At 62.0% G+C, this 55,910-nt stretch carries 56 protein-coding genes, 1 tRNA gene and 1 other RNA gene (1 of these 58 only partly in view); 32 read left to right on the top strand and 26 right to left on the bottom strand.

Annotation, left to right across the window (positions count from 1 at the left end):
- Positions 1-201 precede the first annotated feature (201 nt).
- A complete protein-coding gene (locus tag EPK99_RS13060; RefSeq protein WP_128443530.1) occupies positions 202-690 on the top strand; it encodes a YbaK/EbsC family protein in 489 nt (162 codons plus the stop codon).
- On the opposite strand, the gene EPK99_RS13055 is transcribed toward EPK99_RS13060, so the two are convergent.
- From EPK99_RS13055 to EPK99_RS13035, 5 genes are all read right to left on the bottom strand, one after another.
- Entirely contained in the window at positions 687-1,043 is a 357-nt protein-coding gene (locus EPK99_RS13055; RefSeq protein ID WP_128443529.1) for a hypothetical protein, read from the bottom strand. The genes EPK99_RS13060 and EPK99_RS13055 overlap by 4 nt on opposite strands.
- Before the next feature lie 69 nt (positions 1,044-1,112).
- Positions 1,113-1,325, bottom strand: a complete 213-nt coding sequence (locus EPK99_RS13050) for a hypothetical protein (protein WP_128443528.1) — start codon at positions 1,323-1,325, stop codon at positions 1,113-1,115.
- 303 nt (positions 1,326-1,628) lie between these two features.
- Positions 1,629-1,826: a hypothetical protein gene (locus EPK99_RS13045; protein ID WP_128443527.1), complete on the bottom strand. Its 198-nt coding sequence runs from the start codon at positions 1,824-1,826 to the stop codon at positions 1,629-1,631.
- Positions 1,827-1,943: 117 nt separating this feature from the next.
- A complete protein-coding gene (locus EPK99_RS13040) occupies positions 1,944-2,180 on the bottom strand; it encodes a hypothetical protein (protein WP_128443526.1) in 237 nt (78 codons plus the stop codon).
- A gap of 82 nt (positions 2,181-2,262) precedes the next feature.
- Positions 2,263-2,445 carry a hypothetical protein gene (locus tag EPK99_RS13035; RefSeq protein ID WP_128443525.1) on the bottom strand — a complete coding sequence of 61 codons (183 nt, stop codon included), beginning with the start codon at positions 2,443-2,445 and terminating at the stop codon, positions 2,263-2,265.
- Between the two features lie 225 nt (positions 2,446-2,670).
- On the opposite strand from EPK99_RS13035, the gene EPK99_RS13030 reads away from it, so the two are divergent.
- The 4 genes from EPK99_RS13030 to EPK99_RS13015 all read left to right on the top strand — a co-directional run bounded on the left by EPK99_RS13030 (position 2,671) and on the right by EPK99_RS13015 (position 9,961).
- Entirely contained in the window at positions 2,671-5,154 is a 2,484-nt protein-coding gene (locus EPK99_RS13030; RefSeq protein ID WP_128443524.1) for a transglycosylase domain-containing protein, read from the top strand.
- A gap of 206 nt (positions 5,155-5,360) precedes the next feature.
- Positions 5,361-7,265, top strand: a complete 1,905-nt coding sequence (dnaK, locus tag EPK99_RS13025) for a molecular chaperone DnaK (RefSeq protein ID WP_128443523.1) — start codon at positions 5,361-5,363, stop codon at positions 7,263-7,265.
- A 96-nt stretch (positions 7,266-7,361) separates the two neighbouring features.
- Positions 7,362-8,492: a molecular chaperone DnaJ gene (gene dnaJ, locus EPK99_RS13020; RefSeq protein WP_128443522.1), complete on the top strand. Its 1,131-nt coding sequence runs from the start codon at positions 7,362-7,364 to the stop codon at positions 8,490-8,492.
- A gap of 293 nt (positions 8,493-8,785) precedes the next feature.
- Positions 8,786-9,961, top strand: a complete 1,176-nt coding sequence (locus EPK99_RS13015; RefSeq protein ID WP_128443521.1) for a low temperature requirement protein A — start codon at positions 8,786-8,788, stop codon at positions 9,959-9,961.
- Here the strand turns inward: EPK99_RS13015 and EPK99_RS13010 are convergent, their stop codons facing one another.
- The gene (locus tag EPK99_RS13010; RefSeq protein WP_128443520.1) at positions 9,962-10,168 is read right to left on the bottom strand and encodes a SlyX family protein; all 207 of its coding nucleotides are present in this window, start codon (positions 10,166-10,168) and stop codon (positions 9,962-9,964) included. It lies immediately after the preceding gene.
- Positions 10,165-10,698 carry a cupin domain-containing protein gene (locus tag EPK99_RS13005; protein WP_128443519.1) on the bottom strand — a complete coding sequence of 178 codons (534 nt, stop codon included), beginning with the start codon at positions 10,696-10,698 and terminating at the stop codon, positions 10,165-10,167. The genes EPK99_RS13010 and EPK99_RS13005 overlap by 4 nt, the downstream gene beginning before the upstream one ends.
- A gap of 208 nt (positions 10,699-10,906) precedes the next feature.
- Here EPK99_RS13005 and recF point away from each other — a divergent pair, with 208 nt between their 5' ends.
- Genes recF through EPK99_RS12990 form a run of 3 tightly spaced genes read left to right on the top strand, consistent with a single transcriptional unit; the run spans position 10,907 to position 13,352 of the window.
- The gene (gene recF / locus EPK99_RS13000) at positions 10,907-12,031 is read left to right on the top strand and encodes a DNA replication/repair protein RecF (RefSeq protein WP_128443518.1); all 1,125 of its coding nucleotides are present in this window, start codon (positions 10,907-10,909) and stop codon (positions 12,029-12,031) included.
- A 38-nt stretch (positions 12,032-12,069) separates the two neighbouring features.
- Entirely contained in the window at positions 12,070-12,867 is a 798-nt protein-coding gene (locus EPK99_RS12995; RefSeq protein WP_128443517.1) for a molybdopterin-synthase adenylyltransferase MoeB, read from the top strand.
- A 2-nt stretch (positions 12,868-12,869) separates the two neighbouring features.
- Positions 12,870-13,352, top strand: coding sequence for a GNAT family N-acetyltransferase (locus tag EPK99_RS12990; protein ID WP_128443516.1), 483 nt, complete (start codon positions 12,870-12,872; stop codon positions 13,350-13,352).
- On the opposite strand, the gene EPK99_RS12985 is transcribed toward EPK99_RS12990, so the two are convergent.
- A complete protein-coding gene (locus EPK99_RS12985; RefSeq protein ID WP_128443515.1) occupies positions 13,353-14,357 on the bottom strand; it encodes a 2-hydroxyacid dehydrogenase in 1,005 nt (334 codons plus the stop codon).
- 149 nt (positions 14,358-14,506) lie between these two features.
- Here EPK99_RS12985 and EPK99_RS12980 point away from each other — a divergent pair, with 149 nt between their 5' ends.
- A complete protein-coding gene (locus EPK99_RS12980; protein ID WP_128443514.1) occupies positions 14,507-15,049 on the top strand; it encodes an SH3 domain-containing protein in 543 nt (180 codons plus the stop codon).
- 18 nt (positions 15,050-15,067) lie between these two features.
- Here EPK99_RS12980 and EPK99_RS12975 read toward each other — a convergent pair whose 3' ends face one another.
- Positions 15,068-16,060, bottom strand: coding sequence for an adenosine kinase (locus tag EPK99_RS12975; RefSeq protein WP_128443513.1), 993 nt, complete (start codon positions 16,058-16,060; stop codon positions 15,068-15,070).
- A gap of 339 nt (positions 16,061-16,399) precedes the next feature.
- Between EPK99_RS12975 and EPK99_RS12970 the strand changes: the two genes are divergently transcribed.
- A complete protein-coding gene (locus EPK99_RS12970; RefSeq protein ID WP_128443512.1) occupies positions 16,400-17,344 on the top strand; it encodes an AEC family transporter in 945 nt (314 codons plus the stop codon).
- A 79-nt stretch (positions 17,345-17,423) separates the two neighbouring features.
- Here the strand turns inward: EPK99_RS12970 and EPK99_RS12965 are convergent, their stop codons facing one another.
- Positions 17,424-18,002 carry a c-type cytochrome gene (locus EPK99_RS12965; protein ID WP_128443511.1) on the bottom strand — a complete coding sequence of 193 codons (579 nt, stop codon included), beginning with the start codon at positions 18,000-18,002 and terminating at the stop codon, positions 17,424-17,426.
- Between the two features lie 150 nt (positions 18,003-18,152).
- On the opposite strand from EPK99_RS12965, the gene EPK99_RS12960 reads away from it, so the two are divergent.
- Together EPK99_RS12960 and EPK99_RS12955 are read left to right on the top strand one after the other, a co-directional pair.
- Positions 18,153-18,914 (top strand): 3-deoxy-manno-octulosonate cytidylyltransferase, encoded by a 762-nt coding sequence (locus EPK99_RS12960; protein ID WP_128443510.1) that lies wholly within the window; start codon positions 18,153-18,155, stop codon positions 18,912-18,914.
- 11 nt (positions 18,915-18,925) lie between these two features.
- Positions 18,926-19,789, top strand: a complete 864-nt coding sequence (locus EPK99_RS12955) for a prephenate dehydratase (protein ID WP_128443509.1) — start codon at positions 18,926-18,928, stop codon at positions 19,787-19,789.
- Positions 19,790-19,832: 43 nt separating this feature from the next.
- Here EPK99_RS12955 and EPK99_RS12950 read toward each other — a convergent pair whose 3' ends face one another.
- From EPK99_RS12950 to EPK99_RS12935, 4 genes are all read right to left on the bottom strand, one after another.
- Entirely contained in the window at positions 19,833-20,207 is a 375-nt protein-coding gene (locus tag EPK99_RS12950; RefSeq protein ID WP_128443508.1) for a VOC family protein, read from the bottom strand.
- 67 nt (positions 20,208-20,274) lie between these two features.
- A complete protein-coding gene (locus EPK99_RS12945) occupies positions 20,275-20,970 on the bottom strand; it encodes a helix-turn-helix transcriptional regulator (protein WP_128443507.1) in 696 nt (231 codons plus the stop codon).
- Positions 20,971-21,038: 68 nt separating this feature from the next.
- Positions 21,039-22,007, bottom strand: a complete 969-nt coding sequence (gene nudC / locus EPK99_RS12940) for an NAD(+) diphosphatase (RefSeq protein ID WP_128443506.1) — start codon at positions 22,005-22,007, stop codon at positions 21,039-21,041.
- Complete coding sequence (locus tag EPK99_RS12935) at positions 22,004-22,414, bottom strand: HIT family protein (protein WP_128443505.1); 411 nt, start codon at positions 22,412-22,414, stop codon at positions 22,004-22,006. Before EPK99_RS12935 ends, nudC begins: the two co-directional genes overlap by 4 nt.
- Positions 22,415-22,499: 85 nt before the next feature.
- Between EPK99_RS12935 and ffs the strand changes: the two genes are divergently transcribed.
- The 3 genes from ffs to EPK99_RS12920 all read left to right on the top strand — a co-directional run bounded on the left by ffs (position 22,500) and on the right by EPK99_RS12920 (position 24,903).
- Positions 22,500-22,596, top strand: an RNA gene (gene ffs / locus EPK99_RS12930) — signal recognition particle sRNA small type.
- Between the two features lie 85 nt (positions 22,597-22,681).
- Complete coding sequence (locus tag EPK99_RS12925; protein WP_128444220.1) at positions 22,682-24,562, top strand: DNA polymerase III subunit gamma/tau; 1,881 nt, start codon at positions 22,682-22,684, stop codon at positions 24,560-24,562.
- A gap of 17 nt (positions 24,563-24,579) precedes the next feature.
- On the top strand, positions 24,580-24,903 hold the full coding sequence (locus EPK99_RS12920) for a YbaB/EbfC family nucleoid-associated protein (RefSeq protein ID WP_128443504.1): 324 nt from the start codon (positions 24,580-24,582) through the stop codon (positions 24,901-24,903).
- 13 nt (positions 24,904-24,916) lie between these two features.
- On the opposite strand, the gene EPK99_RS12915 is transcribed toward EPK99_RS12920, so the two are convergent.
- On the bottom strand, positions 24,917-25,525 hold the full coding sequence (locus EPK99_RS12915) for an MOSC domain-containing protein (RefSeq protein WP_128443503.1): 609 nt from the start codon (positions 25,523-25,525) through the stop codon (positions 24,917-24,919).
- Between the two features lie 52 nt (positions 25,526-25,577).
- On the opposite strand from EPK99_RS12915, the gene recR reads away from it, so the two are divergent.
- Together recR and EPK99_RS12905 are read left to right on the top strand one after the other, a co-directional pair.
- Complete coding sequence (recR, locus tag EPK99_RS12910) at positions 25,578-26,183, top strand: recombination mediator RecR (RefSeq protein WP_128443502.1); 606 nt, start codon at positions 25,578-25,580, stop codon at positions 26,181-26,183.
- An 87-nt stretch (positions 26,184-26,270) separates the two neighbouring features.
- Positions 26,271-27,473 (top strand): lytic murein transglycosylase, encoded by a 1,203-nt coding sequence (locus EPK99_RS12905; RefSeq protein ID WP_245582452.1) that lies wholly within the window; start codon positions 26,271-26,273, stop codon positions 27,471-27,473.
- 17 nt (positions 27,474-27,490) lie between these two features.
- Here EPK99_RS12905 and EPK99_RS12900 read toward each other — a convergent pair whose 3' ends face one another.
- A complete protein-coding gene (locus tag EPK99_RS12900) occupies positions 27,491-29,122 on the bottom strand; it encodes an MFS transporter (RefSeq protein ID WP_128443500.1) in 1,632 nt (543 codons plus the stop codon).
- A 239-nt stretch (positions 29,123-29,361) separates the two neighbouring features.
- Between EPK99_RS12900 and rimP the strand changes: the two genes are divergently transcribed.
- The 11 genes from rimP to EPK99_RS12845 all read left to right on the top strand — a co-directional run bounded on the left by rimP (position 29,362) and on the right by EPK99_RS12845 (position 42,852).
- Positions 29,362-29,952 (top strand): ribosome maturation factor RimP, encoded by a 591-nt coding sequence (rimP, locus tag EPK99_RS12895; protein WP_128443499.1) that lies wholly within the window; start codon positions 29,362-29,364, stop codon positions 29,950-29,952.
- Between the two features lie 66 nt (positions 29,953-30,018).
- Positions 30,019-31,629: a transcription termination factor NusA gene (nusA, locus tag EPK99_RS12890; RefSeq protein ID WP_128443498.1), complete on the top strand. Its 1,611-nt coding sequence runs from the start codon at positions 30,019-30,021 to the stop codon at positions 31,627-31,629.
- On the top strand, positions 31,626-32,309 hold the full coding sequence (locus EPK99_RS12885; protein ID WP_128443497.1) for an RNA-binding protein: 684 nt from the start codon (positions 31,626-31,628) through the stop codon (positions 32,307-32,309). The genes nusA and EPK99_RS12885 overlap by 4 nt, the downstream gene beginning before the upstream one ends.
- Before the next feature lie 102 nt (positions 32,310-32,411).
- The gene (infB, locus tag EPK99_RS12880) at positions 32,412-35,192 is read left to right on the top strand and encodes a translation initiation factor IF-2 (RefSeq protein WP_128443496.1); all 2,781 of its coding nucleotides are present in this window, start codon (positions 32,412-32,414) and stop codon (positions 35,190-35,192) included.
- A 70-nt stretch (positions 35,193-35,262) separates the two neighbouring features.
- A complete protein-coding gene (gene kduD / locus EPK99_RS12875) occupies positions 35,263-36,021 on the top strand; it encodes a 2-dehydro-3-deoxy-D-gluconate 5-dehydrogenase KduD (protein ID WP_128443495.1) in 759 nt (252 codons plus the stop codon).
- 155 nt (positions 36,022-36,176) lie between these two features.
- Positions 36,177-37,223 (top strand): tonB-system energizer ExbB, encoded by a 1,047-nt coding sequence (exbB, locus tag EPK99_RS12870; protein WP_128443494.1) that lies wholly within the window; start codon positions 36,177-36,179, stop codon positions 37,221-37,223.
- Between the two features lie 2 nt (positions 37,224-37,225).
- Positions 37,226-37,729: a TonB system transport protein ExbD gene (exbD, locus tag EPK99_RS12865; RefSeq protein WP_128443493.1), complete on the top strand. Its 504-nt coding sequence runs from the start codon at positions 37,226-37,228 to the stop codon at positions 37,727-37,729.
- Positions 37,726-38,739, top strand: a complete 1,014-nt coding sequence (gene tolA / locus EPK99_RS12860) for a cell envelope integrity protein TolA (protein WP_128443492.1) — start codon at positions 37,726-37,728, stop codon at positions 38,737-38,739. The genes exbD and tolA overlap by 4 nt, the downstream gene beginning before the upstream one ends.
- A gap of 40 nt (positions 38,740-38,779) precedes the next feature.
- Positions 38,780-39,772, top strand: a complete 993-nt coding sequence (locus EPK99_RS12855) for an Ldh family oxidoreductase (RefSeq protein WP_128443491.1) — start codon at positions 38,780-38,782, stop codon at positions 39,770-39,772.
- Positions 39,773-40,188: 416 nt separating this feature from the next.
- Complete coding sequence (locus EPK99_RS12850; protein ID WP_128443490.1) at positions 40,189-40,812, top strand: ribonuclease D; 624 nt, start codon at positions 40,189-40,191, stop codon at positions 40,810-40,812.
- A 162-nt stretch (positions 40,813-40,974) separates the two neighbouring features.
- Complete coding sequence (locus EPK99_RS12845; RefSeq protein ID WP_128443489.1) at positions 40,975-42,852, top strand: hypothetical protein; 1,878 nt, start codon at positions 40,975-40,977, stop codon at positions 42,850-42,852.
- Between the two features lie 76 nt (positions 42,853-42,928).
- Here EPK99_RS12845 and rpsA read toward each other — a convergent pair whose 3' ends face one another.
- The 3 genes from rpsA to aroA all read right to left on the bottom strand — a co-directional run bounded on the left by rpsA (position 42,929) and on the right by aroA (position 46,792).
- Positions 42,929-44,635: a 30S ribosomal protein S1 gene (gene rpsA / locus EPK99_RS12840; protein WP_128443488.1), complete on the bottom strand. Its 1,707-nt coding sequence runs from the start codon at positions 44,633-44,635 to the stop codon at positions 42,929-42,931.
- A 154-nt stretch (positions 44,636-44,789) separates the two neighbouring features.
- The gene (cmk, locus tag EPK99_RS12835; protein WP_128443487.1) at positions 44,790-45,425 is read right to left on the bottom strand and encodes a (d)CMP kinase; all 636 of its coding nucleotides are present in this window, start codon (positions 45,423-45,425) and stop codon (positions 44,790-44,792) included.
- Positions 45,425-46,792 (bottom strand): 3-phosphoshikimate 1-carboxyvinyltransferase, encoded by a 1,368-nt coding sequence (gene aroA, locus EPK99_RS12830; protein ID WP_128443486.1) that lies wholly within the window; start codon positions 46,790-46,792, stop codon positions 45,425-45,427. Before aroA ends, cmk begins: the two co-directional genes overlap by 1 nt.
- A 222-nt stretch (positions 46,793-47,014) precedes the next feature.
- Between aroA and EPK99_RS12825 the strand changes: the two genes are divergently transcribed.
- A complete protein-coding gene (locus EPK99_RS12825) occupies positions 47,015-47,401 on the top strand; it encodes a TIGR02300 family protein (protein WP_128443485.1) in 387 nt (128 codons plus the stop codon).
- Between the two features lie 153 nt (positions 47,402-47,554).
- Positions 47,555-47,630 (top strand) — tRNA-Ala (locus EPK99_RS12820).
- 55 nt (positions 47,631-47,685) lie between these two features.
- Here the strand turns inward: EPK99_RS12820 and EPK99_RS12815 are convergent.
- The 7 genes from EPK99_RS12815 to EPK99_RS12785 form a co-directional block, all read right to left on the bottom strand.
- Positions 47,686-47,934, bottom strand: a complete 249-nt coding sequence (locus EPK99_RS12815; RefSeq protein ID WP_128443484.1) for a hypothetical protein — start codon at positions 47,932-47,934, stop codon at positions 47,686-47,688.
- A gap of 122 nt (positions 47,935-48,056) precedes the next feature.
- Positions 48,057-49,067 (bottom strand): ABC transporter ATP-binding protein, encoded by a 1,011-nt coding sequence (locus EPK99_RS12810; RefSeq protein WP_128443483.1) that lies wholly within the window; start codon positions 49,065-49,067, stop codon positions 48,057-48,059.
- A 72-nt stretch (positions 49,068-49,139) separates the two neighbouring features.
- The gene (locus EPK99_RS12805; RefSeq protein ID WP_128443482.1) at positions 49,140-50,207 is read right to left on the bottom strand and encodes a Gfo/Idh/MocA family protein; all 1,068 of its coding nucleotides are present in this window, start codon (positions 50,205-50,207) and stop codon (positions 49,140-49,142) included.
- Positions 50,204-51,046 carry a carbohydrate ABC transporter permease gene (locus EPK99_RS12800; RefSeq protein WP_128443481.1) on the bottom strand — a complete coding sequence of 281 codons (843 nt, stop codon included), beginning with the start codon at positions 51,044-51,046 and terminating at the stop codon, positions 50,204-50,206. The genes EPK99_RS12805 and EPK99_RS12800 overlap by 4 nt, the downstream gene beginning before the upstream one ends.
- A gap of 10 nt (positions 51,047-51,056) precedes the next feature.
- Complete coding sequence (locus EPK99_RS12795) at positions 51,057-52,001, bottom strand: carbohydrate ABC transporter permease (RefSeq protein WP_128443480.1); 945 nt, start codon at positions 51,999-52,001, stop codon at positions 51,057-51,059.
- 117 nt (positions 52,002-52,118) lie between these two features.
- Positions 52,119-53,375 carry an ABC transporter substrate-binding protein gene (locus tag EPK99_RS12790; protein ID WP_128443479.1) on the bottom strand — a complete coding sequence of 419 codons (1,257 nt, stop codon included), beginning with the start codon at positions 53,373-53,375 and terminating at the stop codon, positions 52,119-52,121.
- A gap of 26 nt (positions 53,376-53,401) precedes the next feature.
- Positions 53,402-54,316 carry an N-acetylmuramic acid 6-phosphate etherase gene (locus EPK99_RS12785; RefSeq protein WP_128443478.1) on the bottom strand — a complete coding sequence of 305 codons (915 nt, stop codon included), beginning with the start codon at positions 54,314-54,316 and terminating at the stop codon, positions 53,402-53,404.
- A gap of 206 nt (positions 54,317-54,522) precedes the next feature.
- Here EPK99_RS12785 and EPK99_RS12780 point away from each other — a divergent pair, with 206 nt between their 5' ends.
- Positions 54,523-55,410 carry a glucosamine kinase nucleotide-binding domain-containing protein gene (locus tag EPK99_RS12780; protein ID WP_128443477.1) on the top strand — a complete coding sequence of 296 codons (888 nt, stop codon included), beginning with the start codon at positions 54,523-54,525 and terminating at the stop codon, positions 55,408-55,410.
- Positions 55,407-55,910, top strand: the 5' portion of a protein-coding gene (locus EPK99_RS12775; RefSeq protein ID WP_128443476.1) for a GntR family transcriptional regulator. It continues 261 nt past the right edge of the window; only the first 504 of its 765 coding nucleotides appear in the window; it begins with the start codon at positions 55,407-55,409; the stop codon falls past the right edge of the window. Before EPK99_RS12780 ends, EPK99_RS12775 begins: the two co-directional genes overlap by 4 nt.

Below are 55,910 nucleotides of genomic sequence, written 5' to 3'. Positions count from 1 at the left end.
CTGAAACTGACCAACAACCGGGAGGAGGAGGTGTTGTTGGTCCCATCGAGAGCACTGGGAGGAGGAGTGCGCCCTTCGATGGTTTGAAGATACGCGAATCACGCTTAAAAAACAGCCACGATTTCGCAGTGCAGCATTGCGTTTTTCGCATAGCTCTTGGAGGCTCTTGAATGAACGGAAAGTATAGGTCATTCTTGCGTCATGAGCCTCCAATCCGTCCGTGATTTCTTCGCCGTCTCAGCTCCCAATATCGACATCATCGTTACGCCGGAAAGTTCGGCGACAGTTGCGCTAGCCGCTCAGGCCCACGGGTGCGAACCCGCACAGATTGCCAAGACCATCTGCGCGCGCACCGGCGACCAGACCTTTCTCGTCGTCATGTCGGGCACGACGCGGCTAGACAACAGGAAATTCAAGGATCGCTTCGGCGCCAAGCCGCGCATGCTGGGTGGGGAAGAGGTGGCGGAGGTTACCGGCCACCCGATCGGCGGCGTCTGCCCCTTCGGGCTCGCAATGCCGTTGCAGGTCTATTGCGACCAGTCGCTGCGGCGATTTTCAGAGGTCGTCCCGGCTGCCGGCGCCATCAATGCTGCGGTCCGAATCAGTCCTGACCGTATGGCAGAGCTGACCGGCGCCGTTTGGATCGACGTCGGCCAGGATCTTATTTTAGAAGATGGCGCGGTCGCTTAGAACCGATCCGTCAGGTAGCGTTGATACCAGGACTGCTTGCTTTCTGCAGACGCGGTCGCCACGACGAAGCCCAACGCAAAGCCAAGTGCGCCGATCAGGGTAAACACTGTCGTGGTGGCGGCAGGATGTTCGCGGATCGTGTTGGCGACGGAACTTGCTTCGCTCGAAACATAGTCTGCCGCGACGCTGGCTTGCTTGGCGACCTTGTCATAGGCCTCGCCACCTCGATCGGCGATCAATTCGCGCAGGCTTGCGATTTCGGTCCGCAGACGGCTGATCTCGGTGCCATAGTCGGCACTGGACGGTTCGTGATCGAAAGATGGGGTCTTCAGGCTCTTCACGGGGTCTGCCATACTGGCCTCCTCAGTTGTTCAAAGAGGTCGGTCAACTTCCGAAAGGCAAATAGGTTCCCAAACCTGAGTTCAGCGGTTTTTAGCCAAGGCTTCCGCGATCGCCGAAAGCTGCTCTATTTCGCTAGAGCCCTTTTGAAGGGAATTGACCAGAATCAGGGCAAGCGCCTCGGCATCCGGACTGTCCTTTTCGATCTGATGCTCGGCACAGGTCTCATCGAAGACTTTCTGGAGGATATTCAGTTGATCCGGATTGACCGGATGACGGACCATCTGTGTAGGCATCACACGCTCCCAACCCCAAGTCTGGTCCCAACCCTCAAGTTTGGATCGAAGACCCTCCCCTTCCCTGGGACTCGCCGACGGCGAACATCTCATCCGGCGAGATACACTGGCTCAGCGCAGTCTTACCACAGCAGATCATGGGAGTCACTGATCTGCCTCAGTTTGAGTCACGCCTAATAAAATCGCAATAACAAATTAGGACGGGTGCGATTTAAGGGGTTTATCCCCAGCGGACAGCCCCTATCGGGTCACAAGGACGCGGCAATGCCATCGCCGGCCTAGGCGTGCGATGGCAGAACAAATTCACGCCATTCCTGCCGGATCGCCGATGGGTAGAAGTGCCGGATCAAGCGTCGGGTCCTGAGGGTTCTTGGTATCCGCCGGGTCCTGAGCGGGCGTCAGCGGCGGCTTTTCCTGCGTCCTGTCCGGAATTCCGTCGCTTGGCACAGGGCCGCGGGGCGTTTCCGGGCCTGGCGTGGGAAGCGGGTCACGATTGGGCATGACGATCTCCTTGCTTTGTTGCTCCCGACCCAACGACACAGCCTGATGATGGTTCCGCATGCAATCCGACGGACATGCCCTCCAGAAGCAGCTCACTCAAGCTCACGCGGCGCAAGACTACCAGAAACGAGAGCGATTTTTGGACGAGGAGCCCAGGGCATAGCCGATGGTCAAGGCGACCAGAGCCACGACGGCCAAAACCGATCCGGTCGCTGCCGGATGATCCGTTGCGTGGGCAACAACCATGCCCGCCTCATCGCGCGCGCGATCGGCAACGCTTCTGGCGCGGACGGAAACACTATCCGGATCAACAACATCGCCTGTAAAGCCGGCGGATAAAGCCTTGGCAGCCATAGGTCACTCCTTCTCGACAAAAAGGAACAACCCGCCGCAGAACCGTAAGGTTCCGCCCCTGGTCCGCAACTGCGCTTCGCCCCTACATCAGCTTTGACAAAGCCTCGTGGGTGAGAAAGACGTCCGTCTTGCCCGCCTCGTGCTCCGGATGACTGAACTCGTAAAGGCCGCGTTCAGGCATATCGAGAGCCTGCTTGACGCTGACCAGGCCCACGGCGATGCGTCGATCGCCCTTTCTGATGACTGCCTCCACAATCTTCTGCATGTCCTTCCCTCCTCCTCCAAGGTGGAATTCGGCAAAAACGTATCGTGCCTTTTTTTCTGAGGATGTACAGCCTGTTTTTCTTCCGCCTTCGGTGAACCCGGTCAATAAGCCAAGGTTTACGCCTCCTTAAATCGCCGCATTTACAGTTCAGTCGGGACCTGGGCGAGGTCATCACACAAGACCTGTTTTTGTTTCAGGCGAGCGACGGGGGTACGCCGGCTCATCATGGCTGCCAAGGAAAGATCGAACAAGCGTGTCGAACCGTCATTTGGCGGGTCGCGGGAGGCTGACGAGTTCCGCCTCGACGCGGACGAGCGGATCATTGGCAACGGCCGGCAGCCGGCGACGCGGAAGGCGCAGAGCCGGCCGATCCGGCGCGAGCCCGAGCCGGATGACGAGGCGGACGAGGTTCCCCGCAGGGCTTCGCGCGCCCGGAACCGCAAGCCGCAGCGCGGCTCCGGCGGGGGCTTCTTCGGTGGTATCCGTCGCCTCTTCTACTGGTGCGTCGTTCTTGGCATCTGGGGCGTGATCGGCGTCGGCGGCATTGTCCTTTATTACGGTGCCCGCATGCCGGCCGCCAGCACCTGGGCCATTCCCGACCGCCCGCCAAACATCAAGATCACCGCTGTCGATGGCTCGGTCATCGCCAACCGCGGATCGACAGGCGGAGAAGCCCTGGCGCTCGAGGAAATGTCGCCCTATCTGCCGCAGGCGGTCATCTCCATCGAGGATCGGCGATTCTACTCGCATTTCGGCGTCGATCCGTTGGGGCTTGCACGCGCCTTCGTCAACAATCTCACTGGACAGCCGATCCAAGGTGGCTCCACCATCACCCAGCAGCTCGCCAAGAACCTCTTCCTGTCGCCGGAGCGGACTTTCGAGCGCAAGATCCAGGAAGTGCTCCTCTCCTTCTGGCTTGAACACAAATTCACCAAGGACCAGATCCTGGCCATGTATCTGAACCGCGTCTTCTTCGGCTCGGGCGCCTATGGCGTGGAAGCGGCCTCGCGGCGCTATTTCAACAAGTCTGCCCGGGACGTGAGCCTTGGCGAAGCGGCGACGATCGCCGGCCTCCTCAAGGCGCCGTCGCGGCTTTCGCCCGCACGCGATCCGCAGGCGGCCGAGGCTCGTGCGCAGGTCGTGCTCGGGACCATGCGCGAGGAAGGCTATATCACCGACAGCGACCTCAAGACCGCCATGTCCCAGCCGCCGGCGAAAGCGAAGAGCAACTGGAACGGGGCGCAGCAATATGCGGCCGATATGGTGGTCGATGAGGTCAAGGGACTGATCGGCGAGCCGAAGACGGACGTGGTCGTCGAGGCGACTATCGATTCGCGGCTCGAGACGGCTGCCGACAAGGCACTGAACGACATCCTGAAGAAGGAAGGCGGCAAGCTCAACGCGTCCCAGGCCGCCCTGGTCACAGTCGATGCGACCGGTGCCATCCGGGCCGTGGTCGGCGGACGGGATTACGCGACCAGCCAGTTCAACCGCGCTTCGAAGGCTAAGCGCCAGCCGGGCTCGGCCTTCAAGCCTTTCGTGTATGCCGCGGCAATCGAAGCCGGGGATCGTCCCGATACGGTTCTCAACGACGCGCCGGTCAAGATCGGCAACTGGGCGCCCGAGAATTTCGACGAGAAGTTCCGCGGTCCGGTCACGCTTGTCTCTGCCTTTACCCAGTCGCTTAATACCATTGCGGCCCAGCTGGTCATGCAGGTCGGCCCGGACAAGGTGGTGAGCCTCGCCCACAGGCTGGGCGTCGATTCCGACATCCAGTCGAATGCCTCCATTGCGCTCGGAACGTCGGAAGTCTCGCTGGTGGAGCTGACCTCCGCTTATGCGGCCTTCATGAATGGCGGCTACAAGGCAAGCCCGCATATCGTCAAGCGAATCACCGACACGGACGGGAAGGTTCTCTACGAAGCGGACTATGCCAATCCGCCGCGCGTGCTGAGCGAGCCGGTTGCGGCGACCATGAACAGCATGATGAACCGTGTCGTCAACGAAGGCACGGGGCGTGCTGCCCGGCTCGACGGCTGGCAGGCGGCGGGCAAGTCCGGCACCACGCAATCCTTCCGCGACGCGCTCTTCGTCGGCTATACCAGCATCATGACCACCGGCGTCTGGTTCGGTAACGACGACGGCAGCTATATGAAGAAGGTGACGGGCGGCGGTCTGCCGGCCAAGGCCTGGAAGGAATACATGACGGCAGCGCTGAAGGGCTACAGCCCGACCCCGCTGTTCGGCACCAATCGCGGGCTGGACCTGCCTCCGGCTGCCGCTCCGCCGGCGCAAGAGAGCCCGTCCACGACGATCGGCGACATCATTTCCGGCATCCTACCGGGCGTCGGGAGACACAGGCAGGAAGAGCTTCCGCCGGATTATCCGCCAGCGCCGCGGCCGCCAGGCGACGATTCGGCTGCCGTCGATCCTGGAAGGGTGACCCCTCGGCGCGCCTACCCTGCCGATCCGCAATATGAGGAACAGCAGCCGCCTCCCCGGGCGCGCGATCGCTATGGCAATACGGTTCCACCGGCCGATGTGCCGGTGCGGGATTACCGGACCTATCGCGGGCCGCACGATTCGTCTGGACCGGTGCCGCCGGGCGATGTAGGAGGCGGACCCGTGCCGCCCGGCGATATCGGACAGGGGAGCACTGGCCGGGAAGGCCGCCGCACCACGCTTCTGGACATTCTGACGGGCCAGTAGCTCTGCCGGCAGATACGACGCGGACCAACTCGGTTTTTTGCTTCGCCGCAGTGAAATTGCTGCCTTGCAGAGGGAAAAACCCGTCCTTATATACGCCACATGACCGCAGCGGATGCTGCGATAATCAAAAGACCATCCAAGTCGAGGAACCGTCCGCGGAATGCCTTCAGGGGGTTTCGACGGTTCGCTTAAAGGAGAGAGAAGACATGGCAAAAGTAATTGGCATCGACCTTGGCACCACCAATTCCTGCGTCTCCATCATGGACGGCAAGGACGCGAAGGTGATCGAGAACGCCGAAGGCGCGCGTACCACACCTTCAATGGTCGCATTTACCGAAGACGGCGAACGCCTCGTCGGCCAGCCGGCCAAGCGCCAGGCCGTGACCAACCCAACCAATACGCTCTTTGCGGTCAAGCGCCTGATCGGCCGCCGCTATGAAGATCCGACCGTCGAAAAGGACAAGGGTCTCGTTCCCTTCGACATCGTCAAGGGCGACAATGGCGACGCCTGGGTCAAGGCTCAGGGCAAGGGCTATTCGCCTGCACAGATTTCCGCGATGATCCTTCAGAAGATGAAGGAAACGGCCGAATCCTATCTCGGCGAGAAGGTCGAAAAGGCCGTCATCACCGTACCGGCCTACTTCAACGACGCACAGCGTCAGGCCACCAAGGATGCCGGCCGCATCGCCGGTCTCGAAGTTCTGCGCATCATCAATGAGCCGACGGCAGCAGCGCTTGCCTACGGTCTCGACAAGAAGGACGGCAAGACCATCGCTGTCTACGACCTTGGCGGCGGCACGTTCGATATTTCGGTTCTTGAAATCGGCGACGGCGTCTTCGAGGTGAAGTCCACCAATGGCGACACCTTCCTCGGCGGTGAAGACTTCGACATGCGTCTGGTTCAGTACCTTGCCGACGAGTTCAAGAAGGACACCGGCATCGACCTGAAGAACGACAAGCTTGCCCTGCAGCGCCTCAAGGAAGCTTCCGAAAAGGCCAAGATCGAGCTGTCGTCTTCGCAGCAGACCGAAATCAACCTGCCCTTCATCACGGCTGACGCGTCCGGTCCGAAGCACCTGACGATGAAGCTGACCCGCGCCAAGTTCGAAAGCCTGGTCGATGATCTCGTCCAGCGCACGGTCGCGCCTTGCAGGGCCGCCCTCAAGGATGCCGGCGTCACTGCAGCCGAGATCGATGAAGTCGTTCTGGTCGGTGGCATGAGCCGCATGCCGAAGGTTCAGGAAATCGTCAAGCAGCTGTTCGGCAAGGAACCCCACAAGGGCGTCAACCCGGATGAAGTCGTTGCCATGGGTGCGGCCATCCAGGGCGGCGTTCTGCAGGGCGACGTCAAGGACGTTCTGCTGCTCGACGTGACCCCGCTGTCGCTCGGCATCGAAACGCTCGGCGGCGTCTTCACCCGCCTGATCGACCGCAACACGACGATCCCCACCAAGAAGAGCCAGACCTTCTCGACCGCCGAGGACAACCAGTCGGCCGTGACGATCCGCGTGTCGCAGGGCGAGCGTGAAATGGCTGCCGACAACAAGCTGCTCGGCCAGTTCGACCTCGTCGGCCTGCCGCCGTCGCCGCGCGGCATGCCGCAGATCGAAGTGACCTTCGACATCGACGCCAACGGCATCGTTCAGGTTTCGGCCAAGGACAAGGGCACCGGCAAGGAACAGCAGATCCGCATTCAGGCTTCCGGCGGTCTGTCGGACGCCGAGATCGAGAAGATGGTGAAGGACGCCGAAGCCAATGCCGAGACGGACCGGAAGCGTCGTGCCGGTGTCGAAGCGAAGAACCAGGCCGAAAGCCTGATCCACTCGACCGACAAGTCGCTGCAGGAATATGGCAGCAAGGTTTCCGAAACCGACCGCAAGTCGATCGAGGACGCCCTTGCTTCGCTGAAGTCGGCAGTCGAGGCTTCCGAGCCAGACGCCGACGACATCCAGGCCAAGACGCAGACCCTCATGGAAGTTTCCATGAAGCTCGGTCAGGCCATCTATGAGCAGCAGCAGGCCGAAGGCGCGTCCGCCTCCGAAGGCGGCAAGGACGACGGTGTCGTCGATGCCGACTACGAAGAAATCAAGGACGACAAGAAGTCGGCTTAATCCTTGGTTGCCTGAGGCTGACGCCTCAACCATAGTTGACCAAAGTAACCGGCTGCCATCGTGCAGCCGGACCCCTTTCCGGAGCCGGTTCACTCGATGGCAAAAGCTGACTTTTACGAAATTCTGGGCGTCGGCAGGACAGCTGACGAGAAGGAGCTGAAAAGCGCCTTCCGTAAGCTCGCCATGAAATTTCATCCGGACAAGAATCCTGGTGATCACGAGGCCGAGAAGAAGTTCAAGGAACTCAACGAAGCCTATGAGACCCTGAAGGATCCGCAAAAGCGGGCGGCTTATGACCGCTTCGGCCATGCGGCCTTCGAACAGGGCGGCATGGGCGGCGGCGGGTTCTCCGGCGGTGCCGGTGCCGGCGGTTTCTCCGACATCTTCGAGGATATCTTCGGCGAGATGATGGGCGGCGGACGGGCACGACGCTCCTCCGGCGGACGCGAGCGCGGCGCCGATCTCCGCTACAACATGGAAATCACGCTCGAAGAAGCCTATGCGGGCAAAACCGCGCAGATCCGTGTGCCCACCTCGATCACCTGCGACGTCTGTTCCGGCTCGGGCGCCAAGCCCGGCACTCAACCGAAGACTTGTGGCACCTGCCAGGGTTCCGGCCGCGTGCGCGCATCACAAGGCTTCTTTTCGGTCGAACGCACCTGCCCGACCTGCCACGGCCGCGGCCAGACGATCAGCGATCCGTGCAGCAAGTGCCACGGCCAGGGCCGCGTCACCGAAGAGCGTTCGCTGTCGGTGAACATTCCGGCTGGCATCGAAGACGGCACGCGCATCCGGCTGCAGGGCGAAGGCGAAGCCGGCGCACGCGGCGGCCCGGCGGGCGATCTCTACATATTCCTGTCGGTCAAGCCGCATGAGTTCTTCCAGCGCGATGGCGCCGATCTCTATTGCATGGTGCCGATCTCGATGACGACCTCTGCATTGGGCGGCACATTCGACGTTGCGACGCTGGACGGATCGAAGTCCCGCGTCACGGTGCCGGAAGGCACACAGGCCGGCAAGCAGTTCCGTCTCAAGGGCAAGGGCATGCCGGTGCTGCGGTCGTCGCAGACAGGCGACCTCTATATCCAGATCCAGATCGAGACGCCGCAGAAGCTGACCAAGCGCCAGCGTGAACTGCTGCAGGAGTTCGAGGAGATTTCCTCGAAGGACAACAATCCGGAATCGACCGGCTTCTTTGCCCGCATGAAGGAATTCTTTGAGGGGTGAGGAGCGGTTCGCGTAGCGAAGCAGTCGCTCCAGTGGAGCGATTGCAGCGACGAACGCGCCGAGCCTTAGCGAGGGGCCGGGGTCGGAGACCAGGAGCGGTTCGCGTAGCGAACTGAAGCGAAGGGCCGTGCGGCTAGGGCGCCCTTCTTCCCGATGCTTGATCCCATCGTCTTCGGCCGGAGGTTGATCTCGATCAATCCCGTGTGGCGCGGATCATGACTTTCTTGCGTGCATCTTCGCCCTCCAAAATCTCTCGGTGTGCCCTATCTAGCCTCATCCACCAAGGAGGGCACATGGCCGACAGCACACATCATTGGCTTCGCAAGGACGATCAGGATTCGACCAAGGCGAGCTTTCCCGAGCTGTTCTTCGACCTCGTCTTCGTGTTCGCGCTGATCCAGCTGTCCGAGACGCTGGCGCAGGACTTCACATTCGGGATCGCGGCCAAGGCCTTGCTGTTCATCTTCGCACTGTGGTGGGTCTGGATCCACACGACCTGGGTGACGAACCTCCTGGATGCGGAAGTCGTCGCCGTTCGGCTGATGCTGTTTTCGCTGATGTTTCTCGGCATCGTGCTGGCGATCGCCCTGCCGCGGGCGTTTACCGATCTCGGCCTGGTCTTCGCGCTTGCCTATTCCGCCATGCAGCTCGGCCGGTCGCTGTTTGCGCTCTACGCCTTTCACGGCACGGACGAACAGTCCTTCCGCACCTTCTTCAGGATCACCATCTGGATCGCGGTCTCCTGCGTCCTGTGGATCGCTGGCGGCTTGGCAGATCCTCAGCTGCGCATCTATCTGTGGGTTACGGCGCTCATCATCGAGTATGTTGGACCGCTTGTGCGCTATCGCCTGCCGGGACTGGGGGCTGCCCCGCCCGAAACACTCGACATCAAAGGCGAGCATCTTGCCGAACGATCAGCACTCTTCGTTATCATCGCACTTGGCGAAACCATCCTGACCACGGGCAAGATCGCCTCTGCCCATCTCGAGCAGGACGGGACCCCCCTCATCCTCGCCTCCGCGTTCCTGTCCACGGTCCTGATGTGGTGGATCTATTTTCACGACGGGCAGGAGCAGGCATCGGACAAGGCGGAAGACAGCGAGGCGCCGCAGCGGACGGCCCAGCATCTGTTCGTCTACGGCCACCTGCCGATCGTCGCCGGCATCATTCTCACGGCAGTGGGCGAGGATTTCGCCATATCCCATCCGGACGAACGCGGATCGCTCGGCCATGCCCTGGCATTGCTGGGCGGTCCGATACTGTTTCTCGGCGGAGCAGCCTGGATGAAATGGATCGCGTCGCATATCCTGCCGCCCTCGCACCTGACCGGCATGCTGGCGCTTGGCGGCTGCCTCCTCATCTCCTCGCTCATACCCAATTACGGCATCCAGATGCTGGCCAACGGCGTTCTGCTGATGGTGGCGGTCTGGGAGTATATTGCACTGAAATACAGCCGCTCGGCCGCCTGATCAGTAATGCGGAGGCCTGGTGATCGCCGGGGCTTCCAGCGACGTCTCCTCCAGCGACAGGAAACGCTCCGTCAGCCGGTCCAGCTTGGCGCGCGTCTGTTCCAACAGCTTCCATTGCTCGGCGAGCTGATCGGACAGTTCCTCGATCACCTTGGCCTGGTGGGCGGCCAGTTCCTCGATCCTGACCAGTCTTGCCTCGTCACTCATGCCCCATCTCCTCGGACCTGCTTGTCTTCCTTCCATGCACGCACCGCGTCCGGCATGCCGTCATGGGGTCCAAGCGAGCGCGCGGGCGCATCCTCCCACCAATCGGACCGAAGCGCCTTTCTCTCCAGGTTCCTGGGATAGACGATACGGTTATCCGTCTTGGCGGTCTCACCTACTATAAGAAGGTGCACCTCCTGCTGCGAATCGTTGATGAAGGTATGCGCAATGCCGGTTCCGGCGGGAAAACCGACCGAGTCCCCTGGCGCCAGACGATGCAGGTCGCCATCCAGCCAGACGTCCGGCGTTCCTTCCAGCACGTAGACGAACTCCTCTTCCGCGCTTTCCGCATGGGGAAAAGAGGTGCGGCGCCCGGGCGGCAGTCGCACATGGTGGATACCAATTCGAGTAAGGCCGAAATGCCGGGCCAGCGGCGCGCCAAATCCCATCCGTTCGTCATCGCCGTCATAGTGCCCTTCCTCAGGCTCCTCGATCTCGCTCCAGTGACGAATGCAATCCGGCCTGTCGTTCATGGCATGCTCCTCTTTCGGAGGTGGCACCCTACTCGACGGCACGTCACCGGTCCATGGCAGGTGATGGAGAGAACCGACGCCGGCGGCATGATCGACGACGCGTTTCGGCCTGCAACACGGACCCAAAGCGGCCGCGTGAACGGCAGCGCTTGCCTTTCTCGCCTCAAAACTCTAGCTGCACTCAGTAGCGACACTCCTTCGAGTCCCGATGGCTGACAAGACTTCCCTTTCCCGCCTGAACCTCACCGACTTCCGTAATTATGCGGAAGCGTCACTGAGGCTCGACAGCCGGCATGTGGTGCTGACCGGCGAGAACGGCGCGGGCAAGACCAATCTTCTGGAGGCCGTTTCCTTTCTGTCGCCTGGGCGGGGATTGCGCCGCGCCGTCCTTGCGGACGTTACCCGCGTCGGCGCTCCCGGCGGCTTCGCAATCTTCGCAGAGATCGACGGAATGGAAGGCGAGGTGTCGGTCGGCACCGGAATCGAGACGGCCGAGGGCGAGACCGTGACCCGCAGGCTCCGGATCAACGGCACGCCGGCCAGATCGACGGAAGAGCTGACGGACCATCTCAGCGTTCTCTGGCTGACGCCCTCGATGGATGGGCTCTTTACCGGCACGGCCGGCGACCGCCGCCGCTTTCTCGACAGGCTCGTGCTTTCGCTCGATCCATCGCATGGGCGCCGCGTCAGCGATTTCGAGCGCACCATGCGCAGCCGCAACCGGCTTCTCTCCGAGGGCCGCTTCGATCCTTCCTGGCTGTCGGCGATCGAGGCGCAGATGGCAGGCCTCGGCATTGCCATGGCCGCGGCCCGGCAGGAAATGCTAGGGCTGCTGCGCCAGCTTTCCGCGCAGAACGGCGATACGCCCTTCCCGACGCCTTCGCTGGCGCTCAAAGGTTTCCTGGACGAGGGCATGGATCGGCCCGCCGCCGATCTGGAAGACGATTACCGGGCCATGCTGGAGGCCGAGCGTTACCGCGACGCGGCCGCCGGCCGCACGCTGGAAGGTCCGCACCGGGCGGATCTGCTGGTGCGCCACCGCGAAAAGGATATGGAGGCCGAGCGTTGCTCCACGGGCGAGCAGAAGGCGCTGCTGATCGGCCTTGTGCTTGCGCATGCGCGGCTGACCGCCGACATGACCGGTTATGCGCCTGTGCTGCTGCTGGACGAAATTGCCGCCCATCTCGACGAGGGGCGGCGGGCTGCCCTGTTCGACCTGATCGACGGGCTCGGCGGCCAATCCTTCATGACCGGCACGGACCGTCAGATGTTTTCCTCGCTCGCCGAGCGCGCGCAATTCTTCACCGTCTCCCATGGCGGCATCGGCGGATGATGCTTACACGGTGCTGACGGCGGTGCTATGATCGGCCCATGGACAATCTGACGCCGGACGAAATTTCCTTTCCGCTCTCCGCAGACGAGATCGAGCGCTATCGCCGGCATATTCTCTTGCCGGAAATCGGCGGCGGCGGACAGCAGAAGCTGAAGAGCGCCCGCGTGCTGGTGATCGGCGCGGGCGGGCTCGGTGCGCCCATCCTCGAATATCTGGCCGCGGCCGGCATCGGTACGCTGGGCATTGTGGACGACGACCGGGTATCGCTCTCCAACCTGCAGCGGCAGGTGATCCACGATACCGGTACGATCGGCGAGATGAAGACGAAAAGCGCTCGGGAGGCGATCGCTCGGCTCAATCCGCATGTGCGGGTGGTCGATTACGAGGACCGCTTCTCGGCGGATTGGGCTGCCCATCATCTGCAGCGCTTTCAGGTCGTGGTGGACGGCTCCGACAATTTCGATACGCGCTATGCGGCGGCCGATTCTGCCGAACAGGCCCGCATCCCTTTGGTGACGGGTGCCGTTGGCCGGTTCGACGGCTCGCTGACCGTGCTGATGCCCTACGAGACGGGCGCCGATGGCATGCTGCTTCCCGGCTACCGCGACCTGTTTCCGGAAAAGCCGCCCGAAGGACTGGTGCCGTCCTGCGCGGAAACCGGCGTGGTCGGCGCGCTGACGGGGGTGATCGGTACGCTGATGGCGATGGAAACGATCAAGCTGCTCACCGGCATCGGCGATCCACTCCTGGGCAGGCTGATGCTTTACGATGCGCTTGGCGCCCGCTTCGACATCATCAAGTATCGGCGCCGCACTCCAAAGGCAGCGGCCGAGTGAAGATGGCCGATTCGATCGAGATCGTACGCATCGATGGCTGCTTCCACCGGTGGGGCGACCTGCTGGCGCTCATTCTCTCTTCCTTCGCCTATATGGATGGGGTCGTCGACCCGCCTTCCTCGGCTCATCGGCTGACAGCAGCTTCGCTTGCACAAAAGGCCTGCGACGAGATCGCCTTCGTCGCACTGGAGGACGCAAATCTGGTGGGCTGCGTATTCTTCCGCCCGGAGCCAGGATTTCTCTATATCGGAAAGCTGGCGGTCTCTCTCGACTACCAGGGCAAGGGGATCGGCCGCCTGCTGCTTAGCGTCGCCGAGGACCTGGCACGCGAGATGCGGCTGCCGGCGCTCCGGCTTGAAACCCGCATCGAACTCACCAGCAATCACCAGACTTTCGGGCGATGGGGCTTCGTGAAGACCGCCGAGAACTCCCATGCAGGTTTCGACCGGGCTACCTCGATCGAGATGCAGAAGCGGCTCGCCTGATCAGTTGCGGCCAGGCAGGACGCGGTTCGGCGGGCGATGGCCGTCGAAAAAGGTGCGGATGTTGATAATGACCTTGTCACCCATCTCGATCCGGCCCTCGATCGTCGCGGAGCCCATGTGCGGCATCAACACGACCCGACCTTCCTTTGCGAGCTTCAGCAGCTTCGGATTGACCGACGGCTCGTTCTGGTAGACGTCGAGCCCGGCACCGGCAATGCGTTGATCGCGCAACAGCTGGATCATCGCTGCTTCATCGATGATGTCGCCGCGCGCCGTGTTGACGATGATCGAGGTCGGCTGCATCAGGGCCAGCCGCCTTGCCGACAGAAGATGGAAGGTCGCAGGCGTCGAGGGGCAGTTGACGGAAACCACGTCCACCCGCGCCAGCATCTGGTCGAGGCTGTCCCAGTAGGTCGCCTCCAGCTCCTCCTCGGTTGCCGGATTGACGCGCTTGCGGTTGTGGTAGTGGATCGACAGGCCGAACGCCTTGGCGCGCCGGGCAACGGCGGTGCCGATGCGGCCCATGCCGACAATGCCGATACGCTTGCCCCAGATCCTGCGGCCGAGCATCCAGGTCGGGCTCCAGCCGCTCCAGTCGCCGGGGTGATCGGTCAATACTCGGGAGCCTTCCGTCAGCCGACGGTTGACGGCAAGGATGAGCGCCACGGTCATGTCGGCGGTGTCTTCGGTCAGCACGTTCGGCGTGTTGGTGACGGTGATGCCCTGTCTTGCCGCTGCATCCACATCGATATGGTCCGTGCCGTTGGAGAAGCTGGCGATCAGCTTCATCTGCGGGCCGGCTTGCGCAATCAGTGCCTCGTCAATCCTGTCGGTGACGGTCGGGACCAGAACGTCCACGCTCCGAATCGCTGTGATAAGCTCATCTCGCGTGCGCGGCGTGTCGTCGATATTGAGCTCGGCGTCGAACAGCTCGCGCATCCGGGTTTCGACCGCGTCGGGCAGTTTGCGGGTGATGTAGACCTTGGGTTTTTTCTTGGCCGTCATGTCGTTCGGAGCGCCTTTAGATGTCCTTAACCAAGTCACGCGATATTCGGTTCATCCAGGGCGTTATCTACCAGACCCGCCAGCGAAGACAAATGAAACCTCGCGGGGGTGGCCGACATGCTCTTTGGGCCTCAGCCGGAACGACAGCCATGCGCATCGCTACCTTTACCGTCCTTTTCACGCTCTCCTTCGGTGTCCTGGCAGGCCTGTCGGTGGTCGACAACGCCTATGCCCAAGGCGCGGCCAAGGGTGCAAGCGGCCTGCCGCTGCCGCGATTCGTCAGCCTGAAATCGAGGAAGGTCAATATCCGCATCGGCCCGAGCACGGATTATGCCGTGTCCTGGATGTACATGAAGGCGGGAACGCCGATGGAGATCATCCAGGAATACGACAATTGGCGGCGTGTCCGCGATGCCGAAGGCACGGAAGGCTGGGTCAACCAGGCGCTGCTGTCGGGCGAGCGCACGGCGATTGCCGCACCGTGGATGCGCGGCAAGGGCAAGGACGTCTATGTCAACCTGCGGCGCGATCCGCAGGCGACGGCCAGCGTCGTCGCAAAGCTCGAGCCGGGCGTGATGATCAAGATCAATGAGTGCAACGGCGAATGGTGCCAGGCAGAGGCCGACGGCACCAAAGGCTGGCTTGCGCAAGGCGAGATCTGGGGCGCCTATCCCGGCGAGGCCTTCAAGTAAGGCTTTCCCGAAAGGCCTTCAAATAAGGCCTTCGCGTTCGGCCGCTTCCTTCAACGACACCATGGGGCGCGGACCTATCTGCTGGATGCAGATGGCGGCCGCGAGGCAGCCGACCTTACCGCAGATGTCGAGCGGCATGTCTTGGGTATAGCCGAACAGGAAGCCCGCCGCGAAGAGATCGCCTGCTCCTGTCGTATCGACCAGTTCCCGGATCGGGTAGGCATCAATCTTCAGGCGCTCCGCTCCGCGCACGATGACGGCACCTTCTTCGCTCAGGGTGACGCAGGCGAGCTTGCAGTCCTGCGCGATCCTGTCGAGCGCGGCGTCCAGATCCTCCGTCTCGTAGAGGGACAGTGCCTCCTCCCGGTTGGCGAAGACGATGTCCACCGTGCCGGACCGCATCAAATCCAGGAATTCCGCCCGATAGCGGCCGACGCAGAAGGGATCGGACAGTGTCATCGACACCTCGCGACCATGTGCATGGGCGATGCGGGCAGCCTCGCGGATTGCGTCCTTGGCGCGCGGCGGATCCCAGAGGTAGCCCTCGAAATAGGTAACCTTGGCACCCGCCACCACATCCTCTTCCACATGCTCGGGGCCAAGCTCGATGCAGGCGCCGAGAAAGGTGTTCATGGAGCGCTCGCCGTCCGGCGTCACGAAGATCATGGAGCGGGCGGTCGGCGGGGCCACGCCTTCCGGCCTGGTCTGGTAATGGACGCCCTGGGCGCGGATGTCGTGCTGGAAGATCCGGCCGAGCTGGTCTTCGGCGACCTTTCCGAAATAGGCAGCACGGGCACCGAAGCCTGCAATGCCGGCCGCCGTGTTGCCGGCCGACCCGCCGGAGGCTTCGACCGCCGGCCCCATCTTGGCATAGAGAAGTTCGGCGCGCTCGGCGTCGATCAGGTTCATGGCGCCCTTGATGATCGCGTTCTCGTCCAGGAAATCGTCGTCGCAACGGGCAAGAATATCCACAATGGCATTGCCGATGGTGAGAACGTCAAATTGAGCCATGTCGTCGCTGATCCCTCTGCGTAGCCGGAAATGGGTATGCGGCTTTACGTGAGATTGGAAGCGGCAAAACAAGGCAAGCGTGCAGATTCTGCGGTCACGTCATCGTCGCGTCATTTTCGATTGCTATCCGTTGGCCATCCGAACTCGGGCCGACCACGGATGAACTGGCGGCAGACGGCGGAACCTGGCAGGACCAGGAGGGAAAGCGGGGCATGACCCCGCTTTTTTGTTGTCCCGCAGGGCAAGACGCCGGCGCTCAAAGGTCAATGCAGACGCACGGGTTTGTTGGCGTTGATCATATGCGCTAGAACCAATCACCTTTCCTTGCAGAGCATGCCCGTGACAGCCGTCCTTACCAACGTCGTTCCTGTTTTCCTTCTCATCCTGATCGGCTGGACCGTCGCACGGATCGGGCTGCTGAAGCAGGAGACGGGGGATGCGCTTGGCGAATTCGTCTTCAAGATCGCCGTGCCGATGCTGATCTTCCGGACGCTGGCGGACGCGCATTTCGAGGGTGCTTCGCCGCTCCCCCTCTGGACGGCCTATTTCATCGGCGTCGCGGTTACATGGGCGGCCGGTCATTTTCTGGCGAAGGTGCTTTTTCGCCGCGACGCCAAGATCAGTGTCATTGCCGGCATGTCCTCCTCCTTCGCCAATAATGTCTTCATCGGCCTTCCGCTGGTAGCCCATATGGTCGGCAAAGAAGGCCTTGTGGCAGTCTCGATCCTGCTCGTCATTCATCTGCCGATCATGATGATCGTCGGCACCATTCTCATGGAGGGAGCCTCCGCCCGCGTCGATGGCGGACAGGCCCGCGGCCTTGGCCCGGTGTTGAAACAGGTGGGAAGCAATCTCGCCCGCAATCCGCTGGTGATCGCACTGGTGATCGGGGTGATCTTCAACTTCCTTGGTCTCTCCCTGAACACGGCCGTGGCGACCGTCATAGACCAGCTCGCGGCGTCTGCCGGACCGGCAGCACTGGTCTCGATCGGCATGGCTCTGACGCGCTATCCTATCCGGGGCGATATCGGACTATCCGCCGGCGCCGCGGTCCTGAAGCTTGCTCTGATGCCGACCGCGGTGTTTCTGGCGAGCAATATGCTGGGCCTGCCGCATGACTGGCGGGCGGCACTGGTGCTCACCTCCTCGGTTCCGACGGGTATCAATGCCTGGCTGATCGCACAGCGCTTCCGGTCGGGCCAGAGCCTTGCCGCCTCCGTCATCAGCATCACCACAGCCTTCGGCGTGCTGACCGTCAGTTTCTGGGCGTGGGTACTGTCATAAAGCGCCAGCTTGGCTGCTTGCTGCAAACGAAAAACGCCCGGGATGAACCGGGCGCCGATCTTGTCTGCTGACTTCAAGCTTAATTTGTTGCCGGCGGCGGCGCATTCGGGTCCGGAAGCGCGACCGGCGTATCGGCCAGCGTGCGCAGATAGGCGATCAAATTGGCGCGTTCCTCGTCCTTCTTGAGACCGGCAAAGCCCATGGCCGTGCCTTTCACATAGTTCTTCGGAGCCGTCAGGAAGTGGTTGAGGTGATCGAAAGTCCAGTGTTCCGACCCGCCCTTGGAAAAATCCTTCATGGCCGCGGAATAGGCAAAGCCTTCATGCGAAGCCACTGGCCGGTCTACCACGCCCCAAAGATCTGGGCCGACCTTGTTCGGTCCCCCCTTCTCGCCGGAATGACAGGCCTGACACTTCTTGAAGGTCGCTTCGCCGGCCTTGGCATCGGCTTTGACCAGAAGCTGGGCGATCGGAACGGCGGCGGGCGCTGCTTCCCCGGCCCCGGCTTCCCCAGCGGTCGGTTCAGCTGCAACGATGGCAAAGCCTTCCTTTTCAGGAACTGCCGAATGGAAAATTCCCTCCGACGCGATTGAAACAGACATCATCACAAAGACGGTGGCCAGCAGGGCACCCACCGCCATGTTCACATAGGCGTTCATCCGCAATCGCTCCCTTCCCAACCGCTTCGTCAAGCGGACACCTTGAATTCGCGCGAAACCTATGTCTTTTGCATTAGGCTTGCAACACGAATAATCGTCCCGTGGTTGAGACGTTTTGCCACTGTTTTCGCGGGATTAGAAGGGTCTTTCATGAAGAATCCAGCTTTCGGGCGCACGCTGGTGTTGATCCCTGCTCGGATGGCGTCAACCCGCCTGCCGGGCAAACCCCTGGCTGATATTGCCGGCCTGTCGATGATCGTGCAGGTAGCAAAACGAGCGAAGGAAGCCGAGGCCGGGCGAATCATCGTCGCGGCGGACCACCAGGACATTGTCGACGCGGTAACCGCCGCTGGGTTCGAGGCGGTGATGACCCGCACGGACCACCAATCCGGCTCGGACAGGATCTTCGAAGCGGTCCAGAAGGTCGACCCCGACGCCAGCATGGAATTCATCATCAACGTCCAGGGCGACCTGCCGACGATCGAGCCGGAAGCCGTGCGCGCCTCGCTTCGCCCGCTTCAGGACAATGCGTCGACGGACATCGCCACGCTGACGGTGGAGATCACCGACGAGCACGAGAAGACCAATCCGAACGTCGTCAAGATCGTCGGCTCGCCCTTGTCCGCCACGCGGCTCAAGGCGCTTTACTTCACCCGCGCCACCGCCCCTTTCGGCAAAGGGCCGCTCTACCACCATATCGGCCTTTACGCCTATCGGCGTGCGGCCCTTGAGAAGTTCGTCTCGCTCGGGCCTTCAGTGCTGGAAAAGCGCGAATCACTGGAGCAGTTGCGGGCGCTCGAGGCCGGCATGCGGATCGACGCGGAGATCGTTGACTCGGTGCCGCTCGGTGTCGATACTCCGGCCGATCTCGAAAAGGCCCGCGCCATCCTGTCCGCCAGAGCCACTTCCTAACGGATATTACCATGACAGATGCTACCAACCGCATCGCCTTCCAGGGCGATTTCGGCGCCAATTCCGACATGGCCTCCCGGGACATGTTTCCCGGCATGGAGCCCCTGCCCTGCCCCACATTCGAGGATGCGTTCCAGGCTCTCGAAAACGGCGAGGCGGACCTGGCGATGATCCCGATCGAAAACACGATCGCGGGCCGCGTGGCCGACATTCATTACCTGTTGCCGGAATCGCGCCTCCACATCATCGGCGAATATTTCATGCCGATCCGCTTCCAGCTGATGGTGCTGCCGGGCGTGACCCACGAGGAAATCCGCACCGTGCACAGCCATATCCACGCGCTTGGCCAGTGCCGCAAGATCATCCGCTCGAACGGCTGGAAGGCGGTCGTCGCGGGCGATACCGCCGGTGCTGCCAAGCTGGTGGCCGAAAAGGGCGACCGGAGCATGGCAGCGCTGGCACCCCGGCTGGCCGCGGATCTCTACGGGCTCGATATCATCGCGGAAAATGTCGAGGACACGGAAAACAACGTGACCCGTTTCGTGATCCTGTCTCGCGACGAGAAATGGGTGGAGCGGAACGACCCGAAGGACATGATCGTCACGACTTTCGTGTTCAATGTGCGCAATATCCCGGCGGCGCTCTACAAGGCCATGGGCGGCTTTGCGACGAACGGCATCAATATGACGAAGCTCGAAAGCTACCAGCTCGGCGGGCGTTTCGTGGCAACGCAGTTCTATGCGGATATCGAAGGCCATCCGGACGATCTGCCGGTGCGACGGGCGCTGGAAGAACTGCGATTCTTCTCCGAGAAAGTCCGCATCCTGGGTAGTTACAAGGGTCATCCCATGCGCCGCGCGCTGCAGCAGGGGTGAGAGGCGGCGGCGGAACAAATCCCGCCACCACCCATGTTTTGCGTCAGGCCTTGTCGGTCATCGCATAGACGCGCAGACGGTGCCCATCCGGATCGGTCGCCACAAAGGTGTAGCCGAAATCCATCTGGACCGGCGTCTGGAGGATGCGCAGGCCGCGCCCTCCCCAATCCGCGTAAACGCCATCAACAGCGGCAGCGGTATCATGTCGAAAGCAGATTTCGGCAGCCCCGCTGCTGGCGGCGACGGCGGGCTCTGCCGTGTGCTTAGACCAGAGGCCGAGTCGAAGGCCGGTAGGCAAAATGAAGAGGGCGAATGTCGGTGAGCTCTCCACCGGTTCAAGCTCCAGAAGCGCGCTATAGAACTTGGCGCTGTTGAGGGGATGATCGACGAAGAGAATGATGAAATCGGGATGAACCATGCCGGTGCTCCTGTGTTGCGGCTGGGGTGAGCCTAGCCGCACCTACTGACAATTCCTGGCAGCAGCGTCACAGGGGTGGCGGAAGTCCCTCCGACTGCCGCCACTCCTTCATCAGAGCCTGGCGGCGTCGCGGATAGCGAACTTCCGCAGAACGCACCGTCAACATCCGGTCCGTGCGGAAATGGCGAAAACCCTGGCGCAGTTCACACCAGCCGACGACGACCCGCACGTTTTCGAAAAAGCCGAGCGCGAAGGGCCAGATGGTCCGCTCGGTGGGCGTGCCATTGACGTCCTGATAGGTCAGTTCGAGACGATGCTCGGAGCGGATCGCCTTGCGGATGAGAGCCAGATCCGTCTTGTCGTCCTGTCTGGGCGGCGTGGCGACGAGCAGCGTGGAGGCTTCCACGTCCTCCCTCAGATCGGGCGGCAGAACCGCCGTGATCTTGGCCAGAGCATCGGCGGCACTTGCCGCAAGCTTGGGGTCGGTGACTGTCGCCACCCATCGCGAGCCCAGCACCAGCGCCTCGATCTCGTCTTGCGTGAACATCATCGGCGGCAGCAGGAAGCCCGGCCGCAGAACATAGCCGACCCCCGCCTCACCTTCGATCGGTGCCCCCTGCGCCTGCAGGCTTGCAATATCGCGGTAGAGCGTGCGCAGGCTGACCCCTGTTTCGGCTGCAAGGACGGCCCCGCTCACCGGCTGCCGATAGCGCCGCAGCACCTGCACAAGGGCCAGAAGGCGCTCGGCGCGCGCGACAGTCATGACGTCCTCCAGGATATGGAACGGGCCTTAACCGAGAGCCGGAGCACCCGTCCGGCCGTGTGCTTCGATTACGGGCGTTCATCGCTCCATTCGATCCAGTCGCGCAGCAGGCGATGCGCAATCGCGCCTTTTACCGGTGCAAAATACTGACTTTCCGGTGGTGCGTCGAGCATGGCGGACGCCTCCGCGCGGCTGAACCAGCGGACATCCTGCATTTCCTGAGGATCGATGGTAATGTCTACCGAAATCGCCTCGGAATAGCAGCCGATCATCAGCGAATGCGGCATGGGCCAGGGCTGCGAGGCATGGTAGCGGACGCGACCGACCCGGATGCCCGCTTCCTCGAAGGTTTCGCGGCGCACGGCATTTTCGATGGTCTCACCCGGCTCCAGGAAGCCGGCCAGGCAGGAATACATGCCCTCCTGGAAGTGATGGCTGCGGCCCAGAAGGCAGCGGTCGTTCTCCACGTCGACCGTCAGCATGATGACGACCGGGTCGGTGCGGGGAAACAGCATGTGCTGGCACTGGGTGCAAACACGCTTATAGCCGCCGATCTTCATCTCGGTGGTGGAGCCGCATTTGCCGCAGAAGCGGTTGGCCGCATTCCAGTTGAGAAGCCCCACGGCCTGCGCCGCCTCGCCCTGCAGCTCCTCATCCACCAGGGCGTCACGGAACAGCGCACGCGCTTCCGTCGGCTTGTAGTGGCTCGCCAGTTCTTCCGGCGCGATCAGCACCGGCACGGCAATCCGGGGTTCGCCGTTTTCCTTATAGCCAAGGAGCACCGCGTTATCGAAATCCGGCTGCAGTTCCGCCAGTTCATAAGGCGAAAACAACGGATCGAGGATCTGCCCGTCATGCTTCAGGATGAGGCGCGGTCCTGTAAAAGCGAGGATATGCGTTCCATCGGCTGCCAGCGCCTTTTCGACGCAGTCGTCTGCGCGGTACTCCGCCTGGCGGTCCAGCCTGTTGCCGGCAAAGGCGGTGAGGAGGCTCGGCTCCGGATGGGGTGCGTTGGTTTGGAAAATGTCTGCTGTCATGAGGAAAGCGCTTCCACCAATTGGGTGATGAATTCTTGCTTGGTCGCCTGTTCATAGGGTGCCGCCTGCCCGAAGCCCCAGATGGGTCCAGGCCAGTTGGAATCGCCTTCGAAGCGGGCAACGATATGAACGTGGAGCTGGCGGACGATATTGCCCAGTGCGGCCACATTGATTTTCGTGGCGCCGGTCACTTTTTTCAGCGCGGAGGCAACCATGTTGGTCTCGAAGGTGAGAAGCGCCTGATCGAGCGGCTGCAGATCAAAGATCTCGGTCATGCCGTTGCGTTGCGGCACAAGCATCAGCCAGGGCCAGCGGCCATCCTTGAGAAGGCGGAGCTGACACAGGCCGAGCACGGCAACCAGCTCGGAATCCCGCGCCAGCCTCTCGTCCAGTTCGAATATGCTCACGCTCTTCCTCCCGATGTTTTCTTCGACCGTAGTTTTTTACAGGCTTGGCTTGCATTTGGAAGCGTTATTGACGATATGTGCGGCGGGAGGTTGGTGGTGGACGAGCCACTCGCCAACCGGGTCAGGTCCGGAAGGAAGCAGCCCTAACGAGCCAGGCACGGGTCGCCGTGCCAGCCTCCCACCCTTGCTTCATCGGCATCTCGGTCATTTCCGTTTCGGTCAAGTGACTGGACGGTGCATTACGGATGTGAGGATTTCTTGAACGATATCGGGGCCACATCGACCGATCACCCGACCCCCGCATCGAGCGGCAGCGGCTACCGGGTGCTCGCCCGCAAATATCGGCCCAAAGATTTTTCGGACCTCATGGTCGGCCAGGAGCCGATGGTCCGCACCCTCACCAACGCCTTCGAGACCGGCCGCATCGCGCAGGCCTATATGCTGACCGGCGTGCGCGGCGTCGGCAAGACCACCACGGCCCGCATCCTTGCGCGCGCGCTCAACTACAAGACCACCGATATCGACAAGCCGACGATCGACCTTCGGGTGCTGGGCGAACACTGCCAGGCGATCATGGAAGGCCGGCATGTCGACGTGATCGAGATGGACGCCGCTTCCCATACCGGCATCGACGACATCCGCGAGATCATCGAGCAGGTGCGCTACCGCCCTGTCTCGGCGCGCTACAAGGTCTACATCATCGACGAAGTGCACATGCTCTCCACGCAGGCCTTCAACGGGTTGTTGAAGACGCTGGAAGAGCCGCCGGAGCACGTAAAGTTCATCTTCGCGACCACCGAAATCCGCAAGGTGCCGATCACCGTTCTGTCGCGCTGCCAGCGTTTCGACCTGCGCCGCATCAGTGCCGCGGATCTGGTCGGTCTGTTCACCACGATTCTTGAGAAGGAAGGCGTCCCGGCCGAGCAGGAGGCGCTTGCCATGATAGCCCGTGCCGCGGAAGGCTCGGCGCGCGACGGCCTCTCCCTGCTCGACCAGGCGATCGCCCATGGCGGCGGCCGGGTGATCGGCGAAACCGTTCGCAGCATGCTCGGGCTTGCCGACCGCGCGCGTATCGTCGATCTCTTCGAACATGTGGTGCGCGGGGATGTGGCGGCTGCCCTTTCGGAATTCGGCGGCCAGTACGAAGCCGGCGCCAATCCGGTCGTTGTGCTCACCGACCTTGCCGATTTCACCCATCTGGTGACGCGGTTCAAATACATTCCGGAGTCCGCCAACGATCCTTCGCTCAGCGAGGTCGAACGCGTCCGCGGCCAGGAGTTTGCAAACGACGTCTCGGTCAGCACGCTTTCGCGTCTGTGGCAGATGCTGCTGAAGGGCATTCCCGAAGCGGAAGCCTCGTCACGCCCGGCCGGCGCGGCGGAAATGGTGCTGATCCGGCTTGCCCATGCGGCGCATCTGCCTTCGCCGGAAGATGCGGCACGGCGGGTGGCGGAACTGACCGGCAGCGAGGTGCCCCGCCCCGCTCCCAACGGAAGCGTCGGCAATGGCGGACCCCGCTCGAGCGCGCCTTCCATGCCGCCAATTAATGCCCGCGGGATAGAAGCCGGCCCGGCCCGAGCGCCATCCGGCGGGCCGACCGCCATGCTGCGCGCCGTTCCCGCGCCGGAGCAGCCCGCACCCATACTGGAGCGAGTGCCGCAACCGGCTCCCGAGGCTCAGCCGGAACCGCGCGTGCCGGTCGCCTCGATGGAGGATATCAGCGATCTCTGCGGCAAGAACCGGGAACCGGTTCTGCGGGCGCGTATCCGTTCATCGGTTCACCTGGTGAAGATCGAGCCGGGGCGGCTGGAAATCAATCTCGAGCCGGACGCGCCGAAGACCATCGTCAACGACCTGACCACAAAGCTGCGCGAGTGGACCGGGATCACCTGGTGGGTGACGCTGTCCAACGAGCGCGGCGCGCCAACCCTGGTGCAGGCGGAAGAGCAGGCCAAGCAGGCCCGCTTCACAGATGCGCGGGCGGACCCTGACGTGGCGGCCATTCTGGCGCAGTTTCCGGGGTCGCGGATCACCGACGTGCGCATCCGTGCGGCGGAGGAGGAGATCGAGACGGAAGAGCTGGTTCCAGCCGCTGCCGCCGAATCCGAAGAGGGCGACATCCTGCCTGGCGACGATATCGAACTATAAAAGAAGAGGATAATCCGATGCGCGACATCATGGGTATGATGGGCAAGGTCAAGGAAATGCAGGCCAAGATGGAGCAGATGCAGGCGGATATCGCCGCTCTCGAAGTCGAAGGCACGTCCGGCGGCGGTCTCGTGACCGTGCGCATGAGCGGCAAGGGCGATTTGCTTGGCCTGAAAATCGATCCGTCGCTGTTCAAGGAAGACGAGGCGGAAATCCTCGAGGATCTGATCATCGCCGCCCACAAGACGGCCAAGGAACGCGCCGAAACCATCGCAGCCGAGAAGACCCGGGAGTTGACTGCCGGCCTGCCGATCCCGCCCGGCATGAAGTTGCCGTTCTGATCGGACACACTCTCTAGCCGCCGAAGGTCGATCTCCAGCGGCTACCGATCGGCGCGGCGAGGAAGCGGGCTTTTTCCGATTCGGGCAGCTTCCTGCCGATTGCCGCCAGCATGTCCGGGATCATGATCCGCTCGCCGGAATAGATCTCGTGGCGCACCGGATCGCCGGTGGAGACCGTACCCTCGGCCACGACGCGGCAGTAGATGCCCGGACGACCGGCACGGGTGTAGGTCCTGGCGAAGCTCGGATCGGCCATCTTTGCGGCGAGGGTATTGCAGGGACTGCGCGGACAGCTTGCTTCCAGCACGACATGTCCCACATGAAAGCTGTCGCCGACCGCGACATTCCGGTTGTCGAGGCCTTCTATGACCAGGTTTTCGCCGAAAGTGCCGGGCGTAAGCGGGCGGCCAAGCTGTTCGGCCCACCAGTCGAGCGTCAGCGACCCTTCGAGCAGGATTGCCTGATCTTCGCCTCCGTGATGCTTTGCGTTGCAGACGGCATCGCCGACGAGACCCAGCCTGTCTAGCACGGCCGTGCCGATCCCGGCCTTGTTGATGCCCGTCTTGTAGCTCTTGCCGGGCAGCTTTTCGGGGCGCCCGATACAGACGGCAGCAAGTCTCATGTGGCGGCTCCATGCCATTTCCGTTTGATGAATATATGGGCTAAGAGCAGGCATGGCAAAGCGAGTCACCGGTCCCGAAATCGAAAAACTGATCCAGCTTCTGGCGAAGGTGCCGGGCCTCGGACCTCGCTCGGCGCGCCGGGCTGCGCTGCATCTGATCAAGAAGAAGGAGCAGCTTCTCGGTCCTCTCTCCCATGCCATGGGCGATGCCTATGACAAGGTGAAGATCTGTTCGCGCTGCGGCAATGTCGATACCTCCGATCCCTGCATCGTCTGCACCGATATCCGGCGCGACCAGACCATGCTAATCGTGGTGGAAGACGTATCGGATCTCTGGGCTCTGGAACGTGCAGGCGCGATGAACGCCGCCTATCACGTGCTCGGCGGCACGCTGTCGCCGCTCGACGGCGTGGGGCCGGACGATCTCAACATCCGCGGCCTGATCGATCGGGTCGGCGAAGGGGTGATCCGCGAGATCATCATCGCGGTCAATGCGACGGTCGAGGGCCAGACCACCGCCCACTACATCACCGACCAGTTAGCCGGGATCGACGTCAGGATCACCCGGCTTGCCCATGGCGTCCCCGTGGGCGGCGAACTCGACTATCTTGATGAGGGCACGCTGACGGCGGCCCTTCGCGCAAGAACGGTAATTTGAACCCAAAGGACATTCATGAGCAAGCTTGATCTCCTCCGGCCCGCCGGTCGTCTCCGCCGCTTGCTTCTGGCAATCGCGACCGCCGGCATGCTTCTTCCCCTTCCCGCCTTCGCCCAGAACAAGCCGGACGTGGAAAAGCAGTTCCAGCGATGGATCGCTAGCGATCTCAGTCCGCAGGCAAAGAAAGCCGGCATTTCCGAAGCGACGCTGAAGGCGGCCTTCGAGGGGATTACGCTCAACTGGGACCTGCCGGATCTTGTGCCGCCAGGCACGACGCCACCCAAGGAGCAAGACCAGACCCAGGCCGAGTTCTCCTCGCCGGGCGCCTACTTCTCCGAAAAGCGACTGCAGATGCTGGCCACCACCGGCAAGGGGCTGGCCACAACCTATGCCTCCACGCTGAAGCAGATCGAAGCCGCCTATGGCGTTCCCGGCGAGATCGTGGTGGCGATCTGGGGCCGGGAATCGGGCTTCGGCAAGGCCAAGCTCCCTTACTCGGCGATCCAGGTGCTTGCAACAAAGGCCTTCATGTCGACCCGCAAGGACATGTTCCGGGACGAGCTGATCGATGCGCTCACCATGGTGGAACGCGGCGACGTCTCGCCCTCGATCATGAAGGGATCGTGGGCCGGCGCTCTGGGACAGCCACAGTTCATGCCGTCGAGCTACCTGAAATATGCGGTGGACTTCGACAAGGACGGCCATCCGGACATCTGGAATTCGGTGCCGGACGCGCTCGCCTCCATCGCCCATTACTTGCAGGAAAAGGGTTGGCAGCGCGGGCGCGACTGGGGATTCGAGGTCAATATCCCCGTCTATGTTACCTGCGCGCAGGAAGGACCGGATCTCGCCAAGCCAATCTCGTCCTGGGCCGGATCGGGCATCACCCGTGTATCGAGCAAGGCCTTTCCCAATTCCGATCTCAAGGCGAATGGGATGATGCTGGTGCCGGCCGGCCGCAACGGGCCGGAATTTCTCGTGACGCCGAACTTCTACGTGCTCAAGGAATATAACAATTCCGACCTCTATGCGCTGTTCATCGGCAATCTCGCCGATCGCATCGCGCATGGCGCAGGGCCGTTCGAGCAGCCATGGAGAGATGTGGGCAAGATGCTGCGCTCGGATGTGCTCGCCATGCAGAAGGCCCTTGTCGCCAAGGGCTATGATGTCGGCAACGTGGATGGATTGCCGGGATATAAGACCCGGCGTTCGCTGGGCGACTGGCAGACCAAGAATGGCATGGCGCCGACCTGCTATCCGGACGCATCGCTGAAGGGAAAGATCCGGTAAAGACCGGCCTTTTCACCTCAGTGGTGGATATCGAGGGCGGTCTTGTGGAAAATGTCGTCGCGCGGCGGGATCGCCTGGCGTTCGATCATGCGATGCACCCGCGGGCCTTCCGGTCCTTCGTGAAGTTCGCGTATCCGCTGCCACGTTTCTGAATCGGCCTGGGTTCGCCGCTGGTTGTGGCGGACATAATCGGCCCAGGTGGCGGTATGATAGGTTTCCGTCCAGACATCCGGATTTTCCAGATCCCGCATCAGCGACCATTGGCGCGCACCGTCGCGGATGCGGATCCGCCGCCGCTCCGACATCAGGCTCAGGAACTCCGAAACGTTCTCTTCGCGAATGGTATAGTCGATCAGGAGCACGATCGGGCCGCTGCGCGGCTGCAGATCCAGCCGCAGCGACGGTTCGCGGAACGTGCCTACGGGATCGAGATTGAGCGTCTCCAGGGAGGGGAGCGAAAATTTCAGGCCTACCAGCGAGCCCAGAACCATGGCGAGGCTTGCCAACATGAGCGATGTGGCGACGCCGTAGTCTTCCGCAAGCGAGCCCCAGAGCCAGCTTCCGGCCGCAATACCGCCGAAGGCGGCCGTCTGGTAGAATGACAGCGCTCGGCCGACGACCCAGCGCGGCGTCGAAAGCTGCACCGTCGTGTTGAAGAGGGACAGGGCCAGCACCCAGCAGGCGCCAGGAACCAGAAGCACTGCGCAGGTGAGCCAGGTGCTGGAGCTTAGCGAGGCGACGACGGCGCTCAAGGCAAAGCCGGTGAAGGACAAGCGCACGATCATCTCGCTGGAGAAGAGTTCGCGCATGCGCGCATTGAGCAGCGCGCCGCAGATGGCCCCGACGCCGAAGGCACCCAGCATCAGGCCATAAGTAAAGGGTCCGCCCGCCACCAGATCACGTGCAACGAGCGGCAGAAGCGCGAGAATGGCACTTGCCGCAATCCCGAACAGTGCCGACCGGAACAGGACGCTGACAAGCTTAGGCGACATGGCGACATAGCCAAAACCGGCGGAGAGCGCACGCCCCAGGGTTTCACGCGGCAGCGTGCTGACGGCGACGTCCGGCTGCCAGCGGAATAGCGCCCAGAGCAACGGGAAATAGCTGACTGCATTGGTGGCGAAAGCGGCAGCGGCGCCGAGTGCTGCGACGATCGCACCGCCGATCGCAGGTCCGACGCTGCGGGTGATGTTGAAGCCGACGCTGTTCAAGGTGACGGCGGCCGGCAGAAGCGCCCGGGGCACCAGATCGCCCACCGAGGCCTGCCAGGATGGATTGTTGAGCGCGGTGCCGCAACCAAGCAGAAAGGTAAAGGCCAGCAAAAGCCAGGGCGTGAGCAGGCCGAGATAGGCAAATATGGTCAGCAGCACCGAAACGACGAGCATGAAGACCTGCGCCGTCAGCATGATGCTGCGACGGTTGAAATTGTCCGCCAGCGCGCCGGCGACCAGCGAGAACATCATGATCGGCAGTGCCGTGGAGGCCTGCACCAGCGCCACCATGTTTTCCGAGTTCGATATTGCCGTCATCATCCATGCGGCACCGACTGCCTGGATGAGGCCGCCGAAGTTCGAAGCAATGCTGGCGATCCAGATCGTCCGGAATGTCTCTTCCCTGAAAGGAGCGAGGGTTGGTATCCGATCTGCCACGGTGCATTCCTTCGGCTGCTATGCTATTCCAAGTTTATAGACCGCCACGTGTCAATTTCCAGCACCAGGCACCGCCAAAAGCGAAAGCCTTGCATTTGCTGGCATGACCGCGTATATGCAGGCCATATTCTTGATCGTCCGATGAAGAGTGGGCCCGACCGGACCCGCTCTTTTTTGTTGGCCGATCGCTCCACCCGGATCTGGCAATGCCAGGTCCTGCAATGATTGCCGGAGAAAAAATGCCGCAAACGGAACATGAGCCGAGGCTCATCGTCGAAACCGGGCTCGATCTCAGAGTTGCAGAAATCATCGAGCCCGTGCTGGCTTCCATGGATTTCCTGCTGGTGCGCGTCCGCATGCTGAACCAGAACGGCGCGACGCTGCAGATCATGGCCGAGCGCGCCGACGGCACGATGGATGTCGAGGGCTGCGAAGCCGTATCGACCGCGATTTCCCCCGTTCTCGATGTGGAAGATCCCATCGATAAGGCGTATCATCTGGAAGTGTCCTCGCCCGGCATCGACCGCCCGATGGTGCGCAAGTCCGATTTCACCCGCTGGACGGGCCATATCGTGAAGTTCGAGACGTCGATCATGATCGACAATCGCAAGCGGTTCCGCGGCAAGATCGCTGAAGCGGATGCCGATGGCTTCACGATCGAGCGGGATCAGGTTGCCTATGGCGAGGCGCCGCGGGTGACGATACCGTTTTCGGCGCTTGCCGAAGCAAAGCTTATTCTGACCGACGACCTGATCCGCGATGCGCTGAGAGCCGACAAGCTGGCCAAGCAGCAGGCAGCGAACCAGAACGGCGAAGAAGACGACGAATAACAGAACGATCACGGCCTTCGCCCACGAAGTGCCGGAAATGTATCCCGACGACGGAGACCAACGACAATGGCAGTAAGCGCAAACCGGCTGGAACTTCTGCAGATTGCGGATGCAGTGGCCCGCGAAAAGGTCATCGACCGCGAGATCGTGCTGGCTGCGATGGCCGATGCCATCCAGAAGGCTGCCCGCTCGCGCTACGGCTCGGAAACCAATATCCGCGCCGACATCAACTCCAAGACCGGCGAAATCCGGCTGCAGCGGCTTCTCGAAGTGGTCGAGCATGCCGAAGACTACGGTACGCAGATCCCCTTGGCGCTGGCGCGCGACCGCAATGTGGACGCCAAGATCGGCGACTTCATCGCCGATCCGCTGCCGCCGATGGATTTCGGCCGTATCGCTGCCCAGTCCGCCAAGCAGGTGATCGTCCAGAAGGTTCGCGAAGCCGAGCGTGACCGCCAGTTCGACGAGTTCAAGGACCGCGTCGGCGAAATCGTCAACGGCACCGTCAAGCGCGTCGAATACGGCAACGTCATCGTCGATCTCGGCCGCGGCGAAGGCATTATCCGCCGCGACGAAATGATCCCGCGCGAAAACATGCGCTACGGCGACCGCGTCCGCGCCTATGTCTACGACGTGCGCCGTGAACAGCGCGGCCCGCAGATCTTCCTGTCGCGTACGCATCCGCAGTTCATGGTGAAGCTGTTCACCATGGAAGTGCCGGAAATCTACGACGGCATCATTCAGATCAAGTCGGTTGCCCGCGATCCGGGTTCGCGCGCCAAGATCGCCGTCGTTTCCAACGATTCATCCATCGATCCGGTCGGCGCCTGCGTCGGTATGCGCGGTTCCCGCGTTCAGGCCGTGGTCGGTGAACTCCAGGGCGAGAAGATCGACATCATTCCGTGGTCGGCTGAGCCGGCGAACTTCATCGTCAACGCCCTGCAGCCTGCCGAAGTCTCCAAGGTCGTTCTGGACGAGGACGCCGAGCGCATCGAGGTCGTGGTTCCGGACGAGCAGCTTTCGCTCGCCATCGGCCGTCGCGGCCAGAACGTGCGTCTGGCCTCCCAGCTCACCGGCTGGGACATCGACATCATGACCGAGGCCGAAGAATCGGAGCGCCGCCAGAAGGAATTCAACGAGCGCACCAACCTGTTCATGGATGCGCTGGACGTGGACGAAATGGTCGGCCAGGTTCTGGCGTCCGAAGGCTTTGCTGCCGTCGAAGAGCTTGCCTATGTCGATCTCGACGAAATTTCATCCATCGACGGGTTCGACGAGGACACGGCCGGCGAAATCCAGATGCGCGCCAAGGAATATCTGGAGCGGATCGAAGGCGAAATGGATGCCAAGCGCAAGGAACTCGGCGTCCAGGACGAGCTGCGCCAGATCGAAGGCCTGACCAGCCAGATGCTGGTGGCGCTCGGCGAGGACGGCATCAAGACCATCGAGGACTTTGCCGGCTGCGCCGCCGACGACCTCGTCGGCTGGACCGAACGCAAGAATGGCGAGACGAAGAAGTTCGAAGGCCTGTTCTCCAAGTTCGACGTGTCCCGCACCGAAGCCGAAAACATGATCGTGCAGGCTCGCCTGTCCGTCGGCTGGATCACCGAAGAGGATCTCGCCAACCAGCAGGACGTCGTCGTCGAGGAGGAGGCGGACGCCGTAGAACAGGAATGATCCCGCTGGCAAACCAGCTGGATGATGACGATGAGCAGGAGATAGTCGTGAACGACCGGACCTGCATCGTTACCCGCGAAACGACGTCGCCTGAGGCACTGATCCGCTTCGTGGCGGCGCCCGATGGGCGCATCGTGCCGGACCTGAAGCGGCAGCTGCCGGGACGGGGATGCTGGGTGAAGGCCGAGCGGCCACTGGTCGAGCGGGCTGTTGCCAAGAAGATCTTCGCTCGCGCCCTCAAGGCCGATGTGAAGGCCGATGCCGATCTTGGCCAGACAGTCGAAAGGCTGCTGGTCGCCGATCTGACCGGGATGATGAACATGGCCCGCAAGGCCGGGCAATTCATCACCGGCGCAACGAAAGTGGATGCCGCAATTCGTTCAGGAGCCGCGCTTGCGGTGTTCCACGCAGCGGACGCGGCAGCCGATGGAGTGAGGAAACTGGATCAGGCCCGCAAGGCCTGGAAGTTCGGAAATGGAGCCGATGAAGACATTCCATCCTTTTCGCTGCTGACAACGGCGGAATTGGACGAAGTGATGGGCCAGAATGCTTTTATCCATGCCTGCGCGCTTGCAGGGCAGGCGGGTGAGGGTGTAGTGAAGCGCGCAACAATGCTCGAAAAGTACCGCTATAGCGGTCAATCCGGAGCACGGAGCGGCGCTGGCCGGCCAGAACAATGATGCGGTCACCGGCAACAGCCGGCCGCCGTACCGGATTAATGTCTATTTATTGACGGGTTCTGATGGTCGCCATTCGTTCCCGTCCGAAGGAACAGGAACGGAATGACCGACAACAAAGACGATAAGACGCTGGGTGTAAAGAAGACCCTGACCCTGAAGCCGTCAGGGATGAGCCAGGGAACGGTGCGCCAGGATATGGGTCGCGGCCGCACGAAAGCGGTCGTCGTCGAAACCGTAAAGCGCCGCGTTCCGCGGCCGCTGGACGAAAAGCCCGCATACACGGCCCCCGCAGCTCCGGCACCAAAGCCAGTGGAAGCCGCCGCACCGGCACCCGCCGCCGCCGCGCCACAGCAGCCTCCGCGCCCTCAGGCCGCCAGCCCCGCTCCCCGCGCGCACCAGCCGGCTCCGCAGGGCCAGCGCCCGGGTGGCTACAACAATAACAACAACCAGTCACGCCAGCAGCCATCTTCGCCGCAGCGTCCGCAGTCTTCTTCGCCGCCGCGCCAGCAGCAGCGCCCGAACGTGCTGCACGACCTGTCGGCCGGAGAGATGGAAGCCCGTCGCCGCGCCCTGGTCGAGGCTCAGGCGCGTGATGCGGAAGACGCAAAGCGCCGCGCCGAGGACGAAGTCCGCCGTCAGGCCGAAGAGGTTGTTCGCAAGGCTGAAGAGGCCGCAGAGGCCATTCGCCGTGCTGCCGAGCCCGCTCCAGAACCGGCACCGGTCGAGGCACCCGCCCCTGCCGCTGTCGTAGAACAGCAGCCGGAACGGGCTGCCGGCACCGCTGCACGCCCCGCTTCGGATGGCCGCCCGTCGGCTCCGCGGCCCGCGGCACCAGGCGCCGCCCCGGCAGCGCCTGTGCTTGGACGCCGCAAGACCGGCGGCGAGGAAGACGACGATCGCGGCCCGCCGCGCGTTGTCCCCGGCCGCGGCCGCACACCGGTGCCCGTACCAGCCAAGGCTCCCGCTCGTCCGAAGACAGAGGAAGAGCGTCGCCGCGGCAAGCTGACCGTGACCACCGCCAATGTGGACGGAGAAGACGCGGCGCGTGGCCGTTCGCTCGCTTCAATGCGTCGCCGGCAGGAGAAATTCCGCCGCAGCCAGATGCAGGAGCCGCGCGAAAAGGTCATCCGCGAAGTCATCCTTCCGGAAACCATTACCATCCAGGAACTGTCGCAGCGCATGTCCGAACGTGCCGTTGACGTCATCAAGTACCTGATGAAGGAAGGCCAGATGATGAAGCCGGGCGACGTCATCGACGCCGACCTTGCGGAAATCATTGCCGGCGAATTCGGCCATACGGTCAAGCGCGTCTCGGAATCGGACATCGAAGAAGGTATCTTTAACGTTGCCGACGTCGCGGGCGAAATGCTGCCGCGTCCAGCTGTCGTCACGATCATGGGCCATGTCGATCACGGCAAGACCTCACTGCTCGATGCCATTCGCCAGACCAGCGTCGTTTCAGGTGAAGCCGGTGGCATCACCCAGCATATCGGCGCCTACCAGGTGGAACAGCACGGCCAGAAGATCACCTTCATCGATACGCCGGGCCACGCCGCCTTTACTGCCATGCGTGCCCGTGGCGCCCAGGCGACCGACATCGCGGTTCTGGTCGTTGCGGCCGACGACAGCGTCATGCCGCAGACGATCGAGTCCATCAGTCACGCCAAGGCTGCCGGCGTTCCGATCATCGTGGCGATCAACAAGATCGACAAGCATGAGGCAAACCCGGACAAGGTGCGTCAGCAGTTGCTGCAGCACGAAGTCTTCGTGGAATCCTTGGGCGGTGAAGTGCTGGACGTCGAAGTTTCGGCCAAGAACAAGCTGAACCTGGACAAGCTCCTGGATGCCATCCTGTTGCAGGCCGAAGTTCTCGACCTGAAGGCAGACCCGAGCCGTACGGCCGAGGGTGTGGTCATCGAAGCGCAGCTCGATCGCGGGCGCGGTTCCGTGGCAACGGTTCTCGTCCAGAAGGGCACATTGAAGCCGGGCCAGATCATCGTTGCCGGCGATCAGTGGGGCCGCGTTCGTGCGCTCGTCACCGACAAGGGCGATCATGTGAAGGAAGCCGGTCCGGCCATGCCGGTCGAAGTGCTCGGACTTTCCGGGACGCCTTCCGCCGGAGACCGGTTCGCCGTGGTCGAAAGCGAAAGCCGCGCCCGCGAGATTTCCGAGTATCGCCAGCGGCTTGCCCGCGACAAGGCGGCGGCACGTCAGTCCGGCCAGCGCGGCTCGCTGGAACAGATGATGAGCAAGCTGCAGAACACCGGCTACAAGGAATTCCCGTTGCTCATCAAGGGCGACGTGCAGGGTTCTATCGAAGCCATTATCGGCGCGCTCGACAAGCTCGGTACGGACGAAGTGCGCGCCCGCATTGTTCATTCGGGCGCCGGCGGCATCACCGAGTCGGATATCTCGCTTGCCGAGTCCTCCGATGCGGCGATCATCGGCTTCAACGTCCGCGCCAATGTGCAGGCACGCCAGGCCGCCGAACGGGCCGGCATCGAGATCCGCTACTACAACATCATCTACGATCTGGTGGATGACGTGAAGGCAGCAATGTCGGGTCTGCTTTCGCCGGAGCGTCGCGAAACCTTCCTCGGCAATGCTGAAATCCTGGAGGTGTTCAACATCACCAAGACCGGCAAGGTCGCGGGTTGCCGCGTTACCGACGGCAAGGTGGAACGTGGTGCAGGTGTTCGACTGGTGCGCGACAACGTCGTCATCCACGAAGGCAAGCTCAAGACGCTCAAGCGCTTCAAGGACGAAGTCGCCGAAGTGCCGATGGGCCAGGAATGTGGCATGGCCTTCGAGAACTACGAAGACATCCGCGCCGGCGACGTCATCGAGTGCTTCCGCGTGGAGCACATCACCCGGACGCTGTAAGGCTCATCACGGGTTGGAATCCAAAGCCGCCGAGACGACAGTCCCGGCGGCTTTCTTTTTGAGGATCGGCATGCCTGTTTCTTTCAACCTGACCGGCAAGACTGCAATCGTCACCGGCACCAATACGGGGCTCGGCCAGGCGATTGCCGTCGCACTGGCTGACGCCGGTGCGGACGTCGCGCTGGTCGGGCGTTCCTCGATGGCAGAGACTGAAGCGGCGGTGAGTGCCGCTGGTGGACGTACGTTGGCGATCGAGGCTGACCTCTCGACGCTGGAGCCGATCCCGCGGATACTGGAGGAAACGCTGGGTTGGAGCGGACGGGCCGATATCCTCGTCAACAACGCCGGCATCATCCGCCGGGCAGACGCCATCGACTTTACGGAAGACGATTGGGATGCGGTGATGGACGTCAATCTGAAGACCGTCTTCTTCCTCGCCCAAGCTTTTGCGCGGCACCTCATTGCCGATGGCAGGCGCGGCAAGATCATCAACATCGCCTCGCTTCTCTCCTTCCAGGGCGGAATTCGGGTTCCCTCCTACACGGCGTCCAAGAGCGGACTGGCCGGACTAACCCGTCAGCTTGCCTTCGAATGGGCTTCCAAAGGGATCAACGTCAACGCGATCGCGCCCGGCTATTTCGCCACCAACAACACAGAAGCACTGATGGTCGATCCGGATCGCAATGCCGCCATTCTGGCGCGTATCCCGGCAGGACATTGGGGCAACCCGGATGAACTGGGCGGAGCCGCGGTCTTTCTCGCGTCACCCGCCTCGGACTATGTCCACGGCGTCGTTCTGCCGGTCGATGGCGGCTGGCTTGCCCGCTGATCACTCACCGGCTGAATTTGATACGGTACTCAAGATTTATTAGTTGCCAATTCCAGTCATGTTTATTATCCGGTAGCAGCAATTGCGACCGGCAGCGGCTGCCGCATCCGCAAGGCGAACCTTGCCGCGCCAGTCGAACAGTCCGGAGTACGCGCATGCCAGCTCATTCGAAGCCTTACACTCTTGCCGCGAGACCGATCCGTGCAGGATATGCTGTCGCTCCGGTCTTGTTTGCGGCAGTGGCTCTTGCGGCATTTGGCGCCTTTGGACAGGCACCGGCTCCAGACGCCCCTCCGCCGGCTCCACCGATTGCAGCGCCCGAACAGCTTGTTCCGGCCCAATCCCTGCCACCAGCGGCATCCTCAGCGCCGCTCGACGTATCGCCGCCTGCGCCGACTATGGTTCCCTCGGCCGCAGCACCAGTGGAGCAGCCTGCAGCCGCGCCCTCCAGCTCGGCTCCTGCGCCACAGCAGCGCTCTGACCTGCCGCACGATCTTTCGCCCTGGGGCATGTTCATGGCGGCCGACTGGGTCGTAAAGGTTGTGATGAGCGGGCTGGCATTCGCCTCTCTGATCACCTGGACCGTATGGCTTGCAAAAACGCTGGAGCTTGCCGGCGCGCGCAGCCGCGCCAACCGTGCTTTGAAGATCATCCGCACAGCGCGTACCCTCCCGGAGGCATTGGACGCCGCGGGCAATCGCGGTGGCCCAGCCGTGCTGATGCTGAGGGCCGCCTCCGAAGAGGTGGCGCTCTCCGAAGCCGCGCTCGATCATGCAGGCGGCGACGGCGTCAAGGAACGCGTCGGCTCCGTTCTCTCCCGCATCGAAGCCAATGCCGGCCGGCGCATGGCGCGCGGCACGGGCGCATTGGCGACGATCGGCTCGACGGCGCCGTTTGTGGGACTGTTCGGCACCGTATGGGGGATCATGAACTCGTTCATCGGCATTTCCCAGGCCCATACGACCAACCTTGCCGTCGTCGCGCCTGGCATTGCCGAGGCGCTGCTCGCCACCGCCATCGGTCTTGTCGCCGCCATTCCGGCGGTCGTCATCTACAACGTCTTTGCCCGCTCGGTGACCGGATACCGCCAGCTTCTCGCAGATGCGGCTGCGGGTGTGGAACGGCTCGTCAGCCGCGACCTCGATTTCCGCAAGCTTCCGCCCGGCCGCAAGGCATCGGTTTCCCTGGTGGCAGGAGGCTGAGCATGGCCGGCGGCATCCGCGAACATCACGGTGAGGAGCTCGCCGAGAACCACGAGATCAACGTCACGCCCTTCATCGACGTGATCCTGGTGCTGCTGATCATCTTCATGGTGGCTGCCCCTCTGGCGACGGTCGATGTCAATGTGGATTTGCCGGCATCCACCGCAAAGCCTACCGAGCGTCCACAGGAACCTGTCTATGTGACGGTGAAGGAGGATCTCAGCCTCAACATCGGCAATGATCCCGTCGCGCGCGAAGCTTTCGCGGTCTCCCTCGACCGCCTGACGCAGGGCAACCGCGACACACGGATCTTCCTCAGGGCAGACAAGGCGGTGGACTACGGACAGTTCATGGAGGTCATGAACCTGCTGCGGGATTCCGGCTACCTGAAGATCGCCCTGGTCGGATTGGAGAGCATTCCCGCAGCTGCTACCCCAGCTCCGGCGCAACAATCTCCGGCATCGCAACCGGCACCGGCGCAAAGGCCTGCGGGAGATGCACCATGATCAGCCACGCCATATCCCACCACGACGGAGGCGGCCTGCGCGTGCGCGAAGTTGCGCTGTGGAGCATGGCAGGCGCGATCGTGCTTGCGGCGCATGTGGCTGCTGCAGCCATCCTCATGCGCGAAGATGTCGACATGCCATCGGACAATACGCCGCCGGCGGCCATCATGATAGAGTTGGCGCCTGAGCCGGAAGCCGTCAATACGACGCAGGATCAGATCGCTCCGGACACGGTGAACACCGAAGAGGTGAAGAGCGAAGAGGTCAAGCCTGTCGAGGAACCCCAGCCGGAACCCGTGGAGGAGGCCAAGGCAGAACCCATGGTCCAACCGGAACCGCCACCGACAGAAACAGCGCAGGCTCCCGAACCTGCTCCGCCCGAGCCCATTGTCGAGCAGCCACCGGAGCCTGCTCCCCCCGAGCCGGACATAACCCAGACGATCCCTCCACCTGAACCAGTCGAGCCGCCGCCGGAGCCCGTCGATCCCATCGAGCAGCAGGTGACGGCTGCCCTCGATAACGTCGAAGTGCCACTGCCAATGCTGCGGCCCGTGCCATCGGCGCCGGCAAAATCGCAGGAGGCAGCCAGGAAGCCGGAACCGCAAAAGCAACCGGTCAAGAAGGTGGAACGCCCCAAGCAGCAGCAGGAGCAGGTCCAAAAGGAGCGCACGGAGGCGGCGCTCCAGACCACGCAATCCAACCGCACCGCCGCAAGCCAGACCTCGACCGGCTTTTTCTCGCAGTCGGTCACGCCTGCCAAATGGAAGTCGCGCGTGGAAGCCCGGATCGCCCGCAACGCCCGCAAATGCCCGGGTGGCGGCACCGGCACGGCGGCCGTCCGATTCAATTTCGATGGCAGCGGCAATATCACCAATGTTTCGCTGGCGCGGTCCTCAGGAAATTCGGAGATCGACGGCTACATTGTTTCGGCGGTTCGGCGCGCCTCGCCCATTCCGGCTCCGCCCTCGGGTGTTGCAAGTTATCTGGATCAGGCTCTAAGGTGCGAGTGATCCATTCACTCTCCTGCCTTTGATCACCCCGGATACATTCATGCACATGACACTTCTTGAAGCCGAAACGCTCGTGAAGCGCGTTTTCGAAGCCAATGGCGTTCTGCCTGCCACTGCCCGCTCCGTTGCCCTGGCGCTCGTCCATGCGGAGGCTGCTGGACAATCCGGCCATGGGCTCCGGCGCGTGCCGGCCTATGTGAAGCAGGTGCGGACCGGCAAGGTGGACGGGCAGGCGACAGCGGTGGCTGAGCGGACCCGTCCCGGCGTACTTGCAGTGGATGCCGCACATGGCTTCGCCTATCCTGCACTCGACCTTGCAGTGGCACAGCTTCCTGCGATGGTTCGTGAACAGGGCATAGCTTTTGCCGCCATCCACCGCTCCCATCATGCCGGCGTCATGGCGCTGACCGTCGAACGCTTCGCCGAACAGGGATTGGTGGCGATGATGTTCGCCAATGCCCCGGCGTCGATGGCACCCTGGGGCGGCAAGGTCCCGCTATTCGGCACCAATCCCATTGCGTTTGCCACGCCGCTGGAAGGGGCCGATCCTTTGGTCATCGACCTCGCGCTCTCCAAGGTGGCGCGCGGCAAGGTGATGGAAGCGACGCAGAAGGGCACGGATATTCCCGATGATTGGGCCTTCGATGTCGACGGCAATCCGACCACCGATGCGGTTGCGGCCATGAAGGGCACGATGGCGCCTTCGGGCGGTGCGAAAGGTGCAGCACTAGCGCTTATGGTAGAAGTGCTTGCAGCGGGACTGACGGGCGCGCATTTCTCCCACCAGGCAAGTTCCCTGTTCGATGAGAAAGGCCCGCCGCCATCGTTGGGACAAGCCATCATCGCGATCGATCCGTCGGCTGCGGCAGGAGCCGGAGCGGCTCGTCGTCTCGCTGATCTCGCACATGAAATGGCCAGGCAGGACGGCGTGAGGCTTCCGGGCCGAAGAGGGCGCGGTCTGCGCGCCGAAGCGGCGAAACACGGGATCAAAATCGAGGATGATGTGATGGCTGCGATCAAGGCGCTTGGTTGAAGCAAACCACGCGCGGTCTGGACGGCATCAGGCCTTGACCGCCCGGCTGTAACGCGGCGCGGTCCTTGGACTGTTCAGAAATATCAGGAACTTAGAAAGCAAAAAGCCTGGCGCGGGAGGAGGATGCGCCAGGCTTTGAACTTGATCGACAACTGGGAGGAGGAGGATGTTGTCGACCCGGTATCGACGACGCTGGGAGGAGGAGTGCGTCGTTCGATGAGCCATACTTAAGCGAAGGCTCCCGACCGACCAAGAGGCTCTGCTGCAATGCAGCATTGCGTTTGACGCAAGGCTGGGCATTTGCTCACTTCCAAGCCCTGTACAACAGGATCCGACGCAAGCGGAATGCCCATAACTGGTAGGCTTCTGACACAAGCTGATCTATAGCCATGGAACAGCAGAGGATAGGGGTGAGCATGGCCGAGATCCGATACCATGAAGGCGATATTTCCGTTACCGATGCAGCCCGGTACACGGCCGGTGTCGCTGTCGATACGGAAACGCTCGGCCTTGTGCCTCGACGCGACCGTCTCTGTGTTGTTCAGCTTTCCCCTGGAGACGGAACGGCAGACGTGGTCCGGATCGCCCAGGACCAGAAAGAGGCGCCGAACCTCGTGGCGCTGCTGGCAGATCCGACACAAGAGAAGATCTTTCACTACGGGCGGTTCGACATCGCCGTGCTGTTCCACACGTTCGGCATGACGGCGACCCCGGTCTTCTGCACCAAGATCGCCTCGCGTCTGGCGCGCACCTATACGGACAGGCATGGTCTCAAGGACAACCTGAAGGAGCTTCTGGACGTGGATGTCTCCAAGGCCCAGCAGCAGTCGGACTGGGCTGCCGAGACCTTGTCCCAGGCCCAGCTCGACTATGCTGCCTCCGACGTGCTCCATTTGCATGCGCTGCGCGACAAGCTGACTGCGCGACTTCTTCGCGACCGCCGGCTGGAGCTCGCCCAGGCCTGTTTCGAATTTCTGCCAACCCGCGCCAAGCTTGACCTGCTTGGCTGGCAGGAAACCGACATTTTCGCCCATAGCTAGGACAGCAGGCGCCGTTAGCTCCGGCTTAACCATTCCTGTTCATACTTGACGGTGTTCTCGGCTTGAAGGCGCCATGAATCGCCGCGACCGCAACGCCGTTCGTTGCGACAAAAACGTTTTGCCGAAGTGCTTTCGCCATAGACAGCAGATGGAGCCCATCTCATGCTGCCCCCGGTCAGTGCCATAGGCGTTATCACCGATATACCAGTTCCGGCGGCGCAGCCGGTTGCGACGGTTCGCGTCTCTCCGATCGAAGCCGCCAATGACCAGGACGCCGCCGCCCTGCCCGTCTCGGGTGGCCGCCTCGGCGCCATGTCGCTGTCGGCCCAGCTTCAGCTTGCACAGGGTTTCTCCATCTTTGCCGAAACGATCGGCGCCCTGCTGAAGCTGCCGCGGGCGGAAAACGAAGGCCTGGCTGACTATGCGAAACGAATCGTCGCAGCGGTCCAGGCGCTGACGCCCTCGCAGCAGGCGCTGCTTGAGACATCGTTGAACCAACTCGTGCGCGGCGTAACCCTTCGCCTTCTTACCGATATCCTGAAGAACCCAGCGGGGCCGGAGACGGCGCGACTCACCGCCTTGCTCCAGCTGGCGCCGTTTCAGGGCAAAGACCTTGCGGCAACTGCCGCCGTCACCTCTTATCTGCAGAACGAGGGCACAGAACCTTCTCTGTCCAAGACGTTTCTTGGGGCTGCTGCCGCCTCGCCTGTCGCCCCCGGCGTCTCCTCTGCTGCATCTCAGCCCCTCTCACCGAGAACCGCTTTGCCCGCTCCCGGCGCGACACCGGTGGCGGTTCAACAAGCAGAAGACAGCTCTGCTTCCGTGTCTGCTGTTGCGTCAGACGACACGTCGGCAAAAACCGTCGCCATCAAAGCCCAGAACATAACCCTCGCTGCCGCCGCAGTGGTGCTGCAACAAGAAGATAGCTCCGCTTCCGTGCCTGCTCAGGCACCCTCTACCGCCGCGCCCGGAAACACTGCAGCGATCTCTGCCATCGACGAACAGAAGATTTCACCTGACCTCGCCCCGACATTCGCTCCGCCGCGACAGGATCCGGCTCAGGCTCTCACCTTCACAAACGTACAGGTCAGCTCCAGCGGAGTCGCTGCCGCACCAACAGCGGCAGATCCGGCCGTGTTTCCTCAAGCACCGCCAATCCCATATTTATCGGAACCGGCATTCGATCAGATTAAAGCCGAGGCCATAGCCGTAGCGGATGCCTTGGCGAAGCTTCCTCGCGCCGACAATGCAGAAGCGACCGCACTTGGATCGAGGCCCAATCTCGCATTCTCTGCACCAGTTACGGCCGAGTTCTTGGTGGGGGATCCTCTGGCCGCTCAGACGCCCGAGATCAACCCCGATCGTAAAAGCGAAGCTCGTAGCATCCTTCAAACGCAAGACATTGCCAGCCCGGCTCGCCGTTTGGGCCAGAATGCGGTGCTCGCAATTACCCAGTGGCTGGCCGACGTGTTTTCAGCGGAGACCTGGCCCAAACCATCCGGGTCAGGTCTGCCCAGGTCCGAGGGTAACGGGTCGGATGCGTTTCTCGCAAGCCTGATCGCCAACCGCTCCAGCGCTCCCATTCCGGTAGCTCCGCATCATGGCGATCTTGCCAAGGCGGCGATCGGTGCCGGACAGGCGCCAAACGCCGTGGAAGAGGCTGACCTGGACTCCTTCCACACCGCGAGTATTGTGCCGGCCAAGGCTGTCGCATCCGCCAAGGCAGATTTTCCAGACACGCTCCCGATGGTCCTGCCGATGCTCGTGCCGCGGGAGGGCATTCCGCTGCCCTTCGTCCCCTATCCGCCAGCGACCGAGCAGAAGCAGAACCGGGAAGGCCGCAAGACCAAGGAAGTGACGAAGTTGGACGAGGAAGGCGAGGAGCCGCCACCTGGCCAGCAGAGCTTCCACGGGCATGAGCAGGACAAGGGCCAGCCTCGCGAGAAACAAGAGGAGCGCGGAGGCTCCGGCGTTAAGGCCGAAGGAGAAGACGACGGCAGCGCCAATGATTTCTACTGGCGCATGGCAGGCTGGACCTGACAACCTAATCCCAAGCAGACATGAGAAAGCCGCCGGACCTTTCGATCCGGCGGCTTTCTGAGTGTGTTAACAGCGGTTATTCGTTGCCGCCGCGGTTCTTCAGAGCCGCGCCGAGAATGTCGCCGAGCGATGCGCCAGAGTCGGACGAACCGAACTGAGCAACGGCTTCCTTCTCTTCTGCGATCTCAAGAGCCTTGATCGACAGCATGACCTTGCGGTCCTTCTTGGAGAAGTTCGTGACGCGGGCGTCAAAAACCTGACCAACCGAGAAACGCTCCGGACGCTGATCTTCGCGATCGCGTGCCAGGTCGTTGCGACGGATGAAGGAAGTGACGTCCTCGTGAGCAACAAGCTTCACTTCGACGCCGCCTTCGTTGACTGCGATCACTTCGCACGAAACGACAGCGTTCTTGCGCAGTTCGCCAGAGGTTGCGGCTTCACCGACAGCGTCACGGCCGAGCTGCTTGATGCCCAGCGAAATGCGTTCCTTTTCGACGTCCACATCGAGAACGACAGCCTTGACGACGTCGCCCTTGTTGAACTCCTCGATGACCTGTTCGCCCGGACGGTTCCAGTCGAGGTCGGAGAGATGGACCATGCCGTCAACATCGCCGTCGAGACCGATGAACAGACCAAACTCGGTCTTGTTCTTGACTTCGCCTTCGACTTCAGTGCCGGCCGGGTGGCTGTAGGCAAATGCCTGCCACGGATTTTCCAGCGTCTGCTTGAGGCCGAGCGAGATACGGCGCTTGGACGGATCGACTTCGAGAACGACAACATCGACATCCTGCGTGGTGGACAGGATCTTGCCGGGATGTACGTTCTTCTTGGTCCAGGACATTTCCGAGATGTGGATCAGGCCTTCGATGCCCGGCTCCAGTTCGACGAATGCACCGTAGTCGGTGATGTTCGTGACCGTACCGGAAATCTTCTTGCCGACCGGATACTTGGCGGCAATGCCATCCCATGGATCCGACTCGAGCTGCTTCATGCCGAGCGAGATACGGTGGGTTTCCTGGTTGATGCGGATGATCTGAACCTTGACCTGCTGGCCGATGGACAGGATTTCCGACGGATGGTTGACGCGGCGCCATGCCATGTCGGTCACGTGCAGCAGGCCGTCGATGCCGCCGAGGTCGACGAACGCACCGTAATCGGTGATGTTCTTGACGACGCCGTCAACAACCTGGCCTTCTTCGAGGTTCTGAACGATTTCCGAACGCTGCTCGGCACGGGACTCTTCGAGAACCGTACGGCGCGAAACCACGATATTACCGCGGCGCTTGTCCATCTTGAGGATTTCGAAGGGCTGCGGGTTGTGCATGAGCGGGGTAACATCGCGGATCGGACGGATGTCCACCTGCGAACGCGGCAGGAAGGCGACGGCGCCGTCGAGATCGACGGTGAAGCCACCCTTGACCTGGTTGAAGATAACGCCTTCAACGCGCTCGCCAGCTTCGAACTTGGCTTCGAGCTTGACCCAGCTTTCTTCGCGGCGAGCCTTCTCGCGCGACAGAACGGCTTCGCCGAGTGCGTTTTCGATGCGCTCGACATAGACTTCGACTTCATCGCCGGGCTTCAGCGTGCCGTCTTTGCCCTTGGCGCCGAATTCCTTCAGCGCGATACGGCCTTCGACCTTGAGGCCGACGTCAACGACGGCCATGTCCTTCTCGATCGCCGTGACGATGCCCTTGGTGACATAGCCTTCTGCAAGATCGGTCTTTGCAAAGGATTCCTCGAGGAGGGCTGCAAAGTCATCCCGCGTTGGGTTGGATAGTGCCATAAAATCTCCTGGTGTGTCCTATCGAGGACACGCATGCGCCGGTGGCTTGTGTTGAACATACCCGAAGTGCTGTCCGCCTCCCTTATTCGGGAAGCAATCCGGCGCAAGGACTGACTGCGGGCTTATCTCGGCGTACCGGCAAGCCGGCAGGCCATCATTTTGTTTTCAGGGCGGCGTCGATGATCGCTTTCGCAGCCCGAAACGCGGCCTCTATACTCATTTCCGACGTATCAAGCAAGTGCGCGTCGGGGGCCGGCTTCAACGGGCTGTCGGCCCGCCCCATGTCGCGGTCGTCGCGGGTCTTCACTTCAGCGAAAATCGCGTCGTAATCGGCCTCTGCGCCCTTGGCCACGATCTCGTCGTGGCGGCGATGGGCTCGCACTTCGGCGGACGCCGTCACATAGAGCTTTACGGGTGCATCCGGGCAAACCACGGTGCCGATATCGCGGCCGTCAAGCACCGTTCCGGGCTCCTTGCGCGAAAAACTGCGCTGCGCCTCTACCAAGGCCCGGCGCACGGCCGGCATGACGGCAATCCTGGATGCCGCCTCGCCGATGGCGTGGGCCGATAGGATATCGCGATCGAGGCCCATGAGATCGACCTCCTGGGCCATCTTCTCGGCCACCTTCTCGTCGTCCAGTGGGAGCCCCGCATCGAGCAGTGCCTTGGCTGTCGCCCGATAGGTCAGGCCCGTATCGAGGTGATGGAAGCCATAGGCCTCGGCCACCTGCCGCGACAGCGTTCCCTTGCCCGCAGCAGCCGGGCCATCGATGGCGATCATGAAGCCCATCAGGCCGCCTCGCCTGCAAGGCCATCGATCCTGGCGCCGAGACCGGTCATAAGGTCCATGAACTCGGGAAAGGACGTGGTAATTATAGAGGCGTCGTCCACCGTCACCTCATGCTCGGACACGAGACCCATGACGAGGAAGCTCATGGCGATACGGTGATCGAGATGCGTTTCCACCGCGCCACCAGCGGGATTGCCATAGCCCTTGCCGCCTGGTCGTCCTCGGACGACCAGCGTATCCCTGCCTTCATCGCAATCGACGCCGTTAAGCTTCAGGCCTGTGGCCGTGGCGGTGAGGCGATCGGATTCCTTGACCCGCAATTCCTCGAGACCCAGCATGGTCGTCGTGCCTTCCGCAAAGGCTGAGGCAACGGCCAGCACCGGATATTCGTCGATCATGAAGGGCGCTCGCTCGGCCGGAACGGTGACACCCTTCAATTCCGAGGCACGAACCCTCAAATCGGCGACATCTTCGCCGCCGGCGCTACGGGGGTTCAGCACCTCGATATTGGCCCCCATTTCCTGCAGCGTCAGGATTAGGCCGGTACGGGTCGGGTTCATCAGCACGTTTTCGATCGTCACGTCCGAACCGGGCACGAGCAGTGCAGCAACCAGCGGAAAAGCGGTCGAGGACGGATCGCCGGGAACGTCGATCCTCTGACCCGTAAGGCGGCCGCGCCCTTCCAGGCGGATCGTGCGGACGCCGTTCCCATCGGTTTCCACCGACAACTCGGCGCCGAAGCCTTGGAGCATCTTTTCCGTATGGTCGCGGGTCATGATCGGCTCGATCACCGTCGTCACACCGGGCGTGTTAAGGCCCGCGAGAAGGACGGCAGACTTGACCTGTGCCGATGCCATGGGCACGCGGTAGACGATGGGGTTCGGCGTTCTGGGCCCATACAAGGTCACGGGTAGCCGGTCGCCTTCAGACGAACGCACCTGCACGCCCATGTCCCGCAGCGGATCGAGCACGCGGCCCATGGGGCGCCTGGAGAGCGACGCATCGCCGACAAAGGTACTCTCGAAATCGTAAACGCCGACCAGGCCCATGGTGAGGCGGCAGCCGGTGCCGGCATTGCCGAAATCGAGCGGCGCTTCCGGCGCCAGAAGCGCCCCATTGCCCGTACCATGGATGATCCATTCAGCGCCGAGCTTCTCGATCCGGGCACCCATGGCCTGCATGGCCTTGCCGGTATTGATGACGTCCTCCCCTTCAAGAAGGCCGGTGATGCGGGTTTCGCCGGAAGCAAGGCCGCCAAACATGAAGGAGCGGTGGGAAATCGACTTGTCGCCGGGAATGCGGACCGTGCCGGACAGGGTGCTGGATTTTCTCGATTTTGCCGGCTTTAGGGCGACACCATGCAACATGGCCTGTCCTCTAATCTTGTACGCTGGTCCGCGGGATAGGATTTCGCCGTCGTTATCATAAAGCCCCAGGCGGGTCATCCGCTTGTTCCCTGGGCAAATCAAGAAAGTTAGCCTTTGACACGAGGGGTTATTGGCCTTATGGGGACCGGCTTAGTTTTTCACCAAAAAGCCGCCTGGAGCGGCGTGCCGATCTATTCGGCTTTTCCTCATGAGGCTCTGACTGTGGCTAAAGCGGAACTCGGAACAAAACGCACCGACCCCGATAACGGCAAAAAATTCTACGACCTGAACCGAGATCCGGTCGTCTCTCCCTATTCCGGCAAGACCTGGCCGCTGTCCTTCTTCGAGGAAAACAGCGCCGCCAAGAAGATGGAACAGGCCGAGGAAGAGGACGTCCAGGAAGTCGATACGGAGAACCCGGAAGTCGAGCTGGTTTCCCTTGAAGAGGGTGATGAAGCAGCCGCCGGCGACGATATTCCCGACATGGGTGAAGACGAGGCCGATATCGGTGCCGATGAAGACGACACCTTCCTGGAAGTCGATGAAGACGACGAGGACGGTGACATGACCGGCATTATCGGCGTCGCAGGCGATGACGACGAGGTCTGATCCTTGACTTAAGCTCCGGCGATTTCACAAAAAATCGCCGGATGCTGAAAATCGGGCTTGCGCTTGATGGAAACCAGACGTAATAAGCCGCCACTCCAAGGGGCATAGTGCTTCGGAGACTTCCCAGGACCGGAAATACCGGACCACCCTGATGGGGCTATAGCTCAGCTGGGAGAGCGCTTGCATGGCATGCAAGAGGTCAGCGGTTCGATCCCGCTTAGCTCCACCATTAACTTCTAAGCATAAACTGACTAAGCGCAATCAGGTGGCGCCTGACCCTCTCGTTATCGCAATACCAGTCCGGTATGAAGACTTGGCCCGGCGTGGCTGACCCGTCTGCGACGTAGTGCTACGGGCTTTGTTTCGCTGATCGGACGCGGCACCCTTTCAACCGTGGTAAGTGCTGCATCGGGCAGCGTCTCGCAGGACAGGTCGTCCAAATAAGCCAGACGGAACGCGCGACGCTTGCTCCAGATAATCCCGGCGAGCGCCAGACTAGCGAAGCTCAGCAGCGTCATAAAAGCAATCAGCATATTCTTGCCTCCTGCTTTTCAACGTCCGACTTCAAAGAAGGTTCGATAAAACAAACGTCATCACGAGAAGCGGCACATACCGTCCTGCATTTGATGCCGATGCGCTTTTTCTCCCTGGTCTGCTACAACATGGCCCGATCATTGGCGTCGAAACGGTGGAGGCTGGTGCGGTCCGGCGTCGCGAAGACGATGTCGTCGGCCGTATAGCGATGCTCCCCGAAAAGGCGCACGGTAAGCAGTCCGGTCACCTCTGTCTCTAGATACAGAATCGTGTCGGCGCCCAGATGCTCCGCATTGATGACCTTGCTCTTCCACTCGCCGCTTTCCCGCGACAGCGCGATGTGCTCGGGGCGGATGCCGATCGTCTTGACGCCGGTCTGGGCAAGCTCGGGCAGGCGCTCCGACGAAATGAAGTTCATCTGCGGCGAGCCGATGAAGCCGGCGACGAAAAGGTTGGCCGGCTTGTTGTAGAGGTCCATGGGCGAGCCGATCTGCTCCACCGCGCCGGCGTTCAGCACGACGATCTTGTCGGCGAGCGTCATCGCCTCGACCTGGTCGTGCGTCACATAGATCATCGTCGCCTTCAGCCGGCGGTGCAGGCCGGCAATTTCGAGCCGGGTCTGGACGCGCAAGGCTGCATCCAGATTGGAGAGGGGCTCGTCGAACAGGAAGAGCTTGGGCTCGCGCACGATGGCGCGACCGATGGCGACGCGCTGGCGCTGGCCGCCGGAGAGTTCGGCCGGGCGGCGCGCAAGATAGGGATCGAGCGAGAGCATGCCGGAGGCCTTGGCGACGCGGGCCTCGATCTGCGCCTTGTCCGTGCCCGCCTGCTTCAGCCCCAGACCCATATTGTCCTTGACCGTCAGGTGCGGATAGAGCGCGTAGGACTGGAAGACCATGGCGATGCCGCGTTTGGCTGGCGGCGTGTTGATCACCTCCGCCCCGTCGATTCGGACGCTGCCGGATGTTGCATCCTCAAGGCCTGCGATGACCCGCAGCAGCGTGGACTTGCCGCAGCCGGAGGGGCCGACGAAGATCACGAACTCGCCGTCGTTCACTTCCAGATCGATGCCCTTCAGCACCTCGTGGTCGCCAAAGGCCTTTCGGATGGATTTCAATTGCAGCGAACCCAAGAGCGTCTTCCTTCAAATCGTCGTCCAGGCAGAATGCGGAACAGCCAATCGCTAGATGTCCGGCCGGAATTGCTAAAGCTTAACAGGCTTGCCCGTTCGGGCGCTTTCGTCGGCCGCAAGGCAGATGCGCAGCGACTGCACCGCGTCGTCCATATGCCTCGTCAGGTCGATGTCCTCGCGGATCGCCTTCAGCACATAGGCCTGCTCCAGATCGCAGAGTTCCTGATGGCCCGGCTCGCCGGCCATGGTCATGTCCTCGTCGGGGTGGATGAACTTGCCGCCCGGCCCGGTCTCGGCGCTGTGCAGGCGGATCACCGAAGTCTTGGTATGGGTATCGATGTCGTCGGACTTGGCGTTCGGATCCATGACGATAGACACGGAGCCCTTGGGAGACATGACGTCCTTCACGAAAAACGCCGTCTCGGACATCATCGGTCCCCAGCCCGCCTCGTACCAGCCGAGCGAGCCGTCATCGAACAGCACCTGCAGATGCCCGTAATTATACATATCCGGCGCAATCTCGTCCGACAGCCGCAGGCCCATGCCACGGACCTCGACAGCTTTCGCATCGGTAATCTGGCACATGACATCGACATAGTGGACTCCGCAATCAACGATCGGCGGGGTCGTCTGCATCAGCGCCTTGTGCACGTCCCAGGTGGGGCCGCTGGACTGCTGGTTGAGGTTCATGCGGAAGACGTAAGGAGGGCCCAGCTTGCGGGCTTCGGAGATCAGCCGGATCCAGGACGGATGGTGGCGCAGGATATAGCCGATCACCAGCTTCTTGCCGGCTTTCCGGGCAGCGACGACAACGCGCTCAGCGTCGGCAACCGTCGTGGCGAGCGGCTTTTCCACGAAGACGTGGCAACCGGCCTCGAATGCGGCAACGGCATAATCCGCATGGCTGTCGGAATAGGTGCAGATGGAGCAGAGGTCAGGCTTCAGCTCCGCAAGCGCCGTCAGGAAATCGGGCTGGATCACGTATCGGTCGAGCTCTTCCGGCAGGTTGGCCGGCCCGGAACGGTTGACGAGGCCGACGATTTCGAAGCCGGGTTCGTTATGGTAGGCGAGCGCATGGCTGCGGCCCATATTGCCGAGGCCGGCGACCAGGACGCGGATGGGCTTTTCCGTTGAACTCACTTCACTGCTCCTGCGGTGATGCCGCGGATCAGCTGCCGCGCGAAGATGACGTAGAGAACGAGGATCGGCAGGATCGCAAGCGAAAGCGCTGCAAGGACGGCGTTCCAGTTGGTGACGAATTGGCCAATGAAGATCTGGCTGCCCAGCGTCACCGTCTTTGTCGCTTCGGACGGCGCCAGGATCAGCGGGAACCAGAGGTCATTCCAAATGGGTATCATGGTGAAGACGGCGACGGTCGCCATGGCCGGCCGGACCAGCGGCAGGACGAGGCGGAAGAAGATCGCGTATTCCGACAGGCCATCGATGCGCCCGGCATTCTTCAGGTCGTCCGACACGCCGCGCATGAATTCAGACAGGATGAAGATGGCGAGCGGGATGCCTTGGGCGGTGTAGACGAGGATCAGCGCCGTCAGCGTATTGACCAGGCCGGTTGCCACCATACCCTGCAGGATGGCGACAGTGCCGAGCCGGATCGGGATCATGATGCCGATCGCCATATAAAGACCCATCAGCGCATTGCCGCGGAAGCGATATTCCGACAGGGCGAAGGCTGCCATGGCCCCGAAGAGAAGCACCAGGACGATGGCGGCCACCGTCACGATAAAGCTGTTCTGGAAATAGTGGATAAAATCCGCCTGGCCGAGCACTGTCTGGTAGCCGATCAGGCTGAAGGTGGACGGCAGCGGCACCTGCAGCGGCGACCGGAAGATGGCGTTGCGGTCCTTGAAGGAATTGATGACCGTGAGGAAGACCGGAAAGATGGCGATGACGGTATAGGCCATCAGTGCCAAATGCACGAAGCCGGTGCGGACGGGTGACATGCGGGCTCGGTTCGACATCTCTGCCCTTTCAGAACTGGTAACGGCGCATGCGCCGCTGGATGGCGAAAAGGTAGAAGCTGACGCCGGCGAGGATGATCAGGAACATCACCGTTGCGATCGTCGCGCCCATTGAGCGATCGCCGAGCTGTAGCTGGAAGCCGAAGAAGGTACGGTAAAGGAAGGTGCCCAGGATGTCGGTCGACATGTCGGGGCCGGCCAGCGCGCCCTGAATGGTGTAGACAAGGTCGAAGGCATTGAAATTGCCGACAAATGTCAGGATCGAGATGATCCCGATCGCTGGTAGGATCAGCGGCAGCTTGATCTTCCAGAACTGGCTCCAGCCGGTAATGCCATCGCACTCGGCAGCCTCGATCACCTCTTCCGGAATGCTCAACAGCGCCGCATAGATCAGCATCATCGGAATGCCGATATATTGCCAGTTCGAGATCAGCGATACGGCAATCAGCGCCGGGCCGGACTGTCCCAGCCATGGAGCAAAGAGAGATTTTGCGCCGACCAGGCTCAGCAGCCAGGGCGCGACACCCCAGATCGGCGACAGGATGAGTTTCCAGATGAAGCCCACGATGACGAAGGAGAGAAGCGTCGGCAGGAAGATGGCCGTGCGATAGAAAGCGACGAAGCGCAGCTTCGGTGTGGACAGAAGCGCTGCCAGCGCGATCCCGATCGGGTTCTGCACGCACATGTGGATGGCAAAGAAGATCAGGTTGTTGCGCAACGCATTCCAGAAGTCGTGCGCCCAGCGCTGATCGCCGAACATGACCTGATAATTCCCGAATCCGACAAAGGTCGGGACGCCGTCCACGAGATTGTAGAAGGAGAGCCTCAGCGTCTCGATCAGCGGAAGCACCATGATGGCCGAATAGACGATGAAGGCGGGCGCCAGGAAGACGGCGATGTGCCAACGCACGTGGCGCTTGATCGGGGCCGCTTCTATTGATGGCGTGTCGGTCACATTTCGCTCCAGGCTTGCCGTTTACCTCCCCTCATTCCTGCGACATCCCGTGGGCGAAGCCCTAAGGGCACAGGGAGAAGGGCCGCGCGTGACGCGGCCCTTCTTGCACTTAAGGCATTACTTGGCCGGCTTGTACCAGCTGTCGAGGCCCTTCTGCAGCTTTTCGGCTGCGACCTTCGGTGTGTCCGTGCCGTTGATGACGTTGGCGGATTCCACCCAGGTCTCGTTTTCGAGGTTCGGCTTGCCACGCGACAGGATCTGGTAGGTCGAGCGGACGGTCGGCTTGAAGGAAGCGCGCCAGGAGACGAATTCCTGCGCCAGCGGATCGCTCATCTTCACCGGCGTCGAGTTCAGGCTGAAGAAGCCCGGCAGCGCGTTGGCGTAGATATCGGCAAATTCCGGCGAAGCGACCCAGGTCAGGAACTTCTTGGCTTCCTCCTGGTGGGCGCTCTTGGCGTTCAAGCCAACGCCGATATCCGGATGGTCCGAGATATAGCCGGTGTCGCCAGCCTTCGGAACCGGCGGCGGGAAGGCACCCATCTTGAACTGCGCCTGCGTGTTGAACAGTGAAATTTCCCAGGAGCCGGCCGGATAGATGGCGGCACGGCCGAGCGTGAAGAGGTTCTGGCTGTCCGAATAGGTCTGGGCTTCGAAGCCGTCGCCGAGATAGGGCTTCCACTTGGCAAGCTCCTCGTAAGGCTTGACCCATTCCGGATCGGTGAGCTTCTGCTTGCCGGAAATGAGAGCGGCGCGGCCTTCCTCGCCCTTCCAGTAGTTAGGGCCGATGTTCTGGTAGCCCATGGTTGCGGCTTCCCAGAGGTCCTTCGTGCCCATGGCCAGAGGAATGTAGGTGCCATCCTTCTTGATCTTGTAGAGAGCGGCGTAGAATTCGTCGTTCGTCTTCGGCACCGAGATGCCGAGCTTTTCGAAGGCGTCCTTGTTGTAGATGAAGCCGTGGATGACGGATGCCATCGGCACGCAGAAGGTCTTGGAGCCGTCATCGGTGGACCAGGCGGCCTTGGCGACGGGCGAGAAATTACCCATGCCGGAGAGGCTGGTCAGGTCGGCGATCTGCTTCTTGTTGAAGAGTTCGAGCGAGGCATCGAAAGGACGGCAGGTGATGATGTCGCCCGCCGAGCCCGCGTCGAGCTTGGCGTTCAGCGAGGCATTGTATTCGGTCGGCGCCGTCGGCGAGAAGACCAGCTTGATGCCCGGGTTCTTCGCCTCGAAGGCTGGGATCAGCTTTTCCTTCCAGATGGCGAGGTCGTCGTTACGCCAGCTCTCGATGGTGAGCTGCACGTCGGCTGCATGCGCCATGCCGGCGGATGCCAGCACGGTCGCGGCAAGAAGCATGCCTTTGGTTACGCGGATCATGATGCTGTTCTCCCTTTTGTAGCGCCTTAGGCGCGTTTGATGGAACTCTTTAAATCGCGAAGCTCGGCCAGTGCCGGTCGCAAAACCTGCTGGGCTCGGTCGAGAAGCGCCTGCGCGGCGTCAAGATCGGCAGCGCCGGCGCCCAAGAGAACGGCAAGCTTGACCGATCCCCCTGCCCGCTTCAGCAGCTCGTCCGCTTCTTCCGGTTCGACCGCGGCAATTTCGGCCACCATGCCGGCGGCGCGCGCCCGCAGCTTCTCGTTGTCGGCCCGCAGGTTGACCATGTGCCCGTCATGGACATGGCCAAGCTTGATGGCGGCCAGTGTGGACAGCATGTTGAAGGCAATCTTCTGCGCTGTGCCCGCACCCATGCGGGTAGAGCCCGCAACGAGTTCCGGCGGCGTTTCAAGAAGGATCCTGATATCGGCCTCATGAAACAGCTTGGCATTGCTGTTATTGGCCATGGCGATCACCTTGGCGCCGCGGTGCTGGGAAATATCGGCGATCGTGACGGCATAGGGCGTGGATCCGCTGGCCGAAACGCAGATGACACAATCTCCCGCGCCAATCACTGCCGCATCCTTTTCGGCAAGAGCGACGTCATCCTCGGGCGCGCCTTCCATGTCCGTCAGGCTGGAAATGCCACCTGCCAGAAGCAGCACGATCTGCTCGCGCGGGATACCATAAGTGCCGGGAAGTTCGAGCGCATCCGCCAGGGCCATGAGCCCGGAACTGCCTGCGCCGACATAGACGAGCTTACCGCCGGCCCGCAGCGTGTCGGCGACAAGTTCCGCAGCGCGCGCAATGGAGCCCGCAGCCTTATCGACAGCCTTTGCCGCCTCCTGCTGGCCGGCTGCCAGAAGCTCAAGGACAGCGGCGGGCGCGAGCATATCCAGCCCTCCCGCTTTCCCATTCTTCGCTTCGGTGGCAATTTTGCTCATCCGGTTCTCCCTCAGTCAAAATGATGCCAAAAAAATACCAATTGTCTAGCGGGAAATTAACAATCGGTGACGAATTCGACTGCGCCTTCATCTTTGACCAGATTATTGGGAATGTTTTCAATTATTTGGAACATGCCCATCCCGAATTTCCGAAAACAGGCTTGGTAAATGGTATTTTTTTGGTATCATTTTTGCCGGAGGTACAGATGACGCCCTATTTCCTTGGAATCGATGGTGGAGGAACGAGCTGCCGTGCGGCGCTGGCTGATGGCAGCGGAACGGTGATCGGCCGAGGCAGGAGCGGAGCTTCCAATATTCTGACCGATCCCGACACGGCTCTCAAGCACATTGTCGAGGCGTCGGAGCTTGCTTTCCAGGAAGCCGGGATTTCACCGCAGCTGACATCCACCTTCGCCATTCTCGGGCTGGCCGGCAACAATGTCGGGGACGCCGTCAACTACGTGAAGGCGCGGCTTCCCTTTGCCGGCGCCGACATCGTCTCCGACGGAATGATAGCCTTGCAAGGTGCGATCGGCGACGAGGACGGCACGATCGGCATTGTCGGCACGGGCACCGTTTACATCCTTCGTCATAAAGGCAGGCTGCGATCGATCGCCGGCTGGGGCTTCCACGTGAGCGATCTCGGCAGCGGCGCCCGGCTGGGTCAGATGGCGCTGCAGGAATGCCTGCTGGCTTACGACCGTATCCATCCGATGACCGGCCTGTCGCAGACCATTCTGGCGGAGTTCGGCGGACGCCCCGAGACCGTGGTGGAATTCGCGCGGCTGGCAAAGCCCGGCGAGTTCGGCCGCTATACGCCCAGGGTCTTCGAATTTGCCGGCAGGGGCGACGAAGTTGCGCTGCGCATCCTCAAGACAGGGGCGGTCGGCATCGACGAGGCGCTGGATGCCGTCGAGGCCATCACCGGTGGAAACGGCAAACTATGCCTTCTAGGCGGTCTTGCACCTCTTTATCCGCCATTCCTCGCAGAACGGCACCGGCTGCGGCTGTCCGATCCCCTGGCCGACGCGCTAACGGGTGCAGTCGCGCTGGCGCTCAAGACCTACGGGGCAGCGGTGGAGGTGGAGGCATGAGCCAGATGCTCTCCGACATTCTGCCTCTCGACGGGCTGCAGGGCGCCGGCACCGGACCGCTATACCGAAAACTTCGCCAGAGCCTGGAAGACGCCATCCGGTCGGGCAAGCTCGACCATGGCGACGCACTTCCCGCGGAACGCGACCTTGCGGACTATGCCCATGTGAGCCGTGTGACGGTGCGCAAGGCGGTGGACGATCTCGTCCGCGACGGCCTGCTGACCCGTCGTCACGGCTCCGGCACGTTCGTGGTCAAGCCCATGTCGCGGGTGGAGCAACCGCTGACCCGCCTGACCTCATTCACCGAGGATATGGCGCGACGTGGCGTGGTGACGCGGTCGGAATGGCTGGAGCGCGGGCTGTTTCATCCTTCCCCCGAAGAGATGATGATGTTGGGTCTGGCGCCCGGCACAAGCGTGGCGCGCATCGGCCGGCTTCGCATCGGCAACGACATGCCGCTCGCGATAGAGCGGGCCAGCATCTCGGCGGAGTTTCTTCCC

The sequence above is a fragment of the Neorhizobium lilium genome (assembly GCF_004053875.1).
Taxonomy (GTDB): Bacteria; Pseudomonadota; Alphaproteobacteria; order Rhizobiales; family Rhizobiaceae; genus Neorhizobium; species Neorhizobium lilii.
Note: the sequence above shows the minus strand (reverse complement) of the source record. Positions and strands in the feature narration are given on the sequence as shown.

Excerpts from the sequence above, each read along its gene's own strand:
- EPK99_RS13060 (WP_128443530.1), top strand. The coding sequence starts at position 202 with ATGAGCCTCCAATCCGTCCGTGATTTCTTCGCCGTCTCAGCTCCCAAT.
- EPK99_RS13055 (WP_128443529.1), bottom strand. The coding sequence starts at position 1,043 with ATGGCAGACCCCGTGAAGAGCCTGAAGACCCCATCTTTCGATCACGAA.
- EPK99_RS13050 (WP_128443528.1), bottom strand. The coding sequence starts at position 1,325 with ATGCCTACACAGATGGTCCGTCATCCGGTCAATCCGGATCAACTGAAT.
- EPK99_RS13045 (WP_128443527.1), bottom strand. The coding sequence starts at position 1,826 with ATGCCCAATCGTGACCCGCTTCCCACGCCAGGCCCGGAAACGCCCCGC.
- EPK99_RS13040 (WP_128443526.1), bottom strand. The coding sequence starts at position 2,180 with ATGGCTGCCAAGGCTTTATCCGCCGGCTTTACAGGCGATGTTGTTGAT.
- EPK99_RS13035 (WP_128443525.1), bottom strand. The coding sequence starts at position 2,445 with ATGCAGAAGATTGTGGAGGCAGTCATCAGAAAGGGCGATCGACGCATC.
- EPK99_RS13030 (WP_128443524.1), top strand. The coding sequence starts at position 2,671 with ATGGCTGCCAAGGAAAGATCGAACAAGCGTGTCGAACCGTCATTTGGC.
- dnaK (WP_128443523.1), top strand. The coding sequence starts at position 5,361 with ATGGCAAAAGTAATTGGCATCGACCTTGGCACCACCAATTCCTGCGTC.
- dnaJ (WP_128443522.1), top strand. The coding sequence starts at position 7,362 with ATGGCAAAAGCTGACTTTTACGAAATTCTGGGCGTCGGCAGGACAGCT.
- EPK99_RS13015 (WP_128443521.1), top strand. The coding sequence starts at position 8,786 with ATGGCCGACAGCACACATCATTGGCTTCGCAAGGACGATCAGGATTCG.
- EPK99_RS13010 (WP_128443520.1), bottom strand. The coding sequence starts at position 10,168 with ATGAGTGACGAGGCAAGACTGGTCAGGATCGAGGAACTGGCCGCCCAC.
- EPK99_RS13005 (WP_128443519.1), bottom strand. The coding sequence starts at position 10,698 with ATGAACGACAGGCCGGATTGCATTCGTCACTGGAGCGAGATCGAGGAG.
- recF (WP_128443518.1), top strand. The coding sequence starts at position 10,907 with ATGGCTGACAAGACTTCCCTTTCCCGCCTGAACCTCACCGACTTCCGT.
- EPK99_RS12995 (WP_128443517.1), top strand. The coding sequence starts at position 12,070 with ATGGACAATCTGACGCCGGACGAAATTTCCTTTCCGCTCTCCGCAGAC.
- EPK99_RS12990 (WP_128443516.1), top strand. The coding sequence starts at position 12,870 with ATGGCCGATTCGATCGAGATCGTACGCATCGATGGCTGCTTCCACCGG.
- EPK99_RS12985 (WP_128443515.1), bottom strand. The coding sequence starts at position 14,357 with ATGACGGCCAAGAAAAAACCCAAGGTCTACATCACCCGCAAACTGCCC.
- EPK99_RS12980 (WP_128443514.1), top strand. The coding sequence starts at position 14,507 with ATGCGCATCGCTACCTTTACCGTCCTTTTCACGCTCTCCTTCGGTGTC.
- EPK99_RS12975 (WP_128443513.1), bottom strand. The coding sequence starts at position 16,060 with ATGGCTCAATTTGACGTTCTCACCATCGGCAATGCCATTGTGGATATT.
- EPK99_RS12965 (WP_128443511.1), bottom strand. The coding sequence starts at position 18,002 with ATGAACGCCTATGTGAACATGGCGGTGGGTGCCCTGCTGGCCACCGTC.
- EPK99_RS12960 (WP_128443510.1), top strand. The coding sequence starts at position 18,153 with ATGAAGAATCCAGCTTTCGGGCGCACGCTGGTGTTGATCCCTGCTCGG.
- EPK99_RS12955 (WP_128443509.1), top strand. The coding sequence starts at position 18,926 with ATGACAGATGCTACCAACCGCATCGCCTTCCAGGGCGATTTCGGCGCC.
- EPK99_RS12950 (WP_128443508.1), bottom strand. The coding sequence starts at position 20,207 with ATGGTTCATCCCGATTTCATCATTCTCTTCGTCGATCATCCCCTCAAC.
- EPK99_RS12945 (WP_128443507.1), bottom strand. The coding sequence starts at position 20,970 with ATGACTGTCGCGCGCGCCGAGCGCCTTCTGGCCCTTGTGCAGGTGCTG.
- nudC (WP_128443506.1), bottom strand. The coding sequence starts at position 22,007 with ATGACAGCAGACATTTTCCAAACCAACGCACCCCATCCGGAGCCGAGC.
- EPK99_RS12920 (WP_128443504.1), top strand. The coding sequence starts at position 24,580 with ATGCGCGACATCATGGGTATGATGGGCAAGGTCAAGGAAATGCAGGCC.
- EPK99_RS12915 (WP_128443503.1), bottom strand. The coding sequence starts at position 25,525 with ATGAGACTTGCTGCCGTCTGTATCGGGCGCCCCGAAAAGCTGCCCGGC.
- recR (WP_128443502.1), top strand. The coding sequence starts at position 25,578 with ATGGCAAAGCGAGTCACCGGTCCCGAAATCGAAAAACTGATCCAGCTT.
- EPK99_RS12905 (WP_245582452.1), top strand. The coding sequence starts at position 26,271 with ATGCTTCTTCCCCTTCCCGCCTTCGCCCAGAACAAGCCGGACGTGGAA.
- rimP (WP_128443499.1), top strand. The coding sequence starts at position 29,362 with ATGCCGCAAACGGAACATGAGCCGAGGCTCATCGTCGAAACCGGGCTC.
- nusA (WP_128443498.1), top strand. The coding sequence starts at position 30,019 with ATGGCAGTAAGCGCAAACCGGCTGGAACTTCTGCAGATTGCGGATGCA.
- EPK99_RS12885 (WP_128443497.1), top strand. The coding sequence starts at position 31,626 with ATGATCCCGCTGGCAAACCAGCTGGATGATGACGATGAGCAGGAGATA.
- infB (WP_128443496.1), top strand. The coding sequence starts at position 32,412 with ATGACCGACAACAAAGACGATAAGACGCTGGGTGTAAAGAAGACCCTG.
- kduD (WP_128443495.1), top strand. The coding sequence starts at position 35,263 with ATGCCTGTTTCTTTCAACCTGACCGGCAAGACTGCAATCGTCACCGGC.
- exbB (WP_128443494.1), top strand. The coding sequence starts at position 36,177 with ATGCCAGCTCATTCGAAGCCTTACACTCTTGCCGCGAGACCGATCCGT.
- exbD (WP_128443493.1), top strand. The coding sequence starts at position 37,226 with ATGGCCGGCGGCATCCGCGAACATCACGGTGAGGAGCTCGCCGAGAAC.
- tolA (WP_128443492.1), top strand. The coding sequence starts at position 37,726 with ATGATCAGCCACGCCATATCCCACCACGACGGAGGCGGCCTGCGCGTG.
- EPK99_RS12855 (WP_128443491.1), top strand. The coding sequence starts at position 38,780 with ATGCACATGACACTTCTTGAAGCCGAAACGCTCGTGAAGCGCGTTTTC.
- EPK99_RS12850 (WP_128443490.1), top strand. The coding sequence starts at position 40,189 with ATGGCCGAGATCCGATACCATGAAGGCGATATTTCCGTTACCGATGCA.
- EPK99_RS12845 (WP_128443489.1), top strand. The coding sequence starts at position 40,975 with ATGCTGCCCCCGGTCAGTGCCATAGGCGTTATCACCGATATACCAGTT.
- rpsA (WP_128443488.1), bottom strand. The coding sequence starts at position 44,635 with ATGGCACTATCCAACCCAACGCGGGATGACTTTGCAGCCCTCCTCGAG.
- cmk (WP_128443487.1), bottom strand. The coding sequence starts at position 45,425 with ATGGGCTTCATGATCGCCATCGATGGCCCGGCTGCTGCGGGCAAGGGA.
- aroA (WP_128443486.1), bottom strand. The coding sequence starts at position 46,792 with ATGTTGCATGGTGTCGCCCTAAAGCCGGCAAAATCGAGAAAATCCAGC.
- EPK99_RS12815 (WP_128443484.1), bottom strand. The coding sequence starts at position 47,934 with ATGCTGATTGCTTTTATGACGCTGCTGAGCTTCGCTAGTCTGGCGCTC.
- EPK99_RS12800 (WP_128443481.1), bottom strand. The coding sequence starts at position 51,046 with ATGTCGAACCGAGCCCGCATGTCACCCGTCCGCACCGGCTTCGTGCAT.
- EPK99_RS12790 (WP_128443479.1), bottom strand. The coding sequence starts at position 53,375 with ATGATCCGCGTAACCAAAGGCATGCTTCTTGCCGCGACCGTGCTGGCA.
- EPK99_RS12785 (WP_128443478.1), bottom strand. The coding sequence starts at position 54,316 with ATGAGCAAAATTGCCACCGAAGCGAAGAATGGGAAAGCGGGAGGGCTG.
- EPK99_RS12780 (WP_128443477.1), top strand. The coding sequence starts at position 54,523 with ATGACGCCCTATTTCCTTGGAATCGATGGTGGAGGAACGAGCTGCCGT.